This window comes from Waddlia chondrophila WSU 86-1044, from assembly GCF_000092785.1.
GTDB lineage: Bacteria > Chlamydiota > Chlamydiia > Chlamydiales > Waddliaceae > Waddlia > Waddlia chondrophila.
Map to the genome: position 1 here is coordinate 1,324,357 of NC_014225.1, position 57,671 is coordinate 1,382,027.

The following is a 57,671-nucleotide window of genomic DNA, read 5'->3' on the forward strand; positions in this document are numbered from 1 at the left end:
TTTCATCTTGCAAGATTGAAGACATTGTTCAATATGGACTAACGGCAACTCCCAGCCAAATTGAGCAAAATATCAGCAAAATGGACAACTCTCAGATATCTGCTCTTATTGATTCAATCAAAGAAAACAGCTGCGATCAATGGGAACAGAAAATCCGGTCTGCCATTATCGGATTAAACAGCCGAGGGCAACTTGAAACAGCAGGATCTTCTCTGACAATTGCTCAATTTATGGTATTAATCGGCAATTGCTTACATGTGGAAGACAAACACCATTGGAAACTTTCTCCTTTGCTTGTTGGCATAGAGCACTCCACATTTTCTAAAATTGTCGAAAAACTCTCAGACCAACAGCTTCAGGTGTTCAAAGACGAAGGGGTCACGGAACCGATCCAACATCATTTGACCACATTAACTCATGAATTGGAAAGCAACATTGAAAAAGGAGAGGAAGGAATCGACCAACTTTATGAAAAAGTTGATCGATTTCAAATTGAAGAGATTGGCCTGCACGATGTGAATGAGGTGATTAGAGAGATTGAACTGTACCATGATTTTTTTGATTTTCTCTTCAAAAAGAGTAACAAAGCGTTGGCAATTGCCTGGAATACCAAGCGTCTCGATTTGATTGAGTCATTGAACAAAATTAAGGGATCATGTCAAAAATTTGTCCTCTACGGATTAGGGTCTCCTAAAAATGATCAACAACTCTCTACCGGGCTTTACCAGCTCATTGAAGAGAAGCTGTTCGAAGTCTATGGAAACAGCCTAGATCCAAATGATACAGAAGCTGTCCGTGACTCAGAACCTGCAGTGGAAGGGCTTGTCAAACTTTCTGTCTGGTACTTAAGAGATTACTGGGAAATCGGGCTTCTTCCTCACATTAAAGATAAAAAATCGTTAGATTTTGACCTAGAAACCCGCACAGAAGTTGAAAGAGTTAACTATCGCGAAGGGCTATTTTCCAAAGCACAAAACAACCTTTCCATGCTTGGACTGTCTACTGTAAGCGATCTTAAGAACAATTTAATTTTTTCTAAAAAATCCTTACAAGAATTCATTCAGGAAAAAATGCCGACTATCGTGCAATCAGATTGAGGATCAAGTCTGAAATAACAAATGCTTCTTGTTCGCCGTCAATGGTATGTAAAATTCCTTTTCGCTCATAGTAGTCGATCAGGGGCGCTGTCTGTTTGGCATAAACCAACAACCTTTCCTTGACTACTTCCGATCGATCATCCGGCCTTTGGATCAGCTCACCGCCGCATAAATCACAAATGCCTTCTAATTTGGGAGGAGAAAGAAACCGATTACGCACATGCCCGCAAACAGTACATGAAAGTCTGCCTGATATCCGCTTTACAATGATCTCATCGGAAACGGCCAAGTTAATGGCGACGAGATGAACCTTGCTTTCGAGAAATTGATCAAGTGATTCTGCCTGAGGAATCGTTCTGGGAAAGCCGTCAAGCAAATATCCGGGTTTGCAGTCTTTTCTGAGCACTCTTTCAAACAACATATCCAGAACAAGTGCATCTGGAACTAAGCGGCCTGCATTCATGAATTCTTTTGCACGCCTACCCAACTCTGTTTCCGATTTGATATTTTCCCTTAGGATATCTCCTGTGGAAATATGCGGGATGTTAAGCTCTTGTGTCACTCGTTTTGCTTGTGTGCCTTTTCCGGACCCTGGAGGTCCCAGAAGGATCACGACATGTTGTTCATTTGTTGGCAAATCAACCATGAATACTCCTTACAAGGTTGAAATTATACAGCATGATCGAAAATTGAGCTATTAATTTTCAGATTCTATCTGCTATATTGTCAACCATGGCACTAGGGTTAATTTCAGCAATAGCCTCTACAACGGGCAGCAAGGTCGTTACAGAAGTGACGTCCACGCTGTTGCATGGTCCCAAAACCACACGAGATACAATAAAAGAGCGGTTAGATCCGGTTGCCTTGCTGGCAATCGTTGCATTAATGAGATTCCAGCAATCCGATACAAAAATCCATATAGGCGATCACAGCATCACAGTCAGTCATTCTTCGGATTATACCTATATATTCAATTTAAGAGGAATTGCACGTACATACACTGGAGATAGCCATGAAGACTTGGCGCTGATTAAGTCTGCCATTAAAACAGTTGCCAGTTGGCATGATCTACACATTGAAGACAATTCCGAAATTAGGGAATTTATGGAACATGTCAGCAAAGGGCTCAATTCACTCATGGCGACATATGTCGAAAAACATCCGATGGCAAGCGATGCCCTTGAATTTTATCAAGCGCATATCGAATGGTATAAAACTGAAGCTCCGGAAGATGTGGAGGAGTTGAACGAGGTAACGGCGAAGGTGAAGGGCCTTTGGGACAAACGGCAAATTGATGAATTGAATGGTGAATTAAGAGCGATGGGGGCCAAACAGGGAAAAACGCCCATTGCAACAAAGATTTTATGTCGGGATGAAATTTATCTTTACCTCTCCAAGCTGCAAGTTAAATCTGAAATTTTAAAAGAAATTTACACAAAAAAATAATCTCACTGGATAGCCTGCAGTTTTAGGGGGTCAAACTTTCCCTGTGTTTTACGTATATTTATCCAGTCTTTAATAAAGATTTATAATTTTTTGTTAAGCTCTCATCTTAAATTAAAAAAATAATCAGAGGTATTTTGAAATGAGATCAACTGTTTCAACTTTATTAGATTCCCATCACATTCTTCATCCCAAGGAGGAGAATCATGAAATTGGCGCCCGCAACGAACCGACAATATTTAGACGTATTTTAGGTGTTGTATTGGTTGCACTAAGCATCCCTTTTACGTTAGGGATTGCGACAGGATTTTACATTTATTGGGCTCACCGCAAAGTTAAACATATCGAAGAGCGTGACTACTCTGAGTTGCAGGCAAGGACAAATAAAGTTTTTGGTGAAATGATTCAAGACGAAGCTCCTTCATCAGAGCGGGTGCAGTTTGAAGCGGCATTAAAGGCAATCCAACAGGGAGGCAAAATTCAACAGTTTCCTGAAGAGTATGATACACGGGCTATAGCATTATTGGATGCTGCTTTGGCGTATGACAATACTTCTGCAGTGACTGCTTTAATGCTTAAATATAAAGATTCGGTTGGCGATATCCACCTTGCAAATGTCAAAAGCGTCAAGATGCTTCACGCGATTCTTGAAGGGTTCCTGAAGGGGAGGAACGGGAAAATTTGCTGAATAAAAAAGACGGTGAAGGAAATACTGCATTGCATTTGCAGAAGAACCTTTCCATTATTGAGGAACTGGTTAAAAAAGGAGCCCAATTTCTTCCAAACAGTTCAGAACTGTTTCCGCTTCACACATGTCAAGATCCTAAAATTGCAAAATATTTTATCGATCGATTTAAAGGAGAAATGGACATTCTTAACTTATCTAATGACGATATGTCGGCTCCGATTTTTACCGTTCCTCCCGCAGTCGTGAGGGTGTTGATTGAGGAAGGAGCAGATGTAACTGTCGAGGATAAAGAGGGGAACACGATCCTTTTCAGATTTACTGAAGAACCTTTCAGTAGTGATCCTCAATTGCTGGAATGGATCCTCTCCAAAATTGAAAATGCAGACGTAAAGGAAAAGTTTATCGATTTAATTTGTAACGAGTATTCCATTTTGAATACGTTAATCCAAAGTGATCAAGCTAACGTCGATATTGTTAAGATGTTGCTCAATGCTGGAGCAAGTTATCCTGTGCTCCACGAATGGAATTCTCCTCTGCAAGTTGTTAAGGTGCCGGAAGTGGCAGCCTGCTTAATCGATCATTATGGAAAAGATATTATGGAGAGAAAGAATGAAGAAGGAGTCAGTCCATTGATTCAGGCCAAACATAATCTGGAAGTTTTCAAGATCATGATTGAAAAGGGGGTTAAAGTCACAGAGGCGATTGATTCGGGCGGAAATACAATCCTCCACTATTTTTCAGAGAGTCCTTTGAAGGATTCTCCCGAACTGATTGATCTCGTTCTTGAAAAAATCGAGGATGCTGATGCTAAAGCGATATTTGTCAATCAGAAAAATCTTGAAAGAATGCTGCCTCTGGAATATACACTTCCTTTACAAGCTATAAAAGCGTTAGTAGAAGCGGGAGCTAAATGTCCTTTTGTCAGATCTTTATCATTTTACAAAGACCCAGAGGCTGCAACATACTTGATGGAGAAATTTAGAGATCAATTTAACGAGCAACTAACTCATATTTTAAGCCCATTACTTGTAGAGAAAGAAGACGGCAGTATCGCTTTAAGTGAATTATGCTCCTCAAAGGGCTTTGAGGTCTTGAAAGCTTTGATTGAAGGCGGTCTTAATGTTCATACGACAGATGGCAAAGGTCTTGAACCTATCCACTATCTTAAGAAAGAGGATGTGGAATTGGCAAAACTATTGATCGGCAACCGCCGCAGCGACCATGACTGGAAAGGAAATAATCCTTCAATAATGGATAATGAAGACTTTGTCAACTGGTTAAAAGATAGAGAAAAAGACATTTAAGTTTCCCCTCCTCCGGTTCAAAAAATCCCGAGAAGGCGAGAAATCGCTCTCGGGATTTTTTATTCATTCTTCTCATTTCAAATATAAGCAAAAAAAAAGCCCCTCAGAATCTCTTCTGAAGGGCGAAAGAAAAATTGGCAGCGACCTACTCTCCCACACTCTTGTGTGCAGTACCATCGGCGATGAAGGGCTTAACTACTGAGTTCGGAATGGGTTCAGGTGTACCCCCTTCTCTATAACCACCAATAAATAATCCGTATCAAGTGCTTAATCACTAAAATAAATCGATGCTTGAGTCACTCTTCCAAAAAAAAACAAAAGTTAAGTCAATGGACTAATTAGTACTGGTTAGCTAAATACATTACTGCACTTACACACCCAGCCTATCAACCACGTCGTCTACATGGCGTCTCATTGGGATACCTTATCTTGAGGGAGGCTTGGCGTTTAGATGCTTTCAACGCTTATCCTTTCCGAACTTAGCTACCCTGCTATGCCCTTGGCAGAACAACAGGAACACCATCGGTTCGTCCATTCCGGTCCTCTCGTACTAGGAACAGCTCCTCTCAAGTATCCTACGCCCACAACAGATAGGGACCAAACTGTCTCACGACGTTTTGAACCCAGCTCGCGTACCGCTTTAATTGGCGAACAGCCAAACCCTTGGGACCTTCTCCAGCCCCAGGATGCGATGAGCCGACATCGAGGTGCCAAACCGCCACGTCGATATGAACTCTTGGTGGCGATAAGCCTGTTATCCCCGGAGTACCTTTTATCCGTTGAGCGACGGCGATTCCACTTTCCACCGCCGGATCACTAAGCCCAACTTTCGTTTCTGTTCGACTTGTAGGTCTCACAGTTAACCAACCTTATACCTTTACGCTCCACTCGCGATTGCCAACCGCGATGAGGTTAGCTTTGGACTCCTCCGTTACCTTTTAGGAGGATACCGCCCCAGTAAAACTGCCCGTCTGACAATGTCCGTCTCCCAGATTCATGGGATCACGTTAGACTCCCGGCCTAACGAGACCGGTATTTCAAGGACGACTCCAGCTGCCCTGACGAGCAACTTTCAAAGTCTCCCGGCTATCCTACACACGTTAAGTCAGAAGCCAATATCAGAGTACAGTAAAGGTTCACGGGGTCTTTCCGTCTTGTTGCGGGTAAACAGCATCTTCACTGCTACTACAATTTCACCGAGTCCCTCGTTGAGACAGCGCCCAGATCGTTACACCATTCGTGCAGGTCGGAACTTACCCGACAAGGAATTTCGCTACCTTAGGACCGTTATAGTTACGGCCGCCATTCACCAGGGCTTAACTTCAATGCTTCGCAAAAGCTAACATCTCCGTTTGACCTTTTGGCATTGGGCAGGCGTCACACCATATACTTCCCCTTAACGGGTTTGCATAGTGCTGTGTTTTTGCTAAACAGTCGCCTGGGCCTCTTCTCTGCGACCGGGTCATGCTCTAAAAGCTAGTTTCGTCACATCCCCCGGCTCCTCTTCTCCCGAAGTTACAAGGATAATTTGCCGAGTTCCTTAACGAGGGTTATCTCGCGCGCCTTAGAATACTCATCCCATCCACCTGTGTCGGTTTTGGTACGGTCACCATCAACAGTTAGAGCTTATTTCTTGGAAGCTTTATCCACATCTTCGGTTCCTCCTAAGATTCCCCTTGGTCACCGCCTGAAATTACGCTGGTGGATTTGCCTGCCAGCCTCTCTCACAGTGCCACGGACTTTTCCAATTGTCCGCATGCTTCTATCACTTCGTCAGCCCATTACTATAGTCTTAGGTGGTGCAGGAATATTTAACCTGCTTGCCATCGCCTACGCCTCTCAGCCTCAGCTTAGGGACCGACTAACCCAGGGAAGACGAGCTTTACCCTGGAAACCTTGGATTTTCGGCGAGGGGGATTTTCACCCCCTTTATCGTTACTCATGCCATGCATTCTCACTAGTTAGCGCTCCAGCGCTCCTTACGGTACACCTTCGGCGCACTAACTACGCTCTCCTACCACTCATACTTCTCAGTATGAATCCGTACCTTCGGCTCTGTGTTTTAGTCCCGTCTATTATCGGCGCAAAGCCTCTCGATTGGTGAGCTGTTACGCACTCTTTAAATGGTGGCTGCCTCTAAGCCAACATACCAACTGTCTAAGAAACTTCACTTCCTTACTCACTTAACACAGAATTTGGGGCCTTAGATGACGGTCTGGGCTGTTCCCCTCTCGACTACGAAGCTTATCCCCCGCAGTCTATCTCCCGAGACAATATGCGGTATTCGGAGTTTGGTTCCCGTCGGTAGGCCGGTAGGCCCCCTATTGGATCCAGTGCTCTACCCCCGCACATCTTAAGTCTCAAGGCTAACCCTAAAGTTATTTCGGAGAGAACAAGATATCTCCAAGTTTGATTGGCCTTTCACCCCTATCCACAGTTCATCCAAACACTTTGCAACGTATACTGGTTCGGTCCTCCACAAGGTGTTACCCTTGCTTCAACCTGACCATGGATAGATCACTTGGTTTCGTGTCTAATTCATGTGACTAAAACTCGCGCTATTCACACTCGCTTTCGCTTCGGCTTCAGAACGTTCGTCCCTTAACCTCGCCACATAAATTAACTCGCTGGCTCATCATGCAAAAGGCACGCCGTCAGCCATTAGCACTTAGTGCTCATAGGCCTCCGACCGCTTGTAAGCTGCTGGTTTCAGGTTCTATTTCACTCCCCTCACAGGGGTTCTTTTCGCCTTTCCCTCACGGTACTGGTTCACTATCGGTCATCAACGAGTATTTAGCCTTGGAGAGTGGTCTCCCCAGATTCAGACCGGGTTTCACGTGTCCGGCCCTACTCAGGTGCCAACCCTGTCGGATCTTGCTTTCGTCTACGGGACTATCACCCTGTGTCATCCAACTTTCCAGATGTGTTCGACTAACAATCTCCAATCCTTTGACTGGTCCTACAACCCCAAAAACTACGTCTTTGGTTTGGGCTCTTCCCATTTCGCTCGCCGCTACTCAGGGAATCTCTTTGATTTCTTTTCCTCTACCTACTTAGATGTCTCAGTTCGGCAGGTCTCGCCTCTATACCCTATTTATTCAGGTAAAGATAATGGGGTGTTAATCCCATTGGGTTGCCCCATTCGGAATCCCCCGGGTCTTCGCTTCTTTCCAGCTCACCGAGGATTATCGCAGGTACGCGCGTCCTTCATCGCCTGTTGATGCCAAGGCATCCACCAGCAGCTCTTAGTAACTTAACATAAAATTTAACCGTTTTTCTTAAGGATTTGTTTCCTCAAGCGTCGATTTAGTTCAGTGATTACTGATTACTACTTTACTTGATACTTATCATTCAAACTTTCAAGATAACAAAACGTTCTTACACTATAAAAACGCATTGCGGTTACCTAGACTTGAACTAGGGACCTCCACATTATCAGTGTGGCGCTCTAACCAGCTGAGCTATAACCGCATCTGGAGGCAAGGAGAATCGAACTCCTGACCTTCTGAATGCAAATCAGATGCTCTACCAGCTGAGCTATACCCCCGTTTTCATCTGCCGCATTGTCCATTTTGACAAAGTAAAAGAAGCAATATAGACCGCTTGTCTCAACCTCTTGCGAAGATCTCTCTTCGCGAATGTCTTTAAAGGAGGTGATCCAGCCGCACCTTCCGGTACGGCTACCTTGTTACGACTTCATCCCAGTCATCAGCCTCACCTTCGGCACCTCTTCCCTTGCGGTTAAGTCAGCGACTTCGGGTGAAACCAACTCCCATGATGTGACGGGCGGTGTGTACAAGACCCGGGAACGTATTCACGGCGTTATTGCTGACACGCCATTACTAGCAATTCCAACTTCATGGAGCCGAGTTGCAGACTCCAATCCGAACTGGGACAGGCTTTGTAGGATTTGCTTGACCTCGCGGTTTCGCTGCCTTCTGTACCTGCCATTGTAGCACGTGTGTAGCCCTGGACATAAGGGCCATGCGGACTTGACGTCATCCTCACCTTCCTCCTGGTTAACCCAGGCAGTCTCGTTAGAGTTCCCATCCTAAATGCTGGCAACTAACGATAAGGGTTGCGCTCGTTGCGGGACTTAACCCAACACCTCACGGCACGAGCTGACGACAGCCATGCAGCACCTGTATATATGTCCCGAAGGAATACTCTATCTCTAGAGCCGTCATATATATGTCAAGCCCAGGTAAGGTTCTTCGCGTTGCATCGAATTAAACCACATGCTCCACTGCTTGTGCGGGTCCCCGTCAATTCTTTTGAGTTTTACCCTTGCGGGCGTACTCCCCAGGCGGCATACTTAACGCGTTAGCTACGGCACAGCCAGGGTTGAGTCCGGCTACACCAAGTATGCATCGTTTACGGCTAGGACTACCAGGGTATCTAATCCTGTTCGCTCCCCTAGCTTTCGGGCATCAGCGTCAGGTCAAAGCTAGAAAACCGCCTTCGCCACTGGTGTTCTTCCACATATCTACGCATTTCACCGCTACATGTGGAATTCCGTTTTCTCCGCCTTGCCTCTAGAAATATAGTTTCAAACGCAGTTCCGGGGTTGAGCCCCGGGATTTCACGGCTGACTTATATTCCAGCCTACGCCCCCTTTACGCCCAATAAATCCGATTAATGCTCGCACCCTCCGTATTACCGCAGCTGCTGGCACGGAGTTAGCCGGTGCTTCTTTACAAGGTACGCTCAAATCCAGATGATATTAGCATCCTTCTCTTGTTCCCATGCGAAAGAACTTTACGACCCAAGGGCCTTCTTCATTCACACGGCGTCGCTTCGTCAGGCTTTCGCCCATTGCGAAAGATTCTCGACTGCAGCCTCCCGTAGGAGTCTGGGCAGTGTCTCAGTCCCAGTGTTGGCGGTCAATCTCTCAACTCGCCTAGACGTCTTAGCCTTGGTGAGCCTTTACCTCACCAACTAGCTGATATCCCATGGGCCCCTCTTTAACCGTAAGGTCGGTCGCCCAATCCCCCACTTTAATGCTAAAAAGATCCTCTCTAGCACCATATCCGGTATTAGCGGTCGTTTCCAACCGTTATCCCAGAGTTAAAGGTAGATTACCCATGTATTACTAACCCTTCCGCCACTAAGTGCACTCAAGAGCACACTTCGTTCGACTTGCATGCCTCATCCACGCCGTCAGCATTCAATCTGAACCAGGATCAAATTCTCAAAGAAAAAATAACTCTTCGAAAACTCGATAATTAAATTTGATAAAAGGACGAAACTTAAAACGTTAAACGCTTCAAGCTTCACAAGCTTTTTTTTGGCCTATATTACTTCATCTACTCTGTCAAAACAACCATCGAAGGTCTCTGCCTTCGTTATCTTCAACTTTTAACTCTTTCGCTCTGTTGAAGATGGCACCATTATGTGAAATCCTCATATATTTTCACAACCCTTTTTCTCATCAAAACCAAAAAAAAATAGATTTTATCTCTTTTTAAAAAAGTACTATACAATACAGATGAGTAAATATTCACAGGGAGAACATCATGAATTACTGTAGATTAGCAACTTATGGATTTACGACGCTGATAGGTGCTTTTATCCTGATAAATTCTGCAAACGCAGCAATTACAGATAAGTCAACCGGAGAATCTTTTCCGGATACCGAAACCGTCAAATTCAATGAAAAGAACCACCGTTTAGAGGCCACAGGGATCTCTACTCGAAAGAAATTTTTCGTTAAAGTTTACAGTGTCGCTCATTACATGGAGGATCCTCAAAAAGGAGAAGGCAATGCCGCGTTTGATGCTATCTTAAATTCTGACAAACCGAAACAGCTTTTTCTGAAATGGGTGCGCTCTGTTAGCGGCAAAAAAGTGCAGGATGGATATAAAGAGTCTTTTGATAAAGTTGCCAATCGTGAACAACGAAGAGACCTACAAGTTGACATCGACAAATACATGAGTTTTTTCAGCAGGGGTGTCAGTGAAGGAGATACGCACCAGTTAAGCTGGCTGCCTGATGGCACGATTGAAGTGGTGATTAACGGAAACCAGGTAGGAATCATTAGTAATAGGGATTTTGCGAAAACGCTGTGGAGTATTTGGTTTGGTCCAAAAAGCGTGGTGAATAGAAACGACTTGATCTCCCGCATTCGCTAATGTATACCGGAGTCAATTACTTTTGAATTGACTTCGGTATTAGAGTGTTTAACGTTGGACTTGTCACAGATCCTATTTATATGCAACATCTTACAGGAGCAGGACACCCTGAGAGTCCTGCTCGTATAGCTTCCATTGCGGAAGCTGTCAGGGATCTGCCGCTGCTAGCAATCGATGCAAGAGAAGCAAGAGAAGCTGATCTTTTACGCTGCCACACTAAAGGGTATATTCAAACGCTGATTAAAGATGTCGCGAAATGCATGCAATCAAGAGTGCATGACGGACGCTACCAGCTAAGTACTGGAGATACTCAGATAAGCCCTCTATCACTTTTAGCTGCAGTCAAAGCTGCAGGAGCTGTGATCGCAGGGGTAGATGCGGTGATCAGAGAAGATGTGAAACGTGTTTTTTGTCTTGTCCGTCCTCCCGGACACCATGCTGAAAGTGATCAAGGGATGGGTTTTTGCCTATTCAATAATGCAGCAGTAGGCGCGCGCTACGCGCAAACATATAAAGAAATCGAAAAGGTTGCAATCATCGACTGGGATGTGCATCACGGAAATGGCACTCAAGCCATTTTCTATGATGATCCTACTGTCCACTATTCCAGTACACACCAATTTCCCCACTATCCTGGAACGGGAAGTCGGGAGGAGACAGGAATTGGACGAGGAATCGGAACAACGCTCAACTGCCCAATTAATGCGGGGAAGAGGTCGAGAGAAGAAGTCTTACGAGCTTTTAGAACAGAAATCAGACCCGCCTTAGATAAGTTCAAACCAGATCTTATCATCATCTCCGCTGGATTCGACCTTCTTGAGGAAGACCCTTTAGGCGGGTTCAATGCAACAGTAGAGGATATCGTAGAACTCACGCACATTGTCAATAAAATTGCCGATGTCCATGCTGAAGGCAGGATTATTTCAGTACTTGAAGGCGGTTACGACATAAAAGCCATTGCCGCTGCCGCTAAAGCACATATTCATGCTCTCATGTCATAAAGGAAGGCTATGTCCAATCAAAAAATCTCTATCGATGTCAAACCGATTCAACTCATCTTTTCTATTTTCGCCGCATCCATTTTCTGGATGATTCCTATTCCGAAAGGAATGCAGCCTGAAGCCTGGCACTTGCTTGGCATTTTTTTAGCAACGATTTTCTCCATTGTTTCCAAAGCTCTTCCGATTGGAGGATGTGCTCTGCTTGCCCTTTCCGGACTGGCTCTGACAAATACCCTTAGCATCAAAGAGGCGCTCAGCGGATTCTCATATCCTGTGATTTGGCTTGTCGTGCTCGCTTTTTTCGTGGCCAAAAGCTTTATCAAAACGGGGCTTGGCATTCGCCTCGCCTACCACTTCGTTTCTTTAATCGGGAAAAAAAGCTTGGGTTTAAGCTATGGCATGGCGCTCACTGATTTAGCACTCTCTCCCGCTATTCCCAGCAACACCGCACGTGCAGGAGGCATCCTTTTCCCCATCGTGAAATCGCTGGCTGTAGCGTTCGATAGCCAGCCGACCGATCAACCTTCTCGAAGAAAAATTGGAGCGTTCCTTATTCAATCACTTTACCAATGCAATATTATCACAAGCGCCATGTTTATCACGGCAATGGCTGCAAATCCGATGATCATTGAAATCGCTTCAGAGATGGAAATAGAAATCACATGGGGAACATGGGCGCTTGCTGCCTTGGTGCCTGGATTGATTAGCTTGCTGGTGATTCCTTATCTTTTATTTAAAATCTATCCACCTTCTATTAAGGAAACGCCAAAAGCGCAAGAAATCGCAAAAGACCGCCTAAAGGAACTTGGCAAAGTCAAGTGGCAGGAATGGGTGACCTTAGGAGTCTTTATCTTCATGATGAGCTTCTGGATTGCAGGACCTCATCTTGGTATCGACAGCACCACCGTGGCCCTGGCCGGTATTTCAATCTTAATCGCAGCAGGAGTGTTGACCTGGAATGATCTCATCATGGAAAAAAGCGCCTGGGATACCATGTTTTGGTTTTCCACGTTAATTATGATGGCGACTTACCTCAATAAACTCGGCATGATCGGATGGGTAAGCAACGCTGTGCAAGACCGCATGCAAGCTGTTGATTGGCGCATCGCTTATCCCGGGTTAGTTCTTGTTTTCTATTATATTCACTACCTATTTGCCAGCAACGCTGCACATGTCTGTTCTCTTTTTTCTGCTTTTTGCATCGTTGGGATTGTTTCCGGAGTCCCTCCTATGCTAATGACTTTTTCTTTAGCTTTTTGCAGCACGCTTTCGGCAACATTAACACATTATGGAACAGCCCCAGCCCCTATTCTCTTCGGATCAGGTTACGTTGATCTTGTGACTTGGTGGAGATTGGGAGCAATTGTCAGCATTGCCCACCTGCTCATTTGGCTGGTGATCGGACCATTCTGGTGGAAGCTGATCGGGCTTTGGTAAAACCCGGGAGGCTTCCCGGGTTTTTAAGATTCATTCAGGCTTTTACTTCATTGATGACGACATAATCGCCAACAGAAGAAGAGCCACGATGTTCGTGATTTTGATCAATGGATTGATCGCAGGACCTGCGGTATCTTTGTAAGGATCGCCAACGGTGTCTCCTGTTACTGCGGCATGGTGAGCTTCAGAGCCTTTACCGCCGAAAAATCCATCTTCAATATGCTTCTTGGCATTATCCCAAGCCCCTCCGCCTGAAGTCATCGAAAGACCGACAAAAATTCCAGTCACAACAACACCAAGCAGCATGGACCCTAACGCCACGAATGCTTCATTCTCTCCAATGAAAATTTTAATGAGGTAGCACAAAATGAAAGGAGCTCCAACAGGAAGAAGAGAAGGAACCACCATTTCTTTGATCGCAGACTTTGTCAATAAATCGACAGCACGGCTGTAATCAGGCGTTCCCGACCCATCCATAATGCCAGGAATCTCACGAAATTGCCGACGCACTTCCTCAACAACAGAACTTGCAGCTCTTCCAACCGCCATCATTGCTAAAGCGCCGAAAAGATAAGGGAGTAAACCTCCGATAAACAGTCCAACCACTACATAGGCATCAGATAAGACAAAGGCACATTCGTGATTTGGAAAATAGTGGGCAAGATCCTCAATGAACGCTGCAAAAAGAACAAGAGATGCAAAGCCGGCAGAGCCGATTGCATATCCTTTGGTCACCGCTTTTGTCGTGTTCCCTACAGCGTCTAGTGCATCTGTTGTTTTCCTGACATCTTCCGGCAAATTAGACATCTCAGCAATCCCTCCGGCATTATCTGTTACCGGTCCGTACGCATCTAAAGAAATGATCATTCCGGCTAACGCCAGCATGCTTGTTGCCGCGATCCCGATGCCGAACAGATCAGCATTCAAGTAAGAAATAATGATTCCAATACAAATCGTAATCACAGGCAGCGCAGTCGCCTCCATAGAGATCGCAATCCCCTGGATGATATTTGTTCCATGTCCGGACTCAGACGCTTTCGCGATACTTTTGACAGGCCTGTACTTTGTCAATGTATAATATTCCGTAATCCACATAATTGCGCCAGTGACTGCCAATCCTGTCAACGCACACCAAAAAAGGTTCATCCCTGTAAAGGAGATTTTTCCGATTTGAAAAACTTGGTCAAATCCCAGGAACTGCTGTGTAACAAGAAAGATTGCTCCAATCGACAAAACGGCAGAGCTGATGAAGCCTTTATATAAAGCCCCCATGATGTTGTTGGATTTGCCTAATTTTACAAAAAATGTTCCTGCAATAGAGGTCAAAATGCAAACCGCACCGATCAACAATGGATACAGCATCAACGTTTCACGTACTACTCCGGTAAAATAGATCCCGGCAAGCAGCATCGTTCCTACAATGGTCACAACGTAAGTTTCAAAGAGATCAGCAGCCATGCCTGCGCAATCGCCGACATTGTCGCCTACGTTATCGGCAATCACAGCTGGGTTTCTCGGATCATCCTCAGGAATCCCCGCCTCTACTTTTCCAACGAGGTCTGCACCTACGTCAGCACCTTTGGTAAAGATCCCTCCGCCTAGACGGGCAAACAATGAAATCAAAGATGCGCCGAATCCAAGAGCGACTAAAGACTCCAAAATGTCTCTAAATTCCGTACCTGATTTAAGCAGATAAAGGTAATAGAAAACGATTCCTAATAATGCCAGCCCAACAACCAGCATTCCTGTTACCGCGCCGGAACGAAAAGAAACATCCAAAGCAGGCTGCAGCCCTTTTCTTGCCGCTTCAGCTGTCCGCACGTTCGCGCGAACGGAAACGTTCATCCCCACATATCCGGCAATTCCCGATAAGACTGCTCCAATAACGAAGCCAACTCCGGTATGAATTCCCAAAAGATAGGTAAGAATTGCCAAAATCACGACTCCCACAATGGAAATCACTTGATATTGGCGGTTTAGATATGCGCGGGCGCCTTCTTGAATCGCTCCCGCAATTTTTCTCATCTGCTCATTTCCGGCATCAGCTTTAAGAACTGAGCGAATCGTGACAACTCCATAAGCAAGCGCCAAAATCCCGCAGACAATCACAAATCCATAAGAAAATGTCATTATAAACCTCAAAATTTAGATATAGCGTAATTTCTTCGCTACTCCGGAAAATAAATAAGGGCCGGAAAGCGAACTAATTTTTTAGGGAGTATGGCAACAAATGCCTTAAAAAGAAAGCGCTCTGTCAAGAATTGGAATTTTGAAACATGATCGGTATAAATACTGGTTTAAATTTCGAATAATCGTTAATAATTTAGGGCCATGAAAGAGAATCGAAAACAAAACACAGCTTCTAAGATCGGCGTATTCACACTCACGATGATTAATGTTGCAGCGATACAAAGCTTGCGCAATCTCCCGGTAATGGCCGATATGGGATGGGCCTCAGTTTTTTTCTACCTCGCAGCAGCCTGCTGCTTTTTCATCCCTTGCGCATTGGTATCGGCTGAATTAGCAACGGGATGGCCCTCTACCGGAGGGGTTTATACATGGGTCAAAGAAGCTTTCGGAGCCAGATGGGGATTTGTCGCCATCTGGCTTCAGTGGATAGAAAATGTCATCTGGTACCCGACTGTCCTCTCTTTCACTTCTGCGACAATCGCCTACATTTTCCATCCTGAATTAGCCGAAAATAAATACTATATCCTGACAATGATTCTTGGAACCTACTGGACTTGCAATATCATCGACTCTTTCGGTATGAAAACCTCAGGTTTTGTCAGCAGCATAGGAGTGGTTGCAGGGACGCTAGCTCCGGCAGCTCTCATCATCATCCTCGGCTTTTTTTGGTACCTATCCGGACACCCCACGCAAATTCCTTTTTCAACGGACGCGCTATTCCCCGACCTCTCTTCCATCAACAATATTGTGTTTCTTGCCGGAGTGATGCTTGGCTTTGCCGGAATGGAGATGTCTGCTGTTCATGCCAGAGAAGTTGACTGTCCGCAAAAAAACTATCCGAAAGCCATCCTATTATCGACAGTGATCATCTTAACTGTTTCAATCCTAGGCTCTCTTTCGATTGCGATCGTCGTTCCCGCAAAAGAGATCAGCCTGGTATCGGGAATCATGCAAGCCTTCTCTGCTTTTTTCAACACGTATCACATCCCCTGGATGACACAAATCCTGGCAGGATTAATCTCCGCAGGGGCTATCTCAATGGTCAGCACCTGGATCATCGGCCCTAGCAAAGGACTCTATCAAACGGCACATGAAGGGCATCTTCCTCCCTTCTTTCATAAAAAAAACCGCAACGGCATGCCAATTGCCATCATGTTTTTCCAAGGCGTTATCGTTTCACTGCTATGCCTGGCGTTTCTTTTTATGCCTACGATCAGCAGCTCCTACTGGATCTTAAACGATCTCACCGCTCTGCTCTACTTGCTGATGTATATGCTGATGTTTCTAGCTGCTATCCGACTCCGCTATACTCAAAAAAATGTTCGCCGCGAATACCGCATTCCGGGAGGCAAGACCATCGGCATGTGGATCGTAGCAGGAATCGGCTTTTGCTCCTCAGTTTTCGGTTTTTGCATCGGTTTTTTCCCTCCTTCTCAACTTGACGGCATCAATATAAGATCGTTCCAATTATTTTTGACTGCCGGAGTTGTCATCATGTTTGGAATCCCTTTGGTGATCTACTCCTGCCAAAAAGATCATTGGCAAATTGACCAATAATCATAAATTTTCAAAAATTTATTGATAAAAATCGTTAGCTGTGCCATTATGGAGCTTCATTTGCTGAAGGAGAGCTGATGATTGTACACTATCACCCCTCAGGACTTTTTAGCCAATCTCGTTGCTCATTAGAAAATTGGAAATCTTTTCAATACGACCACATAAACGACAAGAATCCAAAAACGAACAAAACCGGAATTCGATGCCATCATTTCATCATTGCCCTCATTCTCCGCTTTTTTGGGAAAATTCATATTGAAAAGACAAAGGAAGGAAAGAGCGTTTACCTAAATCGCAAGAGTTTTAAGAAGTGGATCAAATGGCGTGGATTTTCCGACCAAACAGCAACTTCAACAACGACTGTGGAAAAAATCGAGCAGATGCGCTGCCACGTTGTAAAAACTGAGCCGAAAAACACTTCTCCCCTTTCAACTGCTGCCAGTGATTTTAAACAAGCGATCATGGATCATTGCAGCGAAGATCTAGGGAAAATTTGGGAATGTCTGCTCGCATGCATTCCTCCAGATGACATCATTCAATTTGAAAGCATTGAAGAAAATACATTTACTCTAAAATTCAGCCGCCCTATTGCTTTGTGGCTAGATTCCCGCAGCCAAGATGGAACGTTATCCGAACCTAAAGGGGGAACAATCGTTTTACTTGGTCATAACGAAAGACAGACGCTAGAAGTCTTGACAGACCCTTTATTAAAAACAATCAAATACTCCACAGGGATGCAGTTTTACTGCGACACAAATACGACCGGAATCGGGACAAAAATACTCAACGTCATTTCCATGAGCGATAAAGATGAGGAATCTGTCGCAATAAAAGCAGGCTGTAAAGTTCTTTTTGTCTTTAAAGCTAAAGAAAAAATACAGCCCAAAAAGACACTTTTAAAAGTCTGGAAACAAGCCGCTCATTTGGACAGGGAAAAAGATTACAGAAAGTATCTCGAAAGGAAAATGGAAGGGGTCTCAGAGCCCTAATCGATAGTCGTTTTCTTAAGCAGCTCTGTCAGTTGCCGCCCCAACCCTAACGTTTGTTCCAACTTCTTTGGATCCTTTAACTGTCCATCTTCATTAAACGCCTCTTGGGATGAGGAGATGGCAACCTGATCGGGTAAAACCAAAACGCCAATATTGCCTAAAATCGCTCTAACATGGACAAGGCCTCGCAAACCTCCCAACGCTCCAATAGAAGCACTCATCAAAGCGGCTGACTTTCCTTTGAACGCAACTAAACTTGGCTCACCTTTTTCCGGGCGGGAAATCCAATCAATCATGTTTTTAAAAGTTCCGGATATGCTGCTGTTATATTCAGGAGAGGAAAATAAAAAACCGTCATGTTCGGCAAACAACTTTTTCAACGCTTTTGCCTTATCCGGCACTCCTTCAGCTTCTTCAAGATCGCCATCATATAGAGGAAGCCGATAATCAGACAAATCGAGGATTGTGACTTCAGCGCCAGCTTTTCTAGCACCGGCAGCAGCGATTCTAACGAGTTTCTTATTCCAGGAGCCTGCACGCATACTCCCAGCCATAGCAATGATTTTCGGATGTTCGTTCATTCTTTAAAGTCCTATAGGGAAATAGCCGAATATCTCGTCGGGCTTCATGTTGGTGATATCCTTATCGATAGATTTTTCCACGATTGCTTCGCATGAATGGGTCATAGATCCCCTTAACAACCCCAAAAAACTCGGATTCGCTGCAATAAAAACCCTATTGACTTGCCCACTAGCCCTGGCAAGGTCTAAGCGATCCGCCACTTTTTTAGCAAACGCCTCCACTTCAGCCTCTTTAAGGGTATGCGATTTTGTCATTGGATACCTTCCGGAACCATCAAAAGTAGCTCCCGGCTTATCCGAAGCAAGATCTTTGTTCTGCATCCGCCCTTCGGGATTGACAAACGCTTCCATTTCGATCAGCTGAAGTTTATCCAACCTAAAAAATCGCGCGACAGAGCTATTTGCAACTAATACCCAGGTCTCTTTACTCATGATTTGGATACTCCTGTTTAGCTTCAAGATAACCTGTACAAAAAATATTGTAAATTTAAAATGATGTCATGGACAGATTTATTAAAAAGCTTATGGCTGGAGATATCCATCTCCGGGATAAATGGCAGATCGAGCTCAAATCCGAGTTTCTTCCCAGTAAGCATCTCAAAAAAAACACTTACACTCAAGAATTCTTCTTTTTCATTCCAAATTCTCTTCAAATCAACGAGGAGACCTATCCTAAAGAACACTTTTATAGAGACAGAACCAATTTTCTCCGTTACAAAACACCGGAATTCACCTTAAAAGAACTCAACAACCTTGCCAATAATCGATCGCCTCTTTCCCGATTAACTTGCCTGATTGATAGCCATCCATGCGAGGAAGCCTACGAGGAAACAGAAGATGAGCTTAAGCTTTTAGGCAATATCGTCCGCAGTTCGATTAGAGAAAGTGTTAAACGATTCGTCCTGCAAATACACTCAACGCCTCCCAAAAGCCCTGAAATAAAAAATTTATGCGAAGAGATCGCAAGACTTAGAAAAACTTTTCTCAACCTGGAAAACAGATTTCAAACCGAATGGAATATCGACCATTTAAACAGTTATTTCTATTATGCCGATGAATTCCTGAGTTCGACAATCAACTACTATCTAACAGGGCTTTTATCAGAAATTCGAGATAAACACCCTTTTGTTTCAAATGACACAACAGCACCTTTATGTCAAATACTTGAAAAAGAACGAAGGCATCGCAAGACAGTATTGCACGAGCCTTCAATTACAGATGAAGACAGTATAAGCAATGAATATATCCTTTATCGAAGCAGCTTGCTCAACAAGTTCATTCTCGACGCTCTGCTGCTCCATACTAGCGGCTATACTGCAAGAAAACGATTCAGTCATTTGATTGGAAGCGTCTCTGCAGGTATTGCCATGCTCTTCTTTTTTTTCCTTTTCGTCCACCAGGCAAAAGTTCTCATCATCAACTCTCTACCGTTCATTCTTCTGACAGTCTTTCTCTACATTCTAAAAGATAGGATCAAAGAATCTCTTAGAGATGGTTCGTTCAAGTATTTAAGCAAATGGTTTTATGACTATAGCACTGAAATTTACTCTCAAAAGATGTCAAAGCAGTTAGGCAAGTTGAATGAGTCCATGTCTTTTCTGGAAGAAGAAGATCGCGTGTCGGATCAGATCATCGATATCAGAAATCGCGAGTTTCACGATATTTTAGAAACAATTAAACGGCCGGAAAAGGTGATCTACTACAAAAAAGTGCTGACCCTGTTTAATGGAGGACTTGAAAAAGATGGCAGGCGCCAAGCTCTCAACCTCATTTTTAGATACAACATCCGAGACTTTCTCAAAAAAGCAGACAATCCCACACACGATTATTTAAAAGTCGATCCTGTTTCCTTCAATTTTATCAGAGCGACTCTTCCAAAGGTTTACCACATCAACATCATCATCCGAAACACTTATTTAAATGAAGAAGAAAAGCAGGCTGTTGAACTCAAAAAATTCCGGCTTATTATAGACAAAAACGGGATTAAACGGATCGAAAATCCTTAGTCATACAAGCGTAGCCGTTTCTCAGCATCTTCGTTTCCTTTTTCAGCGGCCTGCCTGTATAAATTGACTGCTTCCCGAATATCTTTGCCCACTCCAAGGCCATCCTCATACATACGGCCAAGATTGTACATCCCTTCCGCACTCCCTAGACCCGCGGCTTGCCGATACCAAAATGCAGCCGCCTCGAAATTCACTTTCATTCCAATTCCCTGCTCATACATCCGTCCCAAGTTATTTTGACCATCCGCAAATCCTGATTCTGCAGATTTCCGATACCAATTGACCGCCTCACCTATATTTTGAGGCAAACCCGATCCGATTTCATAAAGCAACCCCAGTTTATTTTGCGCAATTCCCGAGCCGCCTTCAGCAGCTTTTTGATAATACTCAATCGCTTTTTTCAAATCTTTTTCAAGGCCCTTTCCCGACTCATACATAGCAGCCATCAGATAAAACGCTTCTGGATTATCCTTTTCGGCGGCTTTTTTATACCAGTAAACGGCTTCATCATCACTTTGCAGAACACCTTTGCCCTGACTATACAAGAGACCAAGATTCACTTGAGCGCTGCTATTTCCTTTTTCTGCGGCTTTTTGAAACCAATCAGCAGCTGACTTAAAACTTTGCGAAACCCCAACTCCTTTTATGTAAAGTAAGCCAAGATTTAACTGCGCCGGAGCATATCCTAATTCCGCCGCTCTTCTATAGTAAGTATACGCTTTGGAAGGATCCTTCGGCACACCTTTTCCAAATTCATACACCCGTCCCAAATTGTACAATCCTCTGGAATCGTTGTTTTCTGCGGCTTGACTATACCAAAAGAGCGCCAATTTGAAATCTTTTGGAACCCCTTCTCCCTCTTCATACAAAACGCCAAGGTTATTTTGGGCTGCGGAATTTCCTTTTTCTGCGGCAGCGCGAAACCATTTCGCCGCTTCCAAATCATTTTCCTCTACTCCCAATCCCTTCTTCAACATGCGCCCCACATTATTCTGTGCTTGCAAAACGCCTTGCCGAGCAGCTTTTAAGTACCATTCATACGCCGCTGAATCATTTGGGCTGAAGCCTTCAGGCTTTTCATTTAACCAACCTAAGCGAAACTGGGCTAAAGGATTCTCTTGTTCAGCAGCTTTCTCATACCATTTTTTCGCCTCCAAATCATCTTTTTGAACCCCTTTCCCTTCTTCATATAACAGCCCTAAATTAAATTGTGCGAAAGCGTTTCCCTCTTCAGCAGCCTTTAAATACCACTCTTTAGCCTTTCCGTAATCTTGATCCACTCCTTTTCCAAGCTGATACATTCGGCCAAGAGAATTCTGAGCGCTAACCATTCCTTGATCAGCAGCCTTCTTGTACCACTGAAAAGCCTTCTGATCATTGTTAGGAACTGATATCCCATTTTCATAAAATCTTCCTAAATTGATCTGCCCATATGGATTCCCTGCATTAGCGGAACGTTCATAGTATTCAAACGCTGACGAAAGGTTCTTTTCAACACCCCAGCCATTTTCATACATCAATCCGAGGTTGTATTCCGCCAAGCTGTCCTTTTCTTTTGCTGCCTGTGAAAAATGCTCAAAAGCTTTGGTATCATTTTTTTCCAATCCAATCCCATGCAAGTACATATTTCCCAAGACCCGATGCGCTTCGGGATACCCTAAATCAGCTGCTTTCTTGTAATACTCAGCAGCCTCTAAATAATCTTTAGGCACTCCGTCGCCCAAATAGTACTCATTAGCCTTCTTGAGATACTCATATCCCTTCAACTTTCTTGCAGCTTCACTCTCTTCTGGATTGTTTTCCTCTGCAGACACTGCTGATGCAATGCAAAAAAGGAAATAGATCAGTAGCAGATGTCTCATGAGCCTATCCATATATCGTTACGCCTGACTATTTTCTAATTAACACGTTTTCTATTTTAAATTAAAATATTTTTTAACTATAAACTAGGATCTGAATGATCGTTGCCAAGGTTGCCAGGAACACTGCGATCACCGCAATCCAGGGAAGACGTGTAGCCAAAACATGAATCAATCTGATTTGATGCTCTCGCTCGTCATTATTTTTTTTATCTTTAGACATAAAGCTATCCTAAAAAAAATTTAATTTTACTTTACTCCTACGCAAAATCCTGCTATTTAAAAGTCATCAGTACAAAAATCGCTTGCATCGCTTGAAGTCCATATTTGATCGATGTGAGCAAAACCATGAGGTTAAAATGAACGAAAATTTAGTCGTTGTAAGCAAAGTGAAGAAATACATCAAAAGCAAGGCAGGGATGAATACCTCTGCTAACGTAATGGATCAGCTGTCGAAAATCGTAGAAAAAGAAATTGAAAAAGCTGTGCAAAACGCAAAGAGCGACAACAGAAAAACGGTTATGGATCGTGATTTTCACTTAAACTAGGCTGTTCATCATCTCCACCCTTGAAAGGGTGGAGATTCCTGTTAATTTTTCGGTCCGATCCAAATAATCCCTTCTTCCAGCCATCTCAATTGATCGTCCATCACCTTTTTAGCTAAAGCATTTGCTGCTCTGTCTTCATTATCGGTTAGAGAACGATAGCGGCCTAATACTCGCCGCTTTGCCATTCTACAGAAATAGTCCGCCAAATCAATTGCTGTATGATCGGATGGATTTTCCCGATGTTTCATGACTGCATAAGAGCATGTGGCGGCCATAACGAACAACTCAGTGCCTATTTCCATTAAGCGTCCCAAGATCATTTGCTTGCGCTCCAGCTTTTGCTGATATCGCCCCATGTACCAAAAAATGTTTCTGGCTAAACGATGGGATGAACGTTCGCAAAACTTCATGTATTGCGCAAGAGGGCCAAAATCACTGTAAGAGGATGTGAAGAGAGGTTTGATGAATTGTTTCGGGTACCACAAAGCATAAAACCCTGCTAAAGAGAGGATTTTTTTGAACGTTTCCCCTTTTGAAAGTCTTTTAAACAGAAGATCTTTAGCTCTGCTTAAGTGCGGATCCATCGCTTCTCTAGCCAAAAAAAGGCGCATAATTTCAGAAGAGCCTTCCAGAATCATATTGATTCTGCAATCGCGCATTGCTCGTTCAACCGGATATCCTGGCTCTCCTCTCGCTTTGAGAGAGCTTGCTTTTTCATAACCACGGCCTCCTCGAAGCTGCATCGTCGCATCTGTGATCTTCCAAAAAGACTCTGTGCAAAACAACTTTGCCATTGCAGCCTCGATACGGATATCGACAGTACCATCGTCGGCCCAGGCACTAGTTAAATAGGTCAGCGCCTCCATAGCAAAAGTTGTCGAAGAAATAAATGCCAGCTTTTGCCTTCCCTCTTCATGTAAACCAATAGGAAGCCCCCACTGCACTCTTTCTTTTCCCCAGCGGCGAGCAATCGACAAGCATTGCTTCGCCCCTCCAACACTTGCGGCAGGAAGGGTTAAGCGCCCGACATTGATTGTCGCAAGAGCCATAGAAAGTCCTTTACCTTCCTTCCAAATAAGATTCTCAGCAGGAATTTTGACATCCGTAAATTTTAATACACCGTTATAAATTGCACCCAGCCCCATAAATTCGCAACGGTGGACAACCTCCACTCCGGGCGTATCCATTTCCAAAATAAACGCTGAGATCTGTTTTTTTTCTCTCCCCTTAACCATTTTGGGCGCTGTATTGGCCATCACAACAATCACATCGGCAATCGTCCCGTTGGTGCACCACAATTTGGTCCCATTGAGGATGTAGTGCTTTCCATCTTCTGTCAATTTGGCTGTGGCAGACATTTGAGCCGGATCAGATCCGACTTCCGGTTCTGTCAGAGCAAATGCTGAAATAGCCCCTTCTCGGAATCGGGGGAAAAACTTTTTTTTCTGCTCCTCTGTGCCAAACATTTTTAACGGCTGCGGAACGCCGATCGATTGGTGAGCAGAAACGAGCACGCCTGTCCCACCGCAATACGATGCGATTTTCATGACGGCTTTATTATAATTTGTCACAGAAAATCCTAGCCCATTATACTCTTTGGGAACCTTCATGGCGAAGACCCCTCGACGAGCCAGCTCTTCCATCACCTCTTCAGGAATTTCTCGATTTTTATCCACAGCTTCAGGATCAAGATTATTTTTAAGATAATCGCCCAAGTCTTTAATGAAGTCTTCCCCTTCCTTTTTATCCTCTTCACTTTGCTTTGGAAAAGGGTGCATCAGAGAGGGATTAAAGTTTCCCATAAACATTTGAGAGCCAAAACTTGGATGTTTCCATTCTTTCTCGCGAGCGTCTTCGGCCACTTCAAGAGCCTCTCGTTTCGCCTCGCCTCCTGGTTCCGATACATCGACCAAAGCAGTTGCTCCATCATCATTTTCTAAATCAGCCATCTGACAACCTCAAATTTTGAAGGCGTTTGCCTCCGTGTTTTACCCTTTTTGTACGCTCTTTCAAATTAATTATCAAATATTGGAAATATAAAGCCCTCCGGCTGGAGGGCTTATCAGACAAGCTTGACTGTGCAAACTTAGAACGTCGTATTCAAACCTAAAAAGATCCCCTGCATTGTAAGATCGTTTGTGCTTGGAGCAGATCTTACACCCAAGCCATCCAATTCATAGTAAGGAAACGTCGGAGCATTGATCCATTGAACATACTCCCATCCCAAACGGAGGTCTAATGTGATGTTGCACAGGCATAATTCATAATCAATCCCTGTCGCTAAGTGCAATCCAGGAAAGCAAAAACACTTATCTTTAGCAGTGACAGTTACAAAAGTACTAGTTTCAGAAGATCCTCTTGTTCCATAAATAACATCTTTATTTTTCGATTCCCCAACAACCAAGCTCGTTTTCACCAATCCAAAAATATTGAAGCAATCACAAAATCTAAAAGAGGTATTGAGCCCAAAACAAGGGCCAATAGCCCAAAAGTCATTATTACGATCAAAATCTACGCGTATTTCAATTTCGTTTCCTCCAACTTGATCTAACGTATAGCTTGCCTTCTGTTTCACATCGACCCAAGTGAGCCCTGAAAAAGCCTCTATTTTAAAGCATCGATTTTGCGTGACATCGATTGAATAGCTCAAAATCGCATCGAGCGTTTGGTATTGGAGTTCCCATTTAGCGTCAAGTCTGCTACCTTGAAGGAGTCCTCCACTCTCTCCAGGGATTGGCAAACCAAAGCTAAACACAACACCATTATTACCGATTTGCTCGACAGAGCCGCTTGTCTTTGGATTAATATAGGTATAGATCAATCCTCCGTTAAAGCCATTCCATAGATTTCCCAGCTTGCCATAAACACGCACTCCGGAATCCCATTCGTCGCAAAGGTAATGGGTTTTGACGTTAACTTCACTATCTATTCCTTCAGTCGTAAGAGCAAAGTGCCGGTCACTGGCACAAGGGCTCCAGTAGAGCCAATCAACTCCCACTGTCACATCAGGACAGCAATCGTTGCATGAACCCCAATAATTCGCCTGAACAGATGTCGTTAAGCTCGCGACACTCAAAAAAATCGCAGCCATTGTTTTTTTTATACTCATCATCAAAAAAATCCTTGGTTTTTGGATAAAAAAAACAGAATGGCAAACACAATCTTTTAATAAAACAAAAAATTTAGAACGTAGAATTCAAACCGAAAAAGATCCCCTGCATCGTAAGATTGTTCGTGCTTGGAGCAGATCTCACACGCGAACCATCCAACTCATAGCAAGGAAACGTCGGAGCATTGATCCACTGAACATATTCCCACCCTAAACGGAGGCCAAAAGTTGTCTCATACAGACATATTTCGTATTCAATTCCAGAGGCTAAATGCAACCCGGGCAAACAAAAACACCGATCTTTAACTTTGCAGGTTGTCAAAATTTCATCCTTTACCGAATCCTTTTCATCTCCAGCGACTTTTCGAAAAAGGACATCTTTGCTCGCAGTTTCCCCAACAACCAGATTGGTTTTTAATGTTCCAAAAATCTTGAAACAATCAAAAAAACTAAAAGAGCTATTCAAACCAAGACAAGGACCAACAGCCCAGAAATCATTCTGACGGTCGAAATTTCTATTTGTGAATCCCCCTTCATTTAGATCAAAGACATACTCTGTTTTCTGTTTGACATCAATCCAAGTGAGTCCGGAAAAGACTTCAATTTTAAAACATCTATTTTGCGTAACATCGATTGAATAACTTAAAACAGCGTCAAGTGTTTGATATTGCAGCTCCCATTTAGCATCGAGATCATTAAAAGAAGGTATTTCATCAGGCGCTGCGACACTGAGTATGATGGCATCACTTTTAAGAGAGCTGCTTGTTTTTGGATTAATATAGGTATAGATCAAAGCTCCATTAAACCCATTCCACCAATTTCCTAATTTGGCATAGACGCGAGATCCAAAATCCCATTCATTGCAAAAGTAATGCGTGTTGACATCCACTCCATCAGTTGTCAAAGCGAAATGCCGGTCATTGATGCAAGGACTCCAGTAAAGCCAATCGACTCCCACTGTAATATCAGGGCAGCAATCGTTGCATGATGAATCCCAACAATCAGCTTGAGCAGTTGTTGTCAAGCTAGCAAAAGTCAAAAGGATCGCAGCCACTGCCTTTTTCATGTTTATCATCAAAAGAACTCCTTGATCTCGAGATAAAAAAAAAGACAGGATGGCAGATGCAGACCTTTTAATCAAACAAAAAAATTATACCATCTCTCAAGGAAAAAGAGGCTGCGAAATGCATGTTTAGCTAATTGACGACACGCCCTAGAAAAACCCACGCCTGGATGCCTGCATCTCCTTCAATTTTTCACAAGGGACAAACCGCTCCCCATAAGTCGACACAAGATGACCGTATTTATCCATCAACTTCTCAATACCAATAGAGTCCGCATAACGGAGAAGTCCGCCTCGAAAAGGGGGAAATCCGACACCAAACACCAAAGCCATATCAAGGTAGCCTGGATTGTGAATGACATTTTCCTGCAAACACCTGGCAGCTTCGTTGATCATCGCAAGCATCACGCGATCAATTGCATCTGTGTCTGAAATGTTCATTCCATTCTGATGGGGAAGAAAAGAGGTGATTTCCGGATTGATTTTTTTCGATTTCTTATCATAGATGTAAAAGCCTTTGCCCACTTTTCTCCCATACAACTGCTTTTCATTCAATTTTTCAAGAAGTTTGGGAACCTCCATCCGTATGCCGTAAGCGCTTTCAAAACTTTTCATCGCTTTTAAGTTAACGTCATTGCCAATTTCATCGGCAAGGACAAACGGCGCCATCGGCAAGCCGAACTTCAAGAATAACTTATCGAGCCTCTCTTGAGGAACCCCCTCCTCAAGCATCCGCATGATCTCGACAAAGCCATGGGCAAAAACGCGGTTGACAAGGAAGCCGGAACAGTCGCCAACGACAACGGGAGTCTTTTTTAAACGCTGACACAATTCAAAGACTGTTTGCACAGCTTCCGGCGAGGTTTTTTCTCCGGACACAATCTCAACTAACGGCATGCGGGCCGGCGGATTGAAAAAATGCATGCCGACCAATCTTTCCGGATGTTTCAACGCCGGTGCTAATTCATCGATTGTCAAAGAAGATGTATTCGTCGCGATAATCGCATCAGGCCGCACATTAGCCTCAAGTTCTTTGAGAATTTTATGTTTGAGCTCCAAATTTTCCACCGCCGCTTCAATCACAAAATCGAGCTTGTCAAACCCTGTATAATCGATAGTCCCGGAAATTAAGTGAAATTTGCGATTGGCTTGCGCCGGCTTAAGCTTTCTTTTTTTAATGAGAACTTTGTATGTATCCCAAGCAGATTTAAACCCGCTCCCAACAGCTTTCCAATTGACATCTTTCATTCGGACAGGAAGATCGCGATAGCTCATTAGCCAGGCAATGCCGCTTCCCATCACCCCTGCTCCCAAAACGCCGACCGACTTTACCTCTTTTCCCGTTGCTTGGCCGCCAATCATCCCAGGATCTTTTTTCATCTGCTCCGAGTTAAAGAAAATATAGATCAAATTGGGCGCACATTGAAAAGCTCCCGACATCGATTTAACAAAAGCCTCAACCTCTTTTTTCAATCCTTTTTTAAGCGGCATCGTATACGTGTTCTGAATAAGGTCAAGCGCAGCTAAAGGCGAGGGATACTGCCCTTTTGTCTTTTGCAGAACACTTCGCCTGCTTTGCCAAAAGACAAAGGCTCTGCCAATGGGATTGCGTTCGAACAACAAAGACATTAATCCTCTTGACTTCCTTCTTTCTAAAACCTTCTCTTTCCCTTTAGAAGTCAGAATTTCCTCGACAAACGCGTCGGTTTTCTCCTTCATAAATTCAGAAGGAAAAATGGCGTCGGCAAGATGGATTTTGAAAGCTTTTTTCGCATCGACAGGCCGGCCTGTCAACACCATCTTCAACCCTTCCATCAAGCCGACAAGCCGCGGCAGCCTCTGCGTGCCGCCCCATCCGGGAAAAATCCCCAAATTGGTTTCAGGCAAGCCAAGAGTCGTCTTTGAACTGTCTCCGACAACCCTGTAAGTGCAGGCTAGAGCAAGCTCCAGCCCTCCTCCAAGGCACACGCCATCAATGACAGCTATCGATGGGAAAGGCAGCTCTTCCAGCTTGTTGTAGACACTATGTCCTTTTTTAATCATCCCTTCCGCCAGATCAAAATTTTTAAACAGCCTTTCAAAACTCTTTAAATCCGCTCCGGCAATAAAGATTTTCTCCTTAGCGCTTGTAATGACTAAAGCCTTGATCTGTTGATTATCTTTTATCCCTTCCAAAACAGCGTCCAGCTCTTCAAGAACTTCTAGAGAGATTTTATTCACTTTTTCACCCGGATAATCAAAAGCCAACCGCGCAATTCCATTCGGATCAATTGTTAAATGAAATGCTTTGCCCATCTTATTCCACCTCCAAAATCGCAGCTTCCCCTTGTCCGCCGCCAACGCACATAGAGACCAAGCCAGTTTGTTTACCCCTTCTCCTCAACTCTTTTAACGCCGTCAGAACAAGCCTCGTACCGGAAACGCCGACTGGATGCCCTAAAGCCACTGCCCCACCATTGACGTTCAACTTATCGCGGTTAATGACTCCTACCGCTGTAGCTCTTCCCAACTCCCTTTTTGCAAATTCCTCCGATGCTAGCGCTCGCTCGCAAGCGATCACCTGCGCGGCAAAAGCTTCGTTAATTTCGATCAAATCAATGTTACTCAATTCCTTGTCCACTTTTTTCAACACTTTAGGAATTGCATAAGCTGGTCCCAGACCCATTTTTGAAGGCTCTAATGCTGCTGTTGCATATTCGCGGATATACCCCAAAGGTTCAATCCCTAACTCTTTAGCTTTGGATTCTCTCATTAATAAAACCGCCGCAGCCCCGTCAGTCACTTGACTAGAATTGCCTGCAGTCACAGAACCTGTCAGCTTATCAAATGCCGGTTTCAGCTTCGTTAATCCTTCAATAGTCGTCTCGCGCCGCACACCGTCATCGAGCTCTTGAACAGTAAACTGCGGCGGCGTTGGAATCGGGACAATCTCTTCAGCCAGTCTTCCTTCATCTTGCGCACTTGCAGCACGCAGTTGGCTCATCAATGCGAATTCATCCTGATCAAACCTTGTGATATGAAATTCGCGCGATAAGACTTCAGCTGTCTGCCCCATTGTCAAGCTGCATAACGGATCTGCAATCCCAGGAATCTCTGGCTTTAAAAAACCAGGACGAAAAGAGACGATAGCGCTTAACTTCTGCTTGAACGATTTTGCTTTCGACAACCTCTGGATGAAATCGCGCGCTTTTTTTCCGAATAAGACAGGAAAATTGCTCATCGATTCCGTTCCTCCTGCAAGGATCACTTCTGCCTCATCCATTAAAATTTTATTCATCGCTGTTGCGATAGCCTCCAGACCCGAAGCACAATTGCGATTGACAGTAAAAGCAGGAACTTTCACTGACAACCCTCCCTTGACTGCCAGAACCCTGGCGATGTTCGTTGCGTGAGGCGGCTGTAGCACATTGCCGAAAATCACCTCGTCAATAACCTCTGGATCAATAGAGGTTCGCGCTAAGAGTTCTTTGACAACATAAGCTCCCAAATCCTCCGCTTCCCAATGCTTAAATGCTCCGCCTGCCTTGCAAAAAGGCGTTCGCAAACCAGTCATGATCGCTATGCGTTCTTTCATCCATCACTCCTCAACTGAATAAATAGCTTCAACAACATCCTCATATTTTTCCAAAATGTTACTGCGTCTGAGTTTTAATGTCGGGGTCAGCTCGCCGTTTTCAATAGAAGGGGCGTCCATAATGAATTTCCACTTCACAAGCTTCTCCCAATGGTTGATTCTCTTATTGACGCTGTCCAAAAAGACTTCCATCTCCCGCCTTACTTTCTCAGACTCTAATAATTCTTCATCAGAGACTTCGCTTTGACCTGTCTCTTTTCTCAATCTTTTTAAACCTGCGTGATCCACAAACAAAAGACAAGCAGCGTATTTTCTCTTTTCTCCAATGACCATAGACAGGTCAACTAATGGGTGTTGATTCAACATATGCTCAATACGGCTAGGAGACAGATACTCTCCAGAAGAAAGCTTAAACTGCTCTTTCACTCTCCCAACAATGCTTAAGCGCCCCTTCTCGTCGATTTTTCCCTTATCGCCTGTGTGAAGCCAACCTTCATCATCTAAAACCGCCTCGGTTGCCTCTGGATTCCGATAATACCCTTTCATCACTGTTGGACCGCCTAATAGAATCTCATCGTTCTCTCCAAGTTTGACCTTTACTCCCGGCAATGGCGGCCCTACCGTACCGATTTTGACCTCTCCGGGATAGTTGACACACGCAGTCGATCCTTCTGTCAATCCCCATCCTTCGTAAATCGGCAATCCGATGCGCACATAAAACCGATTCAATCCGTGGTCAAGAGCAGCGCCTCCGCAAAGGATCACCTCCCATTGATCTCCAAGCGATCTTCTCAATTTTCGATAGACTAAATAATCTGCAATTGGTCTCAATACCCAGTTCTTGATGATAGATTCGCCAGGATCTCTAGCAAGTTTAAATGCCCATAAACTGATTCCACGCAGTAGTTTGCTCCGTATCCCTCTGACTTTAGCGTTCATTGCATCGTACATTTTTTCCAACAATCTGGGAACAACGATCATTAATGAAGGATTGAGCTCTTTACAAACATTTGTTAGCTGCGACAAATCGTTTAAATAGTAAATGGGAACTCCCCATGAGATCAGGATTAAATTGATCTGCCGCGCAAAGACATGAGCCAATGGTAGAATGCTTAAGTACTTTTGTTCTTGGGGTTTCCAATGAAAAATATCGCCTGAAATTAAATGGCATAAATTCAAATGAGTGAGCATCACTCCCTTCGGCATTCCCATGCTGCCCGCTGTATAGATGATGGTCGCTAAATCATCACTTTTTAACCGTGACTGCAGCTCTTTCCACAATCGAGGCTTAGCCTCCCACAGCTTTTCTCCTTCTTTAAGGATCTCATGATATTTCATGGCGCCGACAATCTCGCCCGGATCGTCAAGACCGATCACTTTTTCAAAGAGATTGCGATGCTTTTCATACATCTCCCATTGGTCCTTTCCTTGGACAAAAAGAAAACGGGTATTTGCTTGAGCGACCTCGTAAATAAAACTTTCACTCGCAATTTTTACAAATAAAGGAACAGAGACACCACCGGCCATGATGATCGCAAAATCCGCCAAATTCCATTGAGGCGAAGAATGCGCAAGTATGCCAACTTTATCTCCCCGTCTCAGCCCTTGGCTGATTAAACCGTATGTTAAACGTTTCAGATCAAAAAGGAACTGCTCCGTCGACAAGTGCTTCCACTCGCCTTCTTCAAAGAAATTAAAAGCTTTCGGGTTAGAGTGATTGTCTTCTATATATTGGACCACTTCGCCGATAGTATGTAACGGGTCCATACGATCTCCGATTAATCTAGTTGCCTCATACTAAATATTTTTGGATAATTTTCCAAGAAGATCAAAGAAATCGTTGAACAAAAGAGATAGGTTATTGAGAATCAATTCCCTGCGAATATTTCATCTGGATTAATCCGGTCGCTGCCCAAATGGACGACAGATTCAAAAAGATCGTGAAATTTCATCAGCCGCTTTTTCTCGGGATCAGGGCAATGCACTGCCATTTCTTCTAGAACCTTGCCTGTTTTAGAGGCAAAGGAGTCCACTTTTTCATACACTTCCGCAATTCTTTCCCGCTGCACTTGCCTAAGGTGAGACCATCCCCATCTAGAGACAAGGTCGTATAAATCGATCAGCTTTTCCTTCATGCGCATCAGCCCTTCATAGGTATTCTTGATCGATTCGTCATCCATAGGATTGCAGTGAAGCGGATTCCTTAGTTCATCTTCCATGTCAACGAGTTCTTTATCAACGAAATTAGAAATGCTGTGAGCAATCGTTTTATTGAGAATTTCCGCTTGTTCCTGATAGCTTTTTTCACACTTTGAGATTTTTTCGTTCGCATCCTTCACTTCACGCAAAATCCCCCCCAGCCCCTCGCTTTTATTTTCAGAGGGGATCTGCTCGCTTGCATCTCTTAACCGCTGCAAAGCTAGAGTCGCAATTTTTGGATTGGCATCTTGCCGGCTGCTCATGGAAAACCTGTATACCGTTCATGAATGAAAATTTTACTTGTTGCTAAATCGACTTCCCAGCATGCTGTTAGCATGCAATTTCTCACAAAACAAGAAAGAGAACAACTTCAGGCACAACATCGATTCGAAAGAGATCGACGTATTTGCGATCGTATTAAGGCAATACTGCTTTACGATAAAGGGTGGACCTTTCCGGAGATTGCCGAAGCTCTGCTACTCTCTGAGGGTGCTATTCGTAATCATATCAAAGAATATCAGAGCCATAAAAAATTACGGCCTGAAGGTGGCGGCAGCATGGAAAAGCTTTCTGATTCAGAATCCAGTGAACTCGAGAAGCACTTGCTTGAATACACCTATCTCCACGTTACCAGCATTGTTGCATATGTGAACGTGAGATTTGGCCATCATTATTCGATACCAGGAATGACATCTTGGCTTAAAAGACATGGATTTTCTTACAAAAAACCCAAGCTTGTGCCAGGAAAAGCCGACAAAGATGAACAGCAGAAATGGATCGACGCATATGCAAAATTCAAGGCAAATCTTCCTGGTGATGAAACGATTTGCTTCACGGACGGTGTTCACCCTACTCACAACGTTCAACTTGGATATGGATGGATTAAAAAAGGTGTAGACAAACTGATACCTGCAAATACAGGTAGATCCAGACTTAATTTGACCGGTTCCATTGATATCCTATCTTACAAAGTATTTCTTCAAGAGGACAAAACGTTAAATGCTGATGCGACTATCCGCTTTTTTCAGTCTCTTGAACAACATTATTCAGGGAAAACCCGGATACACGTTTTCTGTGATAATGCCCCATATTATCGGAACCGGGAGGTTACAAAATATCTAAAAAATTCTAAAATTCAACTCCACTTTCTCCCTCCCTATAGCCCAAACTTGAACCCAATCGAACGACTGTGGAAGTGGATGAAAGAAACAGTGGTTTATAATACGTACTACTCGGATTTCTATGAGTTCCGTCAAGCAATTTTTGGGTTTTTCCGTACTTTATCGGGTCTAGATCCTGGGAGCACTTTAGGGAGTTGTTTTAGATCTCGAGTTGGAGATAGATTCCGAGCAATGGGGGCTCCCGCCACCCCCTAAGATGCAGTTTTAGGAGATGTCAAATTTATTTTCGAATAATAAACGGTATATTATTTCCTTAATTTCCTATTATATCATTATTTTAATTTATTGACCATCAAACCTGCCTTAAACAGCATTTAAGGCACTTATTAATAATGGTCTAAATCTAATTATTTGACAGTTGAGCAGTCTTCGAGTATAGGATTCTTTTATGTTAAGAGATCGCAAAAATCTTCTTTCCTGGGCGTTGTATGACTGGGCGAATAGTGCATTTTCCGCTATCATCCAGACATTCATTTTCGCCGTGTATTTTACTCAACAACTCACTTCAGATCCGGCAATCGGCAGCGCTTTATGGGGCGGCATTAACGGCACAGCAGCACTTATCATCGCAATCCTTGGCCCAATTTTAGGCGCAGTGGCCGATCATGGTGGAAAAAGAAAAGCATGGCTAGGCCTTTTTACCCTTCTCTGCATTGTTTGCACAGGAACTTTATCTTTTGCAAAACCTCCCATCGGCAACCTTTTTTCTCTTTTGACTGTATTAACCACGGCAATTGCCGCTTCTGAGCTTGCATTCGTCTTCTACAACGCCATGCTGCCCAACCTTGCTCCCCATTCGCACATTGGGCGCTGGTCGGGCTGGGGCTGGGGTCTAGGTTATGCCGGAGGGATGCTCTCTCTTCTGATCTCCCTTTTAATCATACAATTCGGTTATCCCGTTCAACTCACGTTTTTCTTCTGCGCTGCATGGTATCTAATCTTTTCCATTCCCTTATTCCTTTTTACTCCTCCTACATCAGGCCTTGGAAAACCGCTTTTGAAAGCGGTTTTTTACGGCATGAAGCAGCTAATAGAAACTTTGCGTCAAATGAAACAATACAAAGAGATCGTGAAATTCCTGATCGCACGCATGTTTTATATGGACGGATTGACCACTTTATTTGCTTTCGGAGGCGTGTACGCTGCCACAACTTTCAATATGCCGCAATCGGAAATTCTTTTATTCGGTATCATGACCAATATCAGCGCCGGTATTGGAGCTGTTGGCTTTGCCTGGATCGACGACCGGATCGGCCCGCGCAAACTCATTCTGATTAGCCTTGCCGGCATAACACTTCCGACATTGTGGATTCTTCTCATTCCTTATAAGCTCCTTTTTTGGATCCTCGCTTTATTCGCTGGATTGTTTGTCGGGCCCCTGCAAGCGAGCAGCCGCTCTTTAATGGCACATTTAGCCCCTAAGCACCTATACAATGAAATGTTCGGATTTTTTGCACTTTCAGGAAAAGCAACCAGTTTTTTAGGTCCGTGGATCGTCAGCTGGTTAATTCTGGAGTATGGCAGCATGCGCATTGGACTTGCCGTTGTTGTTGCCTTTTACACAATCGGCGGCATTCTTATGCTATTCATTGAGGATTAATGAAATATTAACATAATGTTTATTTTTGATTTAAAAAAATATTTTAAAATAAAAATAAAAATTCTTTTTATTTAGGAATGTTATCATGACAAATAGATTAGATTTTCAGTTTACAGGCACATTGGCAGACAGCAGCGACCTTCGCGCGAACAATTTGGCGAAGCTTTCTTAGGATTTGCCAGAGCGGCTTTCGGAAGCCACGAAATTTCTCCTGCGAGAACTTTCGATCTGAAATGGCAAGACACAAAGATCAAAGCCAGTGTCGCAACAATTTTTGCCTTCTTTTTAACGCTTCCGATTTCAGGACTGCTTACAATAGCAGGAGCTATCTGCCTGGCAACATCAAGCACACACGCTCAAAAATATCAGGAACTCATCGATAACGCTACATCCTCATAGCTCCAGGAGGAAGACCGCCTTCTTTCTTATTGCTCGCCAGCTCGGACAAAATGACCTCGTAACCTTGAGTAAAGCTATCTTGAAACGCCATCATTTCATCCATGATTTCATGCTTAGTCCTCTGAACATAAGACTCGAAAGTCTCCATTTCACTCTGATCGCCGTCCTTTAGATCTTTTACCAACGCATCTGCAAGCTTTTCGAATTTTTGCAAAACTTCACTCATAAACACCTCGAAGACATTCCCTTATGAACCTATTTTATTATACAAAAAATATTTTTAATTTATCAAATATTATTGATGGGCTCCAATAAAAGCCATTTTAACCTGGCGCCACCAAATTTTAAGCAGCCGCTTAAAATCCTTTTGAATAAAAAGCCAACGGATCATCGCTTTCAGGCCGAAATATTGCCGAACAATCTTTAAAGTTTCGATAAAATGGCTAAACACCATCGCACGCGTTACATGCCTTAAATCGTAATCGGTTAACACCCTCTTTGTCGAAACAGCACGAAGGCCGGGATGAGCCATAAACCTGCATATCAACTCATATCCTCCCCTAAGCTTGTAATTCGTGTTGAATTTTCCAAGGCTACGGATTGTTTCCGTTTTGAACCAACAAGATTGCAAGCTTGTGGGCTGCTGCCCCCTTTTCAGAAGGTTCAAAGTCATTTCACGATATAAAATTTTTGGATCGGAGCGCCCATCTCTAAGCAAAGTTCCGCAATACACAAGATCCGGCAAATTGCGATCAAGCGCAGTTTCCATAATAAATAGCAGCGCATCAGGATAAATATAAAAATCGCCTGGGAATAAACAGTTGACATAACTTCCAGATGCTTGCGAAATCCCTTTGTTCAGCATTTCGTATCTTTTATAGCCGGAAACAGAGTAGATGCGGATCCGTTCATCTCGATAGCTCTTAACAACCTCAAGAGTACGGTCTGTCGAACCGGCATCGATGACCAACACTTCGTATTTGAAGTAATTCTGCCCTAAAATGCTGTCAAGGGTCAAAGCGATCTTAGCACAGTGATTAAAGCAAGGGATCACCACAGACACTTCAGGATATTGATAATCCTGATAATTGAACTTGTCTTGCTCTACTTGATTCCAGTCCATATTCATACTCGATATCTTCTATGTGAATCACCTGTAAAGTCAAGTTTTACTTGGATCAGATAAACAGATTTGATAAAATCGGCGCTCATTCAAGAGAGAGACCATGATTACATTTCAAGAGATTATCAGACGACTGTCCGCCTACTGGGAAGAAAAAGGCTGCATTATTCATCAAGGATACGATTTGGAAATGGGGGCGGGAACGATGAACCCTGCGACATTTTTAAGATGCCTGGGGCCGGAACCTTATCGCGCCGCTTATGTAGAACCCTGCCGGCGTCCAACTGATGGACGCTACGGAGAAAATCCCAACCGTGTCCAACACTACTTCCAGTACCAGGTGATCTTGAAGCCCTCCCCCTCCGACATGCAGCAGCAGTACCTCGATTCGTTGAAAGCGATCGGGGTCGATCTTTCCCAGCATGATATCCGCTTCGTCCACGATGACTGGGAGAATCCGACGATCGGCGCTTGGGGATTAGGCTGGGAAGTCTGGATGGACGGCATGGAGATCACTCAATACACCTACTTCCAAAGCGTTGGCGGACTTTCTCTAAAACCCGTTACAGGAGAGCTCACCTACGGACTTGAACGGATCGCTATGTACTTGCAAAACGTCGACAACATGTTCGACCTGAAATGGAACGAACACTTAACGTACGGCGATATCTACCACCGCAATGAAGTTGAATTCAGCCGCTATAATTTTGAGGAAGCGACGACAGAAATGTGGTTGACAAACTTCAACTTTTACGAAAAAGAGGCGAAAAAGCTGATCGGGAAAAAATTGCCGCTGCCAGCCTACGACTTTGTCATCAAAGCCTCGCACGCCTTTAACATTCTGGATGCCCGTGGAGCAATTTCTGTCACAGAAAGAACCCAGTATATCGGCAGAATCCGGGACCTGGCTAAAATGATTGCAGAAAGTTATGTCGAAAACAGAAAACTGCAAGAGTTTCCCCTTTTAGAAAAATTCCCTTCGATTAAGCGGGAAATGGGGTCTCTGCCTCCAATGAACGAAGCGCTTCTTAAAATGCCGGAAGGCACAAAAGATCACTTCTTATTGGAAATCGGCTCCGAGGAACTTCCTGCCGCATTTGTACCGATCGGCTTGCGAAACCTAGAATCAGCGATTATAGAACTTCTTAACAAAGAAAATCTTAGCTACGAAAAACTAAATGTCTACGGCACTCCGCGCCGCCTCTCGGTGGTTGTGGAGAACCTGCAATTGACCATCAGCGAAGCGGTCGAAGAGCGGCGCGGACCTCCTCTGGACAGAGCTTTCAACGAAGATGGAACGCTTAAACCTGCTGGTGCTGGTTTCCTCAAATCAATTGGCAAAGAATTGCTTGACCGTACCGCTATTGAAAATGATGAAGAGATTGAGATCCGTGAAGTCAAAGGGAGCGCGTATTTATTTGCCAAAGTGAAAACTCCGGGAAAAAGTGCTGCCCGCATCCTGGCAGACTCTCTTCCATCGATCATTTTAAACCTCGAATTTCCCAAAAAAATGAAATGGGGAGATCTAGAGATCAGCTACGCGCGCCCTCTTCAATGGATTGTTGCCATGATCGGAACCGAAGTTGTGCCTTTCATTGTTGGTGATCTGATCAGCGGAAATGCCTCCAGAGGACATCGGCAGTTGGATCCAGATCCATTTGAGATTCTAAATCCGCAATCGTATTTGGAAACCTTAAGAGAACATCGAATTCTTGCCGATCCTGCTGAAAGGAAGCAAGAAATCATCAAACAGCTTAACACTTTAGAAAATCAGCTTGGCCTTCACGTCATCGAAAGAGATGCTGTGATTCCTCAAGTCCTCAACCTTGTCGAGTGGCCAATGGTTGCCAAAGGAAATTTCGATGAGAATTTTCTCAAAATCCCTCAGGAAGTGCTGATTTCAGAAATGGTCGAACACCAAAAATATTTTCCGGTTGCTGACGAAAATGGAAAACTAAAACCTCAATTTGTGATCACATGCAACACCCTGCCGACGGAAAACATGATCAGGGGCAACCAAAAAGTTCTGTCTGCAAGACTTTCCGATGGAGTCTTCCTTTATGAAAAAGACCTCGGCGTGCCATTCGAATCGTTCAATGAAAAGCTCAAAGCTGTCACTTATCTCTCCGGACTCGGATCCATTTACGAGAAGGTTTTGCGCTTGGAAGGGCATGTGGAAGTGTTGCAAGAACATCTTCAAATTAGCTCTTTAAAGAACGTTCATCGAGCAGCTCGCCTCTGTAAATGCGATCTTGTCTCTGATATGGTCTTTGAATTTCCCGAACTGCAGGGAACAATCGGCCGCTATTATGCGCTGGCTCATGGAGAAAAACCTGAAGTTGCTCAAGCGATCGAAGAACACTGGATGCCCAAAGGAGAAAACGCTCCTCTTCCAACTTCGGAAACAGGATCTGTGTTGTGTTTGGCGGAAAAAATCGACAACCTTCTCAGCTGCTTTTCAGCCGGATTAAAACCGACATCTTCCAAAGACCCTTATGCGCTGAGAAGACAAGTACTCAGCATCATTAGATTAGTCATTGCCAAAAAATTTCGCCTGCCTCTAAAAAACATTTTGGATAAGTGCACGCGCAATTTTGATCCAATGCATCTTTCATCCAAAGATCAAGTGATCAAAGAAGTGATGGATTTTTTCACCAACCGCATCAAATCCATTTTTCAGGAATACGGCTTTACCAAAGATGAAGTGGAAGCAAGCATCGCTTGCGGATTCGACGATATTTACGATACTTTTTGCCGGGTGCAGGCCCTGCATGAGTTCAGAGCAAGCAGCGAAGAATTTCCAAAACTCTATGAAGTCTATAAACGCGCCAAAGGACAGCTCGCTAATCACTCTGCCGTGGCTTTTGATAAAGGCCTTCTTCTTAAAGATGCGGAAAAAGAACTTGATAAAACCTTAGACTCCACCAAAGAGAAATTCGAAGAAGCTCTTAGTCATCAACATTACGCTCAGGCATATCAGTTAATTGCTCAGATGCAGCCGTCCCTGGCCCGTCTGTTTAACGAAGTACGGATTCTTGATGAAGACGAAAAAATAAAAGAAAACCGGATCGCTTTGCTGCAAAGAGTTTTTTCTCTTTTTGAGCAATTATTGGACTTTAGCAAAATTCAAGACTAGCGGCTCTTAAATCACTACACCTTTGTAAATCAAAGCTTTGCCGGGATCCAGAGTCACAAGCTGTCCTTCTTTCAAAATATAAGCCGCAGCATCTGCCCTGACAATTGTCGGCTTGTGAAAAAGGCCTGCTTGCTCGATGGCAAACATCTCTGAAGCCTCGTCATCGATGTGATTCTGCAAAATAACACCCGCAGATTCTTGAATATAAGGAAGATAGCTCTCATCGCATTTGGTGATAACGATCAAAGCCCCTCTAACATGATACGGCTGCAACCCTTCAGAAGGAGAGCGTAAAAATTTAACATTTCCATAAACCTTCTCACCCTCTCCGAGATGGCCGCGCACAAGCACGTCTCCGATGTGCTCTACAATCATCATATTTGTTGTTCCTTTGATGCCGAATGTGGATCCGGCTGTCGCAATGGCAAGATCTCCATAAGAGAGAATATGGTTCTTTAGTGCAAATTGGCTCACTTGCTCGAATCCCTCTTCAAAGGTCTTCGACTCCTTGCCCAAAAAGGGAATCACTCCCCAATTCAACGAAAGCTGATGATAAAAATTTTCCTTAGGGGTCATCGCAACGATAGGAAGTTCTGGACGCAAACGAGAAAGCAGACGCGCTGTTCCCCCGCCGCTTGTGAAAGCGAAAATCGCCTTCGCTCCTGAACTGTAGGCGGTTTTGACCGTAGCCAAGGTAACTGATGAAGGGACATCATTATAGCTGATCGAAGAGTGCAGCTCAAAAAGAGAACGGTAATCAAAATCCGTCTCTGCTTCGGAAATAATGTCTCTCATCATTTCAACTGCTTCAATCGGATACTTTCCAATAGCCGTCTCCCCTGACAACATCACAGCAGACGTACTGTCATAAATCGCATTCGCCACATCAGAAACTTCTGCCCGTGTAGGGCGAGGGTTATTGATCATAGATTCCAACATTTGAGTGGCTGTCACTGAAGGTTTGCCTGCAAGATAGCATTTGCGAATCATCTCTTTTTGCAAACGGGGAACATGGCTAAGAGGAATTTCAACACCCAAATCCCCGCGAGCAATCATCACGCCATCTGAAATTTGCAGGATTGAATCGAAATGCTCAATCCCTTCATGATTTTCAATTTTTGCAATCACCAAGACATGCGAACAGCGGTTCGATTCAAGCAAATTCTTCACTGTGATGATATTTTCTGGAGTTCTGACGAATGAAACCGCTATCCAATCAATGCCATTTCTACACCCGAATTCAATATCTTTGACATCTTTCTCAGTGACCGAAGGCAGATTCAAACTCACATTGGGGATATTGACCCCCTTTCCCCCCTTCAAAACTCCATAATTCTCAATTTCTAACTCAACCCATTCCTCAGCAACTTCCTTGACACGAGATGAAATATATCCATCATCAAATAAAACTTGAGCACCAACGGAAAGGCCTTTGAGGATTCCTGGGGGGTTCACCGAGATCACTCCATTACCGCCGAGTACTTCTTTGTCGAGAAGCCTTAACCGTTCCCCTTTGTTAACTTTTATCTCGCCATCTTGAATTTTACCGACACGCACTTCCGGCCCGCTTGTATCCAATAAAATCGCAAGAGGCACCTGCAATTCCTTTCTGGCGCGCTTCAGCATTTCAATGACGGAAAAATGCTCTTCATAAGACCCGTGGCTAAAATTTAGCCTAGCGACATTCATTCCCGCTTTGATCAATGCGCAAATTTTATCATACGTATTGACAGCAGGACCTATTGTGCAGATAATTTTTGTTCTACAAGCCATAAGCCTATCTCTCTTAACTATACTGAGAATAGCCGATAGCATTTAATTTGACAAATATCCCCGATAAAAGTTAATGATAGAGTAAGAGGTGTGATCGTGTATTTCAAAAAACTCATTTTTCTAAGTTTCAGCGTATTGGCATTTTATTCGCCGCAACTTCAAGGCGAAGTTCTTGAAGTCTTCATCTCTTGGAACAGCTACCTTTGCGATGATCGATGCGCTGAGCTGATAAAAAAACGGTTTGAAAGCTTGAAGCAGGTTGAATCCATAGATGTGAATGCTAAAGCGGGAAGTGCAAAGATCAAATGGAATCCAAAATCAACATTTACTTATCAGGCAATCAAAACGCAGCTGCAACTCGTTGGCGTTGGACTCAGTGAATTACGCGTACGTGTAAGGGGCCGCGGTGTTCCTCAAGGAGAAGGAGCTGCGCTCATATCATTGGGAGATAATACAAGATTCAACCTCATCAGCCCAATCCAAGTTGCGCCAGGAGAATATGCGGCGCTTCCCGACGGTTCGCAGCTGTCATTGGCAGAAGGGCTGAAAGAGAAAATTTTGTCGTCTGCGCGGGAAAAAAAAGTGATCGTTATCGAAGGCCCTATCTACCAAGGCCACCGATCACCGCCGTTGTATCTTATCGTTTCCCGTCTGCAAATTGAAAAAAAGTAAGTAAAAGTCGACCCAAGATCGACGTGTCTACCTTCGTTAAAAATGCGGATGTTTTAATGAATGACCCAATCAGTTCTATTGATTGCAAAGAACCCAGGCAATTGGAAACTTTCGGCTTCAGCCGCGTCATACCACCTCATCTTGTAGAGATGATCCAATCGATGAGGGAAAAAACACTTTCATACTCTTTCCGACCTTCAACAAAAAGGCTGCGCCATCCGGTGGCCAAGCATCATAATGACTGCGACGAATCCAGCAAGTGTACGCAAAACGTCTCACAATCCATTTTAGCCCCTCAGATGTCATTAGAACACTTGAAAAGCCAAGGATTTGTGGAATTGGCCGAAAAGTTGAAATCCAAAAACGGTTTTCCTTGGGATGAAATTTTAAAGTTTAATCACCCCTTACTCATTGAACAGCTCTATGACCTGGCAACGCTAATAGAGCTCAAATGCGGATGCCAAAGAACTTCTTATATGAGCTACGGACTGAAAATCGCATCAGAAGCCAATCTCTTTCCTTCGCCCATTCTCGGCATGTATATCCATCTTTTGGATAAAGATCCAGACACCGTCTACCAATCCGCAAATTCACACGATGATTTCTTGTGGATAGAAACCCAGTTTCTCAATGTTATAGAAAACAGAAAAGCTGCGTTAGCTAAATATAAAAGAAAGCATAGGAAAGCCAAACTGCAAAATCATGAAATTGCTTATCGCAACCGGCTGCCGATTGAACTGTCCTATTTTCTCCTTTCAAGCACGGGACACTTCAATATTGGATTGGCAGACCCTTTGATTGCAGCATTCATCAAATCTCCCCTAAACTATGAATCCTGCATATTACGCATACTGAAACAATTGAAACACTCCCCTTCTTTGAGAGAAAAACTATCTCAAATAAAAAAACCTAAGTCTTCGGAAACGCCGGCAAATATTGTGATTCGAACAACTTTAGGACTTTCTCCAGCGGATGAATTGCAAGATCTCGATGCAGCTCGGACTGCATTGGCTTCTCTTTTAACGATGTTAAGACAGGGAAAAGATGGTTCATGTTTTGCAACGCCTCTTGCAATCAGTTTGCTGAATTCCCATTTAGAGCTTTGCCTGAAAGATTTTCAGCAGCTAATTGCAGAAAGTAAATTAACGCGAAATGTGGAGGGTGTCTATGTCGATTTCCCTTTTATCTTAAGAATCGGAGATCAAAACCTATCGGAAAAAGTACGGATCAGCCGTACAGGGCGCCTTCTCCTTCCAAATGGAAGATTAATCCCCTTGAGCAAAATACCAGGTGTGATCGCCGTAAAAACAGCGATCGGCATAGAGAAGATCAAAATCACAAAATCTCTATTCACAAAGGAGCAGCCTTACGTAGATATCACATTGAAAGAGCTTTTACAAGCGCTTGTCAAACAAGCAAAAGCACTTCCTATCAACAAAAAAACAGCCCTTTCCGAACTCTATCTTCACGCTGTTTTTGCCTATGAAGCTCAAGAGTGCAATCCTTTGCTCCAGGTCTGGGAAAATGCGATCGCCTGCATGGCAGAAGCAGACGATAAGAGCATGGTAAGATCGGCAATCTTGAAGTCCTCGCAACGGGTATTAGCCAAATATCTCAAACAATCGCTTACCACACGCAAGGAAATGCGCCATCAAGCTGCCGCGTTGTTCAACCGGCATTTGAATGAAAAAATACATCTCCAATGGGATCCACATATCACTTCCGACTGCGTGGCGGGAGAACAATCAACAGAGGGAGCTTTTGTCCTCTATGACAAAGATGGCCGTCGCAAACCTTCAAGATGGCTGCGTCTGGATCATCCAAAAGCGTACCAATCGTTCATTTTGAGAACAGTCGACGAAGTGGGAAAAGAGATGCGTATGAATCTCGACGGCTCTCAATGGACAAAGATTCAGCAAACGCTCAACGAACTCGAAAGTTACGTTGAATCTGAACTGTTCCTCGTGGACTCTTTGATTGACTACTACCCGCCAAACGGCGATATTCCCGAAGTTCTCAATCAACTAAAACACCTCTCTTATACTCCTTGGATCACAAAAAGCGGAAACAGCTTGCACAAGGTTTTGCAGATTTATTTTGAGCAGCCTGACCTCAAAGCGCGTGCCCGTCTTACCCCTAAAAATGGTGAAGAGCTACTGCAATCACTCATCCTCATGCTTAGAAATTCAACTTCCCCATCCATCAAAAATATTGAAACCCATCCCGATTTATGCACCCCTATCCGCATCCCCTATGTACACGCGTTCACATTTTTGCCCGGACATCCCACTCTATTACCAGCTTGGACAAAAAGTTCAGAACCTGCAGAATGGATCAAACAAAACGTTTTGCAAAAGGGAGTGGAAATTTCAGAATCCCCTCTTTCAAAAGATGCAAGAGAAGCTGTCATTCAGCGACTGGCAGCCAATCTGGTTTCCAAAACAGATAAAACAGCCTTTATTGAACAAATGGATCAGCTGCCTAAGAGCCAAAGCATAAAAGAATTTAGGCAATCGATTCTAGAGCTGATGATAAAGTTGAATTCCAGCATTAAACTTCCCCTTCAGATTCTCGAAACACAAATCGATCAACAAATCTATACATCTTTACCCAATCCGTTAAAAGAGAAATTACACGCTTCTGCTATCCACATCGCCGATACAAATTGGGCAGATGGAATCAATGCCATTCACTTTTCCTTAGTCGTCAATCCAGGGACTGGACAGATTGTTCTCTGGGGAATAAAAGATGACAGCTCGCAACTCATCCCTCTTGACCAATCGATATGGTTTGAAAATAACTCTTGGGAATTTTTTATTGATTAAAATTTCCGAATTTGAATATAGGAATGAGTTCATCTAGTTTAAAAAGGAAATCAGTTGTTATCTTTAGAGCAAATTCGATCCTTTCAAAAAGAAAGCATCTATAAAATTGACTTCTCAAGCCAGAAGATAATGGATAAATTCCCTGAAGGCAAATCCCATACTTTCAAAACCGGATGTGAACGCATTGAATGTTTGGTTGATAAAAACGGGCATCCAAAAGTGGTGGCAACAGCGCATGGGATTTCCAAAACACATTTCTGCATTAAGACCCTTATTCAGTCTATACCGGAGCTTCTGGAAGAAAAAAACCTTCTTAAATTGGCCAAGGCTGCCAATTTTTTGCTAAAAGGGGAACAGTATTGGGTCATTACTCATCCAGAAAAATATAAGAAAACCTACCAAAAAGATATCGAAGCGGAGAAGGAAATGCTAGAGCTTCCCTTGAATGCTCTTAGACGATATGGCGTCTTCGATGTTAAAGAAATCCAATCCCCCCGTTTGGAAAAAGACGCATTCATTTTCTATGTTTCGCAGAGAATTCCCTACAGAGTTTCAATTTCCCTGCCTTTCGATGACAATTCCTTGATCAATTATGAGCTCCTCCCGTATGCTCTTTGAGCGCATCTTCATTAGAGTCGGAATGTGAAAGTTGATGAGCTTGCTCACGCAACGATTCATTTTCCTGTATCAAGTAGTTGACAAAAGCTTCTGTCCTTTCCGCATTGAAATCGACACCTTTTTGAAAAGCTGATTTCATCTCCTGAAAATCTTTAGCTTGTTGAGCTAAGCATCCTTGCTGGAACGCTTGCATTTTCATCATTCCCATAATCTCTTCATCTAGGTTAGCTTGAAATTTCCGATCCCGCAAGAAATTATCCTTAATCAATTGCCGCATTTTTAAAGATTCCTCTTTTAACAGGGTAATCTGATAATCTTTTTCTTTTAATGCCGGGGCATCCAAATTTTTTTGAAACTGCATTCCTAAAAAAAGCAACTGTTCTTGAGTTTTACCAACTTCATAGTTGAGAGTACCTTCTTGATCGATGAAAACCGGAACGTTGTCTTTGTAAGTAAACATTCCTTGATCTAATTTGATATCCGGAAAGTAAGAGCTCATAACGAAAAACCTGCTATTGATATTGGATTCTTTCAATAAAGGTTACAAATAATGGAAAATATTATCAATCCTTCATACCGAATCTCACGAATGAATTTCTTCCCACTCTTTCGCTACTTCTTCCAAGACAGGAACAGAAAAGGAAGAAAATCTCGAAGGAACTGGGCTCTGAAGGAACTGCTGCCTGTTCCTCAAATAATCGATCTGTTGGCGCAATAACTGATTTTCCTGGGTCTGCCAATACAACCGTACCTTCGCATCTTCCACAATTATTTTATCTAAGTTAGCCTGAAACCTCCGCCCTCGAAAGAAATTTCTCTCAACCAATTGCTGCATCTCCAAAGACTCCTCTTTTAAGAGAGAGACTTCGCGGTCTTTTTTCTGTAATTCTTGAATATCCAGATCTCTTTGGAGCTGCATTCCTAAAAAAAGCAGCTGTTCTTGAATTTTACCAATTTCATAATGGCGAGTGCCATTATGATCAATGAAAACCGGGGTTTCACCTTCATAAGTAAATTCCCCCTTATCTAACCTAATCTCTGGCAAACGAAAGCTCATATTGAAAAAACCTGCTATTGATATTAAATTCTCTCAGCAGATACTACAAATTCAGGATAAATGTTGGCAATGATTGAATGGCTCCGCATGGTTGGGTACTAGTACAGTTTAATGAGCATCAAGAGCCGTGCGAAAACCTGTGCAACTGTTTGCATCATCATTATTCATGGAAATGATGCGGTTGCGGCTGAACACTTCGTGAGAAGGAAAAAATGACTGGCCTATTTTAACCGAATCGCTGCTCTGAGGAGATTTCACCGACTGCATAGTCGGCGTTGCGGTCCACTCCGCTGATTGATCGCCCTTGTCTGTTAAAATAACATTTAACTCAGTAGCAATACTCAAATCTTCTTGAGAAGGGAGTCTTTTTCCCGCCCACACTGAATAGAGGAAAGCATCTCGATAGGTGACATTCACAACCGGATCGTCTTCCATACCGGATGGAATCGCCCCTCCTAGCCAGTGAATGGGCGTGCGGTAATTGATCGCATCAACAAATTGTTTATACTCGCGATTGGTTACTTTTTTAGGCCTGATATAAAATCCTGTCTCGCCAACGCGTGCAGCATCCACATACACAAGCCCATCATAGACACGGGGAACCGATTCCGTTTGAATCTTGCAAGCATTGACACGAACGACTGGATTCTCGGGAGGATCTTGCAGCTCTGGAACCTCTATAACCCCTTCTTTTTCTTCTTCCTCCGGCGCATCCTTTATAGGAAAGTCAATATACGGCACGCGATCGGGAGCCGGTTTCAAAGAACATTTTTGACATCTTCTCAATGCAAGCAACCCCTTGGCCTCGTCAACCGGCTTCACTTCCTTACTTAAAGAGATAAATTCGATTTCATTTTCTTCATCAAGATCATCCGGTATCTCGTTCAATGCATTCAAGTCAAAATCCTCGCCTACAGCAAGCATCTGATCGGAAAGCGAATCTACTAAATCTCTTGGCTTAAATAAAACAACGTCAACTTCTCCCAAATCGATCACAGTGCGCGACCCTTTAAAAAAAAGATGCTTTTGCTCAACATTTCCAATATAGAGTTCATTCTTTCTCGTCCGCAGTTTAAATAAGCCGCCCTTATCTGAAATGAACGCTTCTACCTGCTCCACAGGCAAGTGAATTTTTCCAAGTGGAAACTTTAAAACCGGTAATTCCCCGATCTCTCCTTGAAGCAAGGTACCATCTTTAAGAATGACGATATCTTCCACAATGCGAAGCTGTCCGCTTAATCCAAGCTCTTTCGAATAATGAAAAGCAGAGCGTTGATGATTGCAAGCAGGATGCTCTGCTGCTAAGAAGGCCGATGCAAAAAATGAAGATGCGATAAGATATGCTATTCTACTCATCTAATTTCTCAAGTTGGGAATCACCAATGGAGTGCCTACCTGAAGCCTATTCATATCGGTAATCACATCCTGGTTTGCTTCGTAAATATCGCTCCACCGGTGCGGAGTGTTGAAATATTTCATTGAAATATTATTAAGATTTTCTCCAGCTGCAACAATATGAATCCCTTTAAACGAAATCAACTTTTCAGGGAGATAGTGCTGCTTAATCAAAGGATCGGCTCCTAGTTCTAATTGGGATTTTTCTAAACCCTCAGATGTTGATTTTTGCGGCTGCAAACTTTGGCTAAAACGGGAAGCGAGATCCCTCAGTTCTTTAAGCCGGCTCTGCTCTTTTTCCAGCAAACGAGATAAATTCTCTTTTTCCCTGAGAAGCTGCTGATTTTCCTGGGTTAGCCTGTTCTCTTTAGCTTCAACGATGCGCAGCGCACTTTCCAGCTGTGCTAACTGCGCTTGCAGCTGTTGTCCTCTCTCTTTTTCCCTATCATACTCCGGAAAAAATTGATCCATTTTCTTTTTGAAATCTTCGCTCTTTTTTTCCGCTTTGGCCAACTGGTCTTTTAACTCGATGACTTTCCCAAAAGCCTCGCCTGCTTCCACCTCAACTCTTGTAAGCGCATCGCTAAGTATTGCATTCTCTTCTTGAAAAGCTTTCTTTATTGCATCATCATTTTCCTGAGTTTGAATCAAACCGTCGATCTGAATACTTTTCTCTTCCAACTCATTCTGACTCTTCGATAGCATCTCTTGAACTGCCTTGTTCTCTCTTTCAAGCTCGAACACTTTCTCGTTAAACGCAACAATCTCTCCCTCTTTCAAATCCAGTTCTCTTTTCAACGTACGGATCAAAGATCCAAGCTCTGCTTGATCATTTGCAAGTAATTCATGCTTAGCAACAAAAATTTCCAGTTGAGAAGTAAGTCCTGAAAGCAACTTTTCCGCTTCGAAAGCATCTGCTTTCGCTTCGACAAGGGATTGCTGCAATTGCTGGAGTTCAACCTCTTTTTTGTCAGTCCTGCTCTGTGCAAGCAGCAATTCACCACTCAAATTCTCAATGTGCATTTTGGCTGATCCCATTTCGGAAAGCAGCATCTCCACTTGCGCAGATAATTGCTCTTCATTCTCGCTATGGAAATGCTTAAGCTCGGCAAGCTCGGATTCCAATGCCTCTTTTTCTTTCTCAAGAGAAGTCATCTTACTCAAAAGGTCTTGCTGCACCTCCTTCTGATTTTTGAGGGCTTCCGAAATCTCACGATATTTCCCTTCAAGACTATGCTGAAGATAAGAAATTTTCTCCTCATCTTCTTTCACTTCATCAGTTGCAGCCTCCTGCTTGCGAATCGCACTCACTTCGCTCCAAGGAATGTCGAATGTTTGAGAAGATCGCAACACTTTTACTTTCAGATGATTACCATTGATAAAAGAGAAATCCAACTCCGATTTGTTTCCATCGCGATCGCACACAGTTCCATACAACCCGCCATCAAAATGAACATCAAGCAGCGCATCCGGAAGAACAGAGAAAGTCTTCCATCCATTGCTCAAAGAGATCTCCTCTTCAGCGATTGAAACGAGGAACCGGTTTCCGTCATTTAATTCCAGCATGTGAATATCTGCCATCAATGGAGCCGCGAGCAAAAAACTCGTACAAAGAATGCGTCGAAGTTTCATCATTTGTCCCATTCCTCCGGTTTGCGGGATAAACATCATTAGATTATCATTTTTCTTAAACAATATCTATATCAAGAGAAAAAAACAAAGTGATTAATCGTAAAATAATTTTAAAAAAGGTTCGCATCCATAACTTAAAATCCGTCGATCTGGAGCTCGACGCAAATGAGCTGATCGTTTTCTCTGGGGTTTCCGGATCGGGAAAATCCTCGCTAGCCTTCGATACGATTTACACAGAGGGACAAAGAAGATATGTTGAGTCACTTTCTACATTTGCCAGGCGTCAACTTGGAGAAATGGCCAAGCCGGAAATGGAAAGCGCCTCCGGGATTTCACCGACTATTTCCATCGAACAGAAAACCGCAGGAAAAAATCCCCGCTCCACCGTAGGAACTCTCACGGAAGTGCACGACTACCTTCGCGTTTTATACGCAAGAATCGGCGATCCTCATTGTCCGGTCAGCGGCGAGCGCGTTTCCCCTCAGAGCAGGGAACGGATCATCAAAACAGTGCAGGGCCTGCCTGAGAAAACGCGGTTGATCATCCTCTCCCCTTTCGCAAAAGGAAAAAAGGGAGAATTTAAAGAAGACTTCCAAGAACTTTTGCGCAAAGGATTTATGCGCGCACGGGTCGACGGGGAGATTGTGAATCTTTCGGACGAAATCACTTTGGATGGAAACGTTGCCCACGATATCGATGTGGTGATCGACAGGATTGAAGTGAACGAATCAAATCACTCCCGCATCGCGGAATCTCTGACAGCCGCGCTCAACCTCGGAGAAGGAATTTGCAGTGTTTTAGACGCAAAAACCGAAGAAGAAACACTTTTCTCTATGCACGCTTTTTCTCCGAAGTCAGGCCTCTCCTACTCCTCCCTTGAACCGCACGACTTTTCCTTCAACAGTCCCCATGGAATGTGCAGCCGATGCCATGGCCTTGGACAGATCGTTGAATTCGACCTGGACAAGGTGATCAATCCTGATCTCAGCATTAGTGAAGATTGCTGCTCTGTCGCAAGTTCTTATCAAACTGTCAAATTTGGCAACATCTACGACAACTTAGCTGAGCTATACGGATTTGATGTGACGGCCCCTTGGAAGACATTGCCCGATGAGGCAAAAAACGTTTTTCTTTACGGCACGAAAAAAAAGTGGACGCGCATGCGTTTCGTTCACCCCGTGACAGGTATTATATGGATGGATCACATCCGCTGGCGCGGGGTTCTGCACGAGGCGCATCAAAGGTATACGGAAGCAAAAAGTGAAAGCTACAGAAAAAAAATGCAGAAGCTGCTTAAAGAGCAGGTCTGCCCTGAATGCCGGGGAGAAAGACTTAAACCCTACCCAGCTGCCACCTTGTTAAAAGGAAAAAAGATTTCAGAAATCAATGCGATGACAATCCGCGAATGCGCCGCTTTTTTCGAAACACTCTCCCTTTCAAAGCAAGAACTTTTAATCGCAGACGAACTGCTCAAAGAAATTCAAGAGCGGCTCCATTTCCTCATCGAAGTCGGCCTTCATTATTTGACTCTCGAAAGGACAGCGCCTACTCTTTCCGGAGGTGAAGCACAGCGTGTAAGGCTCGCTTCCCAAATCGGATGCGGGCTCGTCGGAGTCACATACATTTTGGACGAGCCTTCGATCGGCCTCCATCCCAGGGACAATTTGCGGCTCATCCGCACGCTCAAACACCTGCGCGATATCGGAAACACGGTCATCGTCGTCGAACATGACGAAGAAACATTATGGGAAGCGGACAGAATTGTCGATATCGGCCCGGGAGCCGGAGACAGGGGGGGAGAAGTTCTCGTTAATGGCACGCATAAAGAGCTTTTGGAATGCAAGCGCTCTTTGACTGCTAAATATCTCTCGGGCGAGTTAGAAATTCAGGTGCCAGCCAAAACAAGAAAACCTTCAGATGCTTCTATCTCAATCAAAGGCGCCAATCATCACAACCTGAAAAACATCAATGTCAAATTCCCTCTTGGAGTCATGATCGCAGTTACTGGTGTTTCCGGATCGGGAAAATCCTCCTTAATCACAGAAACGCTTTATCCGGCTCTTGCCAATCATCTCCATCAGGCCGAGCATCCCGTCGGAGCTCATCAAAAGATTGAAGGGATTGAGGAAATTGATAAAGTGATCGCAATCGATCAATCACCAATCGGCCGCAACCCCCGTTCTAACCCTGCAACCTACATTAAGGTCTTTGATGAGATCAGGGATCTGTTTACGCAGCTTCCTGAAAGCCTGGCACGAGGATACAAGCCGGGCAGATTCAGCTTTAACGTTAAAGAGGGATCGTGCACCCAGTGCGGAGGCATGGGGATGGTTAAAATCGATATGGATTTTATGGAAGATGCCTGGATCGAATGCGGAGAATGCCGTGGACGCCGATTCGATCCGGAAACCTTATCGGTCTATTTTAAAGGGAAAACGATTTACGACATTCTTGAAATGGAAGTGGGAGAAGCGTTGGAACACTTTCAAAACATCCCCTCGATTAAAAAGAAGCTGCAAACACTTAAGCAAGTGGGAATGGAATACATCAAGCTAGGGCAGTCTTCAACAACCTTGTCCGGAGGGGAAGCACAAAGGATTAAGCTGGCAAAAGAGCTTTCCCGTCCCTCTACCGGCAACACCTTTTACATCCTTGATGAGCCAACCACTGGCCTTCATTTTCACGATATCAAGCAGCTTCTTGAAGTTCTGCACGCTCTCGTTGACAAAGGCAATACCGTACTGGTTATCGAACATAATATGGATATCGTCAAAACTGCCGACTGGATCATCGACATCGGTCCGGAAGGAGGGGCCGGCGGAGGGAAAGTCGTTGCCAGCGGACCTCCTCAAAAAATCGCCAAGCTCCCCACTCCAACAGGAGTTGCCGTCTATGCAGCCCTCCATCCGAAAAGAAAAGAGCAAGTTTCCTCCGCGCTGAAAAAAGCTAAAGAATCGGGCAAAAAGCGAAAAGAGCGGGAGGCAGCAGCCATTCATTCAATCACAATCGAAAGCGCTGAACAAAACAACCTAAAACGCGTTTCCGTAAAAATTCCCAGAGAAAAGCTTACCGTCTGTACAGGCCCTTCCGGATCGGGAAAAAGTTCCCTCGCCTTCGATACCGTGTACGCGGAAGGCCAGCGCCGTTATATTGAATCCCTTTCCCCTTATGCCAGGCAATTCGTCAAACAATCTCCAAAACCTAAAGTCGGAAAAGTTGAAGGGCTTTCACCAGCTATCGCAATCGAGCAAAAAGCGCATGCAGGAAACCCTCGATCAACCATAGGTACGATGACTGAAATCTATGATTATCTGCGCGTACTTTGGGCCAGGATAGGCGTTCCCCACTGTCCGGAGACAGGAGAAAAAATCCGCTCAATCAGCAAAGAGTATGTTGTCGATCAAGTCATGAGCTGGAATGAGGGAGAGAAAATCCAGGTCCTTGCACCTATCGAGCTTAGAAAAAACGAAAAATTCGAAGATATCGTTGAGCGGCATCAAAAGCAAGGCTTTGTGAGAGTTAGGCTAAACGACCACTATTTTCCATTGGAAGACAGTGCTTTGCTGCAAGCATTCGACAAGAAACGAAAAAACAGCCTGCTTCTTGTTATCGACAGATTGGTCATCAATTCCTCAATTCGCCACCGCCTTTTCGAAGCGATTGAAACAGCTTCCAACATCGGTCAAAAAAAACTGATCATCGTCAGAAAAGACAAAGACATTGCCTTCAATTTAGCCTTTGCCGTTCCCAGCACCGGAAAATCCTATCCTGAAATCACCCCTCACAGCTTTGCCTTCAATACCCAAGAAGGGATGTGCCACGACTGCACAGGGCTCGGGATTCAATACGGCGCAAACCTGGCCAGGCAAAAAGAGTTGATGCTGTTTTCAACGATTCATCTTCTCAATACTCTATGGCAGGAAAAAGGAAACCTGGAGGCAGCCCATCACTTGGAAATCATTCTCAAACAGGAAAACATCGACCCGTACTCTCCCCTGAATGAGCTGAGCGAAAAGCAGCTGCATTTAATTTTCAACGGGTCTCCGGATGATGTCTGGTATGATAGCCCTTATGGATTCCGTTTTCGCTGGATCGGAATCAATCACGTCTTAGCCAAAGCGGGTAAAAGCGGAAAATCAGACCTTCGCTCTCCTCTCATCCCTCTTTTAGACGAGATGACCTGTATGTCCTGCAAAGGAAGCCGATTGAATCCTCTGGCACGAAATGTGACAATTAATGAACTTTCAATCAGTGACTTTTGCGCCCTTCCGATTGATCAAACTCTTTTATTCATCAAAAAAATCAACATTTCCGCCGCCGAAAGTCAATTAATGGAAGAAGTGTTCACACAGCTGAATCATCGGCTGCGTTTTCTTAACGAAGTGGGCCTGGGTTATCTCTCTCTTAACCGTAAAGCGCCTACCCTTTCAGGAGGGGAGACTCAGCGCATCCGTTTGGCAAGGCAGCTTGGCAGCGGTCTCACCGGCGTGCTATATGTTTTGGACGAGCCAACGATTGGCCTCCACCCTTACGACAATGACCAACTGAATCATGCCCTATCCCAGCTGAAAACATTGGGGAACACTTTACTGATGGTAGAGCACGATCCGCAAACAATTCAGATTGCCGATTATATTCTAGACTTCGGCCCTAAATCCGGTGAACATGGAGGGCATATCATTGCCCAAGGAACCTATAAGCAGATCTTGCGCAACAAACACTCTTTATCGGGAAAATACCTTAGCGGAAAAGAGGCGATACCGCTTCCGCAAAAAAGACGCACACCAAAAAAAGGCTGGTTATCAATTAAAAATGCCTGCGCGCACAACCTGAAAAATCTCTCTTTGGAAATCCCTATAGGAACATTGTCCTGTTTGACAGGAGTTTCCGGATCAGGAAAATCCACACTCTTGCAAAAAGTCATTCAGCCTGCGGTAGAACAGGGTTTATTGACTCACAACGTTGTCGAATTCCCTAAAATAGGAGCTGTGAAAGGGATCGATCATTTTGACAAACTGATCGTTATTGATCAAAATCCCATTGGACACACCTCTAGATCCGATGTCTGCACTTATGTCGATGTGCTCACCCGCATCCGAGAGTTTTTCGCCGCTCTTCCCGCTGCTAAAGCCAAAGGGTTGATGCCGCGCCACTTCAGTTACAATCATCGCAAAGGAATGTGCTCTAATTGCTGGGGAATGGGATATAAAAAAGTGGAAATGCACTTTCTTCCTCCTGTAAGGATCCAATGCGACCAGTGCCACGGTTTGCGGCTGAATCCTTTAAGTTTGGAAGTGATGTATAAAGGAAAAAATCTAGGGCAATACCTGGAAATGACTGTAGAGGATGCTAGAATCGTCTTTGAAAACCACCCCCGCATTGCAAGGATTTTAGACACTCTGATTTCTGTCGGTCTTGGATACCTTCGGCTTGGCCAGGAAATGGCCTCTCTTTCCGGCGGTGAAGCTCAACGGATCAAACTCTCAAGAGAACTCGCAAAACGTTCAACAGGCAAAACGCTCTATCTTCTTGACGAACCCACGACAGGACTGCATCAAGACGATATCCAGAAACTTTTGAAAGTCTTGCACACTCTTGTCGACAAGGGAAACACGGCTATCGTCATCGAGCATCATCTCGACTTCATTAAGAATGCTGATTATGTTGCCGATCTCGGTCCGGGAGCCGGCGCTTCAGGCGGAGATCTGATCTTTGCAGGCAGTCCCGAAGGATTGGCAGCTTGCAAACGTTCAAAAACTGCAGGTTACTTAGTCGGTCTTGAAGAAGTAAAGGCTCCGAGGGAAAAATTGCATCTCTCCTGAGAACAGAAAATGATGGAAATCGCAAGAATTTTACTAGGAACATGGTGAAACCTTGCAATTTTTCCCAAGAGAACCTGTACTTGCGAGCGAAAAAATTGCTATTTTTGAAACACAAAACCAGCTCCCTGACGAGCTCAACTCCTGAGAGTTGGGCGAGGAGGGAAGCTAAATTTTGTGTAAAAAGAGCATTTTTGCGCCGCAAGGACTTTTTCAAGGCCGACTACTTAAGGAGTATTCTCTAGTAAAAGCTTTTGCTCCCCTTTGAGCATAGATTCATAGAGCTGGTGAAGACAATCGTGTATTTGTCTTTGAACTTCTCCATCGACATCAGGATCTACAACAGAGAAATAAGGAATCTTTCCACACGATTTATGAAGACAGTTCAAGCTTCCAGTCTGCTCCAGCGACATTTCCGGCAACTTCCAATAACTCCCAAGAAAACGCAAATGGATTGTGTCGTCACTGTGAGCTAATAAATACACCACGCGCATTGTCGGATCAAACAAACGGTTATCCAAATGCTCAACCGGCGTTGGATTAGATAACGCATAAGCCTCGACAATAAAAGAGCCGCTTTGGTCGTACGCCCAATACCGATAAGAGGGATCTGGATCGTCAAAAAGATTTTCTCCACCATTGAGAATATAGTCCAAAGTTTCATCTAGTTCGGATGAAGAGCAAATAATCACCCCGTTTCCCTTCGCCGCCCTTCTAGGCTTGATCACAACATATTCCGAAGCGATCTCTTCCATGATTTGATTGCACAAAGATGGAGAATATTCTTTCGGATATAAGTTCCAGCTCGGTTTAAACCGCTCCAGCTCCGCTTTAGTAAAAAGCAGGGTCATCCTCAGTTTATCGCCACAGTAGCTCCTTGTGGCTTCATCAATAATCAATACATTGGGGTACTTTTCTTTAAATTGTGCAAAAGGATTGAGAGAACTGTGCCTGGCAAAGAGAATGCCGCCAAAATCAGAAATCGATACCGCCTTTTCATGATTCAAACTAGCAACCAACTGAAACTCCGGATCATTGATCAACTCTTCAATCGTCTCAAATCCTCTCCATCCAATTGCCGTTAATGCCCCTGCAGTCAGTGGATCGCAAAGGTCATTTTTTAAGAACCAACCTCGATTGTGATACTCTTTCAAAGCTTCTGCCAAATTGCGCACAATCAACCCCGTCCCTTCATGTGCAAAGTCATATCCTATAAAACGAGAGCCTCTCCCTTGTTGAACCTCACAGATTTGCACCCCTTGTTGATCATTAAATTTCAAATCGGCAACCAGATAGGAAATATCTGGAAGCAATTGCCGTTCGTCCCCCTCTTCTACTGCGGATAAATGAAGGATTGAGGAAATACACAAAACGATTAAAAAGTGAAAAGTTCGCATGAACAGACCTTAGGATTCAGGATTAGATTCAGATCATATAAATTTAAGTAAATTTCGGGCAAAGGGATTTTCACTTAAAGCATGAACCTATCCGTATATTCAAATTTGGCATCTTTTCTTCCTTTTTATGCGGATAGATTCATGAATTCTAATCAACAAAAGTTCTTAATATATACCGAACCAACTTCAAGAATCGGTATAAAACAAGCATAAACATTTTTATTGAAAAAATATTTACAAAAATTATTATATAATTAAGAAATAAAAT

39 protein-coding genes, 2 tRNA genes and 3 rRNA genes (1 of these 44 running past the window's edge) are annotated in these 57,671 nt (G+C 43.9%); 18 read left to right on the forward strand and 26 right to left on the reverse strand.

All coding sequences use genetic code 11. The annotated features are described in order from the left end of the window. Positions 1–1,097, forward strand: partial view of a hypothetical protein gene (locus tag WCW_RS06035; RefSeq protein ID WP_013182318.1) — the 3' portion only. The gene continues 16 nt to the left of window position 1, outside the view; 1,097 of the gene's 1,113 nt are visible here — the last part of the coding sequence; its start codon lies off the left edge, out of view; its stop codon occupies positions 1,095–1,097. Here the strand turns inward: WCW_RS06035 and WCW_RS06040 are convergent. Next, positions 1,078–1,743 (reverse strand): adenylate kinase, encoded by a 666-nt coding sequence (locus WCW_RS06040; RefSeq protein WP_013182319.1) that lies wholly within the window; start codon positions 1,741–1,743, stop codon positions 1,078–1,080. The two genes, WCW_RS06035 and WCW_RS06040, sit on opposite strands and share 20 nt — an antisense overlap. An 86-nt stretch (positions 1,744–1,829) precedes the next feature. On the opposite strand from WCW_RS06040, the gene WCW_RS06045 reads away from it, so the two are divergent. The 3 genes from WCW_RS06045 to WCW_RS06055 all read left to right on the forward strand — a co-directional run bounded on the left by WCW_RS06045 (position 1,830) and on the right by WCW_RS06055 (position 4,532). Continuing rightward, positions 1,830–2,543, forward strand: a complete 714-nt coding sequence (locus tag WCW_RS06045; RefSeq protein WP_013182320.1) for a hypothetical protein — start codon at positions 1,830–1,832, stop codon at positions 2,541–2,543. A 139-nt stretch (positions 2,544–2,682) separates the two neighbouring features. Beyond that, complete coding sequence (locus tag WCW_RS06050) at positions 2,683–3,228, forward strand: hypothetical protein (RefSeq protein ID WP_013182321.1); 546 nt, start codon at positions 2,683–2,685, stop codon at positions 3,226–3,228. Further along, positions 3,222–4,532 carry an ankyrin repeat domain-containing protein gene (locus WCW_RS06055; protein ID WP_013182322.1) on the forward strand — a complete coding sequence of 437 codons (1,311 nt, stop codon included), beginning with the start codon at positions 3,222–3,224 and terminating at the stop codon, positions 4,530–4,532. Before WCW_RS06050 ends, WCW_RS06055 begins: the two co-directional genes overlap by 7 nt. A gap of 132 nt (positions 4,533–4,664) precedes the next feature. On the opposite strand, the gene rrf is transcribed toward WCW_RS06055, so the two are convergent. The 5 genes from rrf to WCW_RS06080 form a co-directional block, all read right to left on the reverse strand. Then, positions 4,665–4,779: ribosomal RNA gene (gene rrf / locus WCW_RS06060) — 5S ribosomal RNA — on the reverse strand. A gap of 70 nt (positions 4,780–4,849) precedes the next feature. Further along, positions 4,850–7,791: ribosomal RNA gene (locus WCW_RS06065) — 23S ribosomal RNA — on the reverse strand. A 138-nt stretch (positions 7,792–7,929) separates the two neighbouring features. Beyond that, a tRNA-Ile gene (locus WCW_RS06070) sits at positions 7,930–8,003 on the reverse strand. Positions 8,004–8,006: 3 nt separating this feature from the next. Next, a tRNA-Ala gene (locus WCW_RS06075) sits at positions 8,007–8,079 on the reverse strand. Positions 8,080–8,178: 99 nt separating this feature from the next. Further along, positions 8,179–9,731: ribosomal RNA gene (locus tag WCW_RS06080) — 16S ribosomal RNA — on the reverse strand. The 16S, 23S and 5S rRNA genes sit together here with 2 tRNA genes alongside, the layout of an rRNA operon. 317 nt (positions 9,732–10,048) lie before the next feature. On the opposite strand from WCW_RS06080, the gene WCW_RS06085 reads away from it, so the two are divergent. The 3 genes from WCW_RS06085 (at position 10,049) to WCW_RS06095 (ending at position 13,101) form a co-directional block, all read left to right on the forward strand. Continuing rightward, the gene (locus WCW_RS06085; RefSeq protein WP_013182323.1) at positions 10,049–10,663 is read left to right on the forward strand and encodes a chalcone isomerase family protein; all 615 of its coding nucleotides are present in this window, start codon (positions 10,049–10,051) and stop codon (positions 10,661–10,663) included. Between the two features lie 80 nt (positions 10,664–10,743). Then, entirely contained in the window at positions 10,744–11,664 is a 921-nt protein-coding gene (locus WCW_RS06090) for a histone deacetylase family protein (protein ID WP_049767157.1), read from the forward strand. Between the two features lie 9 nt (positions 11,665–11,673). After that, a complete protein-coding gene (locus WCW_RS06095) occupies positions 11,674–13,101 on the forward strand; it encodes an anion permease (protein WP_013182325.1) in 1,428 nt (475 codons plus the stop codon). A 42-nt stretch (positions 13,102–13,143) separates the two neighbouring features. Here the strand turns inward: WCW_RS06095 and WCW_RS06100 are convergent, their stop codons facing one another. Further along, positions 13,144–15,231, reverse strand: coding sequence for a sodium-translocating pyrophosphatase (locus WCW_RS06100; RefSeq protein WP_013182326.1), 2,088 nt, complete (start codon positions 15,229–15,231; stop codon positions 13,144–13,146). A gap of 201 nt (positions 15,232–15,432) precedes the next feature. Here WCW_RS06100 and WCW_RS06105 point away from each other — a divergent pair, with 201 nt between their 5' ends. Beyond that, on the forward strand, positions 15,433–16,848 hold the full coding sequence (locus WCW_RS06105) for an amino acid permease (RefSeq protein ID WP_013182327.1): 1,416 nt from the start codon (positions 15,433–15,435) through the stop codon (positions 16,846–16,848). 77 nt (positions 16,849–16,925) lie between these two features. Continuing rightward, on the forward strand, positions 16,926–17,837 hold the full coding sequence (locus tag WCW_RS06110; protein WP_013182328.1) for a hypothetical protein: 912 nt from the start codon (positions 16,926–16,928) through the stop codon (positions 17,835–17,837). On the opposite strand, the gene WCW_RS06115 is transcribed toward WCW_RS06110, so the two are convergent. Beyond that, positions 17,834–18,418 carry an NADPH-dependent FMN reductase gene (locus WCW_RS06115; RefSeq protein WP_013182329.1) on the reverse strand — a complete coding sequence of 195 codons (585 nt, stop codon included), beginning with the start codon at positions 18,416–18,418 and terminating at the stop codon, positions 17,834–17,836. The two genes, WCW_RS06110 and WCW_RS06115, sit on opposite strands and share 4 nt — an antisense overlap. 3 nt (positions 18,419–18,421) lie before the next feature. Further along, on the reverse strand, positions 18,422–18,850 hold the full coding sequence (locus tag WCW_RS06120) for a host attachment protein (RefSeq protein WP_013182330.1): 429 nt from the start codon (positions 18,848–18,850) through the stop codon (positions 18,422–18,424). A 68-nt stretch (positions 18,851–18,918) separates the two neighbouring features. On the opposite strand from WCW_RS06120, the gene WCW_RS06125 reads away from it, so the two are divergent. Then, on the forward strand, positions 18,919–20,424 hold the full coding sequence (locus WCW_RS06125) for a hypothetical protein (RefSeq protein ID WP_013182331.1): 1,506 nt from the start codon (positions 18,919–18,921) through the stop codon (positions 20,422–20,424). Here WCW_RS06125 and WCW_RS06130 read toward each other — a convergent pair. Next, on the reverse strand, positions 20,421–22,286 hold the full coding sequence (locus tag WCW_RS06130; RefSeq protein ID WP_049767129.1) for an SEL1-like repeat protein: 1,866 nt from the start codon (positions 22,284–22,286) through the stop codon (positions 20,421–20,423). The two genes, WCW_RS06125 and WCW_RS06130, sit on opposite strands and share 4 nt — an antisense overlap. Before the next feature lie 73 nt (positions 22,287–22,359). Further along, positions 22,360–22,506 (reverse strand): hypothetical protein, encoded by a 147-nt coding sequence (locus WCW_RS10280; RefSeq protein ID WP_013182333.1) that lies wholly within the window; start codon positions 22,504–22,506, stop codon positions 22,360–22,362. Between the two features lie 136 nt (positions 22,507–22,642). Between WCW_RS10280 and WCW_RS06135 the strand changes: the two genes are divergently transcribed. Next, positions 22,643–22,831 (forward strand): hypothetical protein, encoded by a 189-nt coding sequence (locus WCW_RS06135; protein WP_013182334.1) that lies wholly within the window; start codon positions 22,643–22,645, stop codon positions 22,829–22,831. A gap of 41 nt (positions 22,832–22,872) precedes the next feature. Here the strand turns inward: WCW_RS06135 and WCW_RS06140 are convergent, their stop codons facing one another. The 7 genes from WCW_RS06140 to WCW_RS06170 all read right to left on the reverse strand — a co-directional run bounded on the left by WCW_RS06140 (position 22,873) and on the right by WCW_RS06170 (position 33,039). After that, entirely contained in the window at positions 22,873–24,780 is a 1,908-nt protein-coding gene (locus WCW_RS06140) for an acyl-CoA dehydrogenase family protein (protein WP_013182335.1), read from the reverse strand. A 137-nt stretch (positions 24,781–24,917) separates the two neighbouring features. Further along, positions 24,918–25,943 carry an Lpg1974 family pore-forming outer membrane protein gene (locus WCW_RS06145; protein WP_013182336.1) on the reverse strand — a complete coding sequence of 342 codons (1,026 nt, stop codon included), beginning with the start codon at positions 25,941–25,943 and terminating at the stop codon, positions 24,918–24,920. A gap of 70 nt (positions 25,944–26,013) precedes the next feature. Further along, positions 26,014–27,015: an Lpg1974 family pore-forming outer membrane protein gene (locus tag WCW_RS06150; RefSeq protein WP_013182337.1), complete on the reverse strand. Its 1,002-nt coding sequence runs from the start codon at positions 27,013–27,015 to the stop codon at positions 26,014–26,016. 138 nt (positions 27,016–27,153) lie between these two features. Continuing rightward, a complete protein-coding gene (locus WCW_RS06155; RefSeq protein WP_013182338.1) occupies positions 27,154–29,298 on the reverse strand; it encodes a 3-hydroxyacyl-CoA dehydrogenase NAD-binding domain-containing protein in 2,145 nt (714 codons plus the stop codon). 1 nt (position 29,299) lies between these two features. Then, a complete protein-coding gene (locus WCW_RS06160) occupies positions 29,300–30,577 on the reverse strand; it encodes a thiolase family protein (protein ID WP_013182339.1) in 1,278 nt (425 codons plus the stop codon). A gap of 3 nt (positions 30,578–30,580) precedes the next feature. Beyond that, entirely contained in the window at positions 30,581–32,344 is a 1,764-nt protein-coding gene (locus WCW_RS06165) for an AMP-dependent synthetase/ligase (protein WP_013182340.1), read from the reverse strand. 101 nt (positions 32,345–32,445) lie between these two features. Continuing rightward, positions 32,446–33,039, reverse strand: a complete 594-nt coding sequence (locus WCW_RS06170; RefSeq protein WP_013182341.1) for a hypothetical protein — start codon at positions 33,037–33,039, stop codon at positions 32,446–32,448. Between the two features lie 24 nt (positions 33,040–33,063). Here WCW_RS06170 and WCW_RS06175 point away from each other — a divergent pair, with 24 nt between their 5' ends. Together WCW_RS06175 and WCW_RS06180 are read left to right on the forward strand one after the other, a co-directional pair. Beyond that, positions 33,064–34,152 carry an IS630 family transposase gene (locus tag WCW_RS06175; RefSeq protein WP_013181751.1) on the forward strand — a complete coding sequence of 363 codons (1,089 nt, stop codon included), beginning with the start codon at positions 33,064–33,066 and terminating at the stop codon, positions 34,150–34,152. Positions 34,153–34,345: 193 nt separating this feature from the next. Continuing rightward, on the forward strand, positions 34,346–35,557 hold the full coding sequence (locus tag WCW_RS06180) for an MFS transporter (RefSeq protein WP_013182342.1): 1,212 nt from the start codon (positions 34,346–34,348) through the stop codon (positions 35,555–35,557). Between the two features lie 385 nt (positions 35,558–35,942). Here the strand turns inward: WCW_RS06180 and WCW_RS06190 are convergent, their stop codons facing one another. Further along, entirely contained in the window at positions 35,943–36,182 is a 240-nt protein-coding gene (locus WCW_RS06190) for a hypothetical protein (protein WP_041941557.1), read from the reverse strand. A gap of 69 nt (positions 36,183–36,251) precedes the next feature. Then, positions 36,252–37,085, reverse strand: a complete 834-nt coding sequence (locus WCW_RS06195) for a glycosyltransferase (protein ID WP_013182344.1) — start codon at positions 37,083–37,085, stop codon at positions 36,252–36,254. Positions 37,086–37,182: 97 nt separating this feature from the next. Between WCW_RS06195 and WCW_RS06200 the strand changes: the two genes are divergently transcribed. Further along, positions 37,183–40,215 (forward strand): glycine--tRNA ligase, encoded by a 3,033-nt coding sequence (locus WCW_RS06200; RefSeq protein WP_013182345.1) that lies wholly within the window; start codon positions 37,183–37,185, stop codon positions 40,213–40,215. A gap of 6 nt (positions 40,216–40,221) precedes the next feature. On the opposite strand, the gene pyk is transcribed toward WCW_RS06200, so the two are convergent. Continuing rightward, positions 40,222–41,988: a pyruvate kinase gene (gene pyk, locus WCW_RS06205; protein ID WP_041941558.1), complete on the reverse strand. Its 1,767-nt coding sequence runs from the start codon at positions 41,986–41,988 to the stop codon at positions 40,222–40,224. A 96-nt stretch (positions 41,989–42,084) separates the two neighbouring features. On the opposite strand from pyk, the gene WCW_RS06210 reads away from it, so the two are divergent. The 3 genes from WCW_RS06210 (at position 42,085) to WCW_RS06220 (ending at position 46,103) form a co-directional block, all read left to right on the forward strand. Next, on the forward strand, positions 42,085–42,660 hold the full coding sequence (locus WCW_RS06210; RefSeq protein WP_013182347.1) for a heavy-metal-associated domain-containing protein: 576 nt from the start codon (positions 42,085–42,087) through the stop codon (positions 42,658–42,660). Positions 42,661–42,716: 56 nt separating this feature from the next. Then, positions 42,717–45,485 carry a hypothetical protein gene (locus WCW_RS06215; RefSeq protein WP_013182348.1) on the forward strand — a complete coding sequence of 923 codons (2,769 nt, stop codon included), beginning with the start codon at positions 42,717–42,719 and terminating at the stop codon, positions 45,483–45,485. A 129-nt stretch (positions 45,486–45,614) separates the two neighbouring features. Further along, the gene (locus WCW_RS06220; RefSeq protein ID WP_013182349.1) at positions 45,615–46,103 is read left to right on the forward strand and encodes a hypothetical protein; all 489 of its coding nucleotides are present in this window, start codon (positions 45,615–45,617) and stop codon (positions 46,101–46,103) included. On the opposite strand, the gene WCW_RS06225 is transcribed toward WCW_RS06220, so the two are convergent. The 4 genes from WCW_RS06225 to WCW_RS06240 form a co-directional block, all read right to left on the reverse strand. Continuing rightward, complete coding sequence (locus WCW_RS06225) at positions 46,072–46,602, reverse strand: hypothetical protein (RefSeq protein ID WP_013182350.1); 531 nt, start codon at positions 46,600–46,602, stop codon at positions 46,072–46,074. The two genes, WCW_RS06220 and WCW_RS06225, sit on opposite strands and share 32 nt — an antisense overlap. Before the next feature lie 84 nt (positions 46,603–46,686). Continuing rightward, positions 46,687–47,160: a hypothetical protein gene (locus tag WCW_RS06230; protein WP_013182351.1), complete on the reverse strand. Its 474-nt coding sequence runs from the start codon at positions 47,158–47,160 to the stop codon at positions 46,687–46,689. Between the two features lie 108 nt (positions 47,161–47,268). Continuing rightward, the gene (locus WCW_RS06235; protein ID WP_013182352.1) at positions 47,269–48,516 is read right to left on the reverse strand and encodes an SUMF1/EgtB/PvdO family nonheme iron enzyme; all 1,248 of its coding nucleotides are present in this window, start codon (positions 48,514–48,516) and stop codon (positions 47,269–47,271) included. Then, on the reverse strand, positions 48,517–50,226 hold the full coding sequence (locus WCW_RS06240) for a hypothetical protein (RefSeq protein WP_041941560.1): 1,710 nt from the start codon (positions 50,224–50,226) through the stop codon (positions 48,517–48,519). 50 nt (positions 50,227–50,276) lie between these two features. Here WCW_RS06240 and uvrA point away from each other — a divergent pair, with 50 nt between their 5' ends. Then, positions 50,277–56,009: an excinuclease ABC subunit UvrA gene (gene uvrA / locus WCW_RS06245; protein ID WP_013182354.1), complete on the forward strand. Its 5,733-nt coding sequence runs from the start codon at positions 50,277–50,279 to the stop codon at positions 56,007–56,009. A 224-nt stretch (positions 56,010–56,233) separates the two neighbouring features. Here uvrA and WCW_RS06250 read toward each other — a convergent pair whose 3' ends face one another. Beyond that, positions 56,234–57,403 (reverse strand): ATP-grasp domain-containing protein, encoded by a 1,170-nt coding sequence (locus tag WCW_RS06250; RefSeq protein ID WP_013182355.1) that lies wholly within the window; start codon positions 57,401–57,403, stop codon positions 56,234–56,236. Positions 57,404–57,671: the final 268 nt, after the last annotated feature.

Excerpts from the sequence above, each read along its gene's own strand:
- WCW_RS06145 (WP_013182336.1), bottom strand. The coding sequence starts at position 25,943 with ATGATGAGTATAAAAAAAACAATGGCTGCGATTTTTTTGAGTGTCGCG.
- WCW_RS06085 (WP_013182323.1), top strand. The coding sequence starts at position 10,049 with ATGAATTACTGTAGATTAGCAACTTATGGATTTACGACGCTGATAGGT.
- WCW_RS06090 (WP_049767157.1), top strand. The coding sequence starts at position 10,744 with ATGCAACATCTTACAGGAGCAGGACACCCTGAGAGTCCTGCTCGTATA.
- WCW_RS06200 (WP_013182345.1), top strand. The coding sequence starts at position 37,183 with ATGATTACATTTCAAGAGATTATCAGACGACTGTCCGCCTACTGGGAA.
- WCW_RS06110 (WP_013182328.1), top strand. The coding sequence starts at position 16,926 with ATGATTGTACACTATCACCCCTCAGGACTTTTTAGCCAATCTCGTTGC.
- WCW_RS06125 (WP_013182331.1), top strand. The coding sequence starts at position 18,919 with ATGGACAGATTTATTAAAAAGCTTATGGCTGGAGATATCCATCTCCGG.
- WCW_RS06240 (WP_041941560.1), bottom strand. The coding sequence starts at position 50,226 with ATGATGTTTATCCCGCAAACCGGAGGAATGGGACAAATGATGAAACTT.
- WCW_RS06130 (WP_049767129.1), bottom strand. The coding sequence starts at position 22,286 with ATGAGACATCTGCTACTGATCTATTTCCTTTTTTGCATTGCATCAGCA.
- WCW_RS06175 (WP_013181751.1), top strand. The coding sequence starts at position 33,064 with ATGAAAATTTTACTTGTTGCTAAATCGACTTCCCAGCATGCTGTTAGC.
- WCW_RS06190 (WP_041941557.1), bottom strand. The coding sequence starts at position 36,182 with ATGAGTGAAGTTTTGCAAAAATTCGAAAAGCTTGCAGATGCGTTGGTA.
- WCW_RS06195 (WP_013182344.1), bottom strand. The coding sequence starts at position 37,085 with ATGAATATGGACTGGAATCAAGTAGAGCAAGACAAGTTCAATTATCAG.
- WCW_RS06150 (WP_013182337.1), bottom strand. The coding sequence starts at position 27,015 with ATGATAAACATGAAAAAGGCAGTGGCTGCGATCCTTTTGACTTTTGCT.
- WCW_RS06105 (WP_013182327.1), top strand. The coding sequence starts at position 15,433 with ATGAAAGAGAATCGAAAACAAAACACAGCTTCTAAGATCGGCGTATTC.
- WCW_RS06140 (WP_013182335.1), bottom strand. The coding sequence starts at position 24,780 with ATGGCTGATTTAGAAAATGATGATGGAGCAACTGCTTTGGTCGATGTA.
- WCW_RS06180 (WP_013182342.1), top strand. The coding sequence starts at position 34,346 with ATGTTAAGAGATCGCAAAAATCTTCTTTCCTGGGCGTTGTATGACTGG.
- WCW_RS06165 (WP_013182340.1), bottom strand. The coding sequence starts at position 32,344 with ATGGACCCGTTACATACTATCGGCGAAGTGGTCCAATATATAGAAGAC.
- WCW_RS06045 (WP_013182320.1), top strand. The coding sequence starts at position 1,830 with ATGGCACTAGGGTTAATTTCAGCAATAGCCTCTACAACGGGCAGCAAG.
- WCW_RS06050 (WP_013182321.1), top strand. The coding sequence starts at position 2,683 with ATGAGATCAACTGTTTCAACTTTATTAGATTCCCATCACATTCTTCAT.
- WCW_RS06215 (WP_013182348.1), top strand. The coding sequence starts at position 42,717 with ATGAATGACCCAATCAGTTCTATTGATTGCAAAGAACCCAGGCAATTG.
- WCW_RS06095 (WP_013182325.1), top strand. The coding sequence starts at position 11,674 with ATGTCCAATCAAAAAATCTCTATCGATGTCAAACCGATTCAACTCATC.
- pyk (WP_041941558.1), bottom strand. The coding sequence starts at position 41,988 with ATGGCTTGTAGAACAAAAATTATCTGCACAATAGGTCCTGCTGTCAAT.
- WCW_RS06250 (WP_013182355.1), bottom strand. The coding sequence starts at position 57,403 with ATGCGAACTTTTCACTTTTTAATCGTTTTGTGTATTTCCTCAATCCTT.
- WCW_RS06120 (WP_013182330.1), bottom strand. The coding sequence starts at position 18,850 with ATGAGTAAAGAGACCTGGGTATTAGTTGCAAATAGCTCTGTCGCGCGA.
- WCW_RS06040 (WP_013182319.1), bottom strand. The coding sequence starts at position 1,743 with ATGGTTGATTTGCCAACAAATGAACAACATGTCGTGATCCTTCTGGGA.
- WCW_RS06100 (WP_013182326.1), bottom strand. The coding sequence starts at position 15,231 with ATGACATTTTCTTATGGATTTGTGATTGTCTGCGGGATTTTGGCGCTT.
- WCW_RS06235 (WP_013182352.1), bottom strand. The coding sequence starts at position 48,516 with ATGAGTAGAATAGCATATCTTATCGCATCTTCATTTTTTGCATCGGCC.
- WCW_RS06160 (WP_013182339.1), bottom strand. The coding sequence starts at position 30,577 with ATGAAAGAACGCATAGCGATCATGACTGGTTTGCGAACGCCTTTTTGC.
- WCW_RS06220 (WP_013182349.1), top strand. The coding sequence starts at position 45,615 with ATGGATAAATTCCCTGAAGGCAAATCCCATACTTTCAAAACCGGATGT.
- WCW_RS10280 (WP_013182333.1), bottom strand. The coding sequence starts at position 22,506 with ATGTCTAAAGATAAAAAAAATAATGACGAGCGAGAGCATCAAATCAGA.
- WCW_RS06135 (WP_013182334.1), top strand. The coding sequence starts at position 22,643 with ATGAACGAAAATTTAGTCGTTGTAAGCAAAGTGAAGAAATACATCAAA.
- WCW_RS06170 (WP_013182341.1), bottom strand. The coding sequence starts at position 33,039 with ATGAGCAGCCGGCAAGATGCCAATCCAAAAATTGCGACTCTAGCTTTG.
- WCW_RS06225 (WP_013182350.1), bottom strand. The coding sequence starts at position 46,602 with ATGAGCTCTTACTTTCCGGATATCAAATTAGATCAAGGAATGTTTACT.
- WCW_RS06230 (WP_013182351.1), bottom strand. The coding sequence starts at position 47,160 with ATGAGCTTTCGTTTGCCAGAGATTAGGTTAGATAAGGGGGAATTTACT.
- WCW_RS06115 (WP_013182329.1), bottom strand. The coding sequence starts at position 18,418 with ATGAACGAACATCCGAAAATCATTGCTATGGCTGGGAGTATGCGTGCA.
- WCW_RS06155 (WP_013182338.1), bottom strand. The coding sequence starts at position 29,298 with ATGGGCAAAGCATTTCATTTAACAATTGATCCGAATGGAATTGCGCGG.